This window comes from Enterococcus lemanii, from assembly GCF_016909125.1.
Classification (GTDB): Bacteria; Bacillota; Bacilli; order Lactobacillales; family Enterococcaceae; genus Enterococcus_I; species Enterococcus_I lemanii.
The window spans coordinates 1-44,725 of sequence record NZ_JAFBFD010000025.1; the positions used below are offsets into that span (position 1 = coordinate 1).

The window sequence follows — 44,725 nt, forward strand, 5'->3', positions numbered from 1 at the left end:
TTAATTATAAGGGAAACAGATGCTTTTTTGTTATAGAAAGAAAAAGGGTGTTCTTACCAATTTCTTAGTAACAACACCAAATATTATAGACCCTAAATCCTTAAGCGATTATGTGAGAGGATTTAGTGCCGTTTTATTAGTAATATATAGAAATAAACGATAAAATAGTTTTAAGTCAATCAAAACAAGAAGTAGAATCAAAAAATAAAATACGAATTGAGCGTGCAATTCAGTTCGAGGGTAGCAAATTAGTAAGTTTAATTTAAAAAAGGGAGGGGCGCGATTTGAATGAGTTTTTTTAAAGATTTACACATCGTTTGGCAAATTCTTATCGTTTTCTTTACATTTAATACTATAATTGCCTTATACACGGTTTTTCATCGTCCACGCTCAATTGCGAGTGTCTTTGCGTGGATGTTTGCGTTGATTTTTATTCCAGGGATTGGTTTCTTACTTTATTTATTTGCTGGTCGCGGCATTGATCGAGAAATTATTAAAAAATACGCCAATCAACAAAACGATCAGATTGCTGAAATTAATGCTCGAATTGAAAGCCAAAATCAGCAACTGAAAGGGAATATCGTTCCGAATGGAGAAGGTCTTTTAAAAAACTTTTTGAAAAATCATGAGGAGACTTTATTAACAAAAGGAAATCAAGTTGAAGTAATTACTGATGGAAAAGAAAAGTTTTCACGTATGTTCAGAGATATCGAACAGGCGAAAGAAACAATCCATGTCGAATATTACGCCATATTTAACGATAAAATTGGTAATGCTTTTTTGAATTTATTAGTCAAAAAGGCGCAGGAAGGGGTACAAGTTCGGGTGATTTTTGACCCGTTTGGTGGCAATGTCCGTTTAAAGTTTTTTAAACCTTTAAGTGACAGTGGCGGACAAGTGTTGCCATTTATTACCGCGCATAAATTTATTCGAAAAACACGTTTGAATTATCATTTGCATCGAAAAATTGTGATAATTGACGGCAAAATTAGTTGGACGGGTGGTTTTAATGTTGGCGATCAATACTTAACATTAACTAAAAAATTTGGCTTTTGGCGAGATACTCATTTTCGTATTGTCGGGATGGCGTCTTATGGCTTTCAAGAAATCTTTTTACGTGATTGGAACGTTTCGGCCTTAGATCCAAGTCAACGCTTGTCGTATGATTTGGATTACTTTAAATTCATTGAACCTTCGCAAGAATCCGCGGTAAGTATTCACGTTGTCGGAGATGGTCCAGAAGATGATGCTCAAACTTTAAAAGGCAGTTTCATTAAAATGCTATTGGGCGCAAAAAAACGTGTCTGGTTTCAAACACCGTATTTAATTCCCGATGACTCAATGATTGAAGCGATTTTAATGGCCGTTCAATCAGGAATCGATGTACGTATAATGATTCCTTGTATGCCCGATCATCCGTTTATTTACCGTGCTACACAGTATTATGCGAATTTTTTACATCAACATGGCGTAAAAATTTATATTTACCATGGTGGTTTTCTACATGCAAAAGTCGTGCTAATGGATGATATGTTGTCCTCATTTGGTACGATGAATCAAGATATCCGTAGTTATGCCTTGAACTTTGAAGTAAATGCGTTTGCCTACAGTGAACCATTAAATCGTCAATTAACGCAAATTTTTGAAGCGGATGTGGAACAATCGATTTTATTAACGGATGCGATGATTGAACAACAACCCCGTAGTTTACGTTTTAAACAAAGTTTTGCTCGTTTAATGTCTCCGATTCTTTAATTTTTCTTTTTTAATTGTTTTTGTAAACCTTGTCGTGCTAAATTGTCGGCACCCTTATTTTGGCTTTCAGGAATCCAACGTAAGTACAAATTTGGAAATAAAATAAGCTTTTCTTGAATGTTTAATAAGTATTTTTGGAAATCTAAGTTTTTTGTGTAGTTCTTTTGAACAGTTTCTGCTAGAATTTTACTATCCGTATAAACAATAATTGCTTCATTGTTTTTTTGTTGGGTAATTAAATCGTCAAGTAAAGCGACAAAAGTGGCAAATTCTGCTTGGTGATTGGTTAAATGAGGGAGGACAATCGACTTTTGGACGTACAGATTTTCTCCTACTAAAATAATGCCGCCAGCGCTAGGTCCAGGATTGCCTTTTGTTGAGGCATCGATATAAGCTTTAATCATATTTTTTCTCCTACAATTGTTTTATTTACTTATTATACTTGAGGAAGGAGTAATTCAAAAGAAACTATGAGAGATAAATTTCATTGGCGCTTAGAATTGGCCTATGCAATTATTTATTGGTCATTTACATACAGTTTTTTATTTTTGGGGCTTATTTTAAGTTTGGAAAAAGCTCATCTCAATTGGCGAAGTCTCGTTGCCTTCGTGGTCTTCTTTTCCTTAATAGTAATTGATCGACGCCGTTTTATTCAATTTACGGACAATCAAATGAAGCTTTCTTATGGGAATTACTGGAAAAAAGTGGCGATTACTTATCAAGCTTGTGAGAAAGTTGAAGTGTTTGTAGATGCTTTATTGATTCATCATCAAACAAAAAAAACACTATTATATTTTAGTGAAAAAGAAAAAGAAAAGATGCTTTTGTACTTAGAAAAAATGTATCCTGGGAAAATCATTTATCATGCGAATAAATATGATCAATCTTAAATGAGGTGAGTGATTGTGGGACAGCAAGCAAAAACTTTTTTAATCAGTTTTAATCGGATTGAAAAATGGATGAAAGAAGAGTTAGGGAATCCGCGGAACATGGGCTTTAGCCAGATGGTACGGCATCTATCTAAACGTGAAGATTTGCCTGTAAAAAAATATGAGGATGATTTATTACAAATCTCACAACTGCGAAATGCCATTGTGCATGAGCAAGTGGGGGAAGACTTTATCATCGCTGAACCCAACCAATGGATTGTTTATCGAATCACTCTAATTGAAAGTGAAATGATGCGCCCCGAGCTTGTACTGCCTCGGTTTAAAAAGCATGTGACAGGTTTTGAACAAACGATGCCGTTATCGGAGTTATTACAAATTGTGGCAACCAAACGCTATTCACAATTTCCTTTGTACGATCATGGTCGCTTTATTGGCTTGATAACATTACGAGGAATTGGTTATTGGTTTACTAAAGAAAGTTTGGCTGGGAATGTTTCTTTGCATAACAAAATTGCCAAAGATTTAATTGTTTCAAATGAAAAACCAGCAAACTATCAATTTGTCTCTGTTAATTGTCCGATTTCAAAAGTGGAGTCAATGTTTAATAATAACGGAATGCTAGAAGCTATCTTAATTACTGAAGACGGACAGGCTTCTGGCACACTACAGGGCATCATTCGCCCGAGAGATATACTGAATGATTAGGAAAAGAGTGAAGTGATGTTAGCAATTTATTTTTTAATTAGTGCTGTTTTTGTAGGAATTGACCAATGGGTAAAGTTTCTAGTCGTCAATCAGATTGATTATCAAGAAACGCGTAACTTTATACCTGGTGTTCTTTCTCTAACTCAGATTCATAATACGGGAGCAGCGTGGAGTATTTTTGAAGGACAAATGTGGTTCTTCTTTATCGTTACAATCGTTGCATGTGTCGTAATAACTTATTTATTAATCAAATATCAACGAGAATTTTGGTTATTTCCACTTGGATTAGCCTTGGTACTTGCCGGCGCTTTAGGCAATTTTATCGACCGGATCCGACTGGGTTATGTCGTTGATATGTTCCAAACGGAGTTCATGACCTTTCCTATTTTTAATGTGGCTGATGTGTCATTGTTTATTGGGGTGGCTTGCATTTTTATTTATACGCTTTTTGAAGAGCGATTGAAAGGGACGAAACATGGAAAATCAAATTAAAGTTAAGATTACAACTGAAACAGGGCGGGTTGATAAAGTTTTATCGGAGCGACTACCTGAATATAGTCGTTCACAAATTCAGCAATGGTTAAAAGAAGGTTGTATTTTTGTTGCTGGAAAACCAATCAAAGCCAAACATAAAGTTATCGCTGGAGAAGAAATTGAAATTCAAATTCCTGAACCAGAAGTACTAGATGTTTTAGCTGAAAATATTCCTTTAGAAATTGTTTATGAAGACAATGACGTAGCAGTAATCAATAAACCACAAGGAATGGTCGTTCATCCTTCGGCAGGACACACTAACGGTACACTGGTTAATGCTTTGTTATACCATTTGAAAAATCTTTCAACGATTAATGATGTGATTCGCCCAGGGATTGTGCATCGGATTGATAAAGACACCTCTGGGTTACTGATGGTAGCTAAAAGCGATTTTGCTCATGAATCATTAGCCAAACAGTTGAAAGATAAAACGGCTTTGCGTAAATATGTTGCTTTGGTTCATGGGGTAATCCCTCATGACAAAGGCACGATCAATGCGCCAATTGGCCGTTCAAAAGTAAATCGAAAAAAGCAAGCCGTTTGCGCAGATGGGAAAACAGCAGTCACGCACTTTACTGTATTAGAGCGCTTTGAAGGATTTAGCCTAGTTGAGTTGCAATTAGAAACAGGCCGAACACATCAAATTCGGGTCCATATGCATTATATTGGTTTTCCACTAGCTGGAGATCCTGTCTATGGCCCCAGAAAAACACTACCTGGCAAAGGTCAATTTTTACATGCCAAAATGCTAGGCTTTACTCATCCACGAACCGAAAAAGAGTTCATCTTTGAAGTACCACTACCAGAACTCTTTGAACAAACTTTAGAAAAATTACGCGAAAACAATTGATTTTATCTAAAAAAAACGGTATAGTGTATTTAATCAAGTACATAGATGTCCTTTAAGTTAGTCCCGTGAGGCTAAGAAGGCAGTGGCGATTCAATCCTTGTTTGCGGATAAGGTACTTTGAATCATTAAGAGCGGATGATTGTACCCTTTTATAGGGTGCGCTTTAAACTTTGACCTTAACACTCCTACCTATCACGGGTAGGAGTTTTTTTATGCAAAAAAATGAAGGAGAGAGGCAAGATGACTACAAAAGAAGTAATTGATGGCGTTACGATGAAGCGCGCGATCACCCGAATTACCTATGAAATTATTGAGCGTTACCAAGGGATTGAAAATGTTGTTTTGATTGGGATTAAAACACGAGGGATTTTCATTGCTCAAAGAATCGCAGAACGTTTAAAACAACTAGAAAACATTGACATTCCGGTTGGTGAACTAGACATCACACTTTACCGTGATGATAAAAAAAATCAAGCAGATGAAGCGGAAGTACATGCTTCAAACATTCCTTTTTCATTAGAAGGAAAAGAAGTCATTCTTGTGGATGATGTTTTGTTTACTGGACGAACAATTCGTGCCGCGCTAGACGCGATTATGGATGTTGGCCGACCAAAACGAATCGGACTAGCCGTTTTAGTTGATCGTGGTCACCGAGAGTTACCCATTCGTGCTGATTTCGTAGGTAAGAATATTCCAACAGCATTAGCTGAAGAAATTATTGTTGAAATGGAAGAATCAGATGCAAAAGATCGGATCATGATTCGAAAAGGAGAGGAAGAATAACGTGACAAAAAAATATAGAAACCCAGAGGCCATTTTGGATATTCATGAAAAGCCAAAACCATTGCCTTGGCTAGGGCTTAGTTTACAACACTTATTTACAATGTTTGGTGCAACGGTTTTAGTTCCACGTTTAGTCGGCTTAGATCCAGGTATCGCTCTTGTAAGTTCAGGACTAGGAACACTCGTCTACTTACTAATTACCAAAGGGAAAATCCCGGCTTACTTAGGAAGTAGCTTTGCCTTTATCGCCGCCATGCAAATGCTAATGAAAACGCAAGGTTATCCAGCAATTGCACAAGGAGCGATGACAACCGGATTAGTTTATCTCATTGTTGCAATGATCGTTAAACGTAGCGGATCAGCTTGGCTAGATAAAGTTTTACCTCCGATTGTTGTTGGGCCGGTTGTAATGGTTATTGGGTTAGGATTAGCAGCAAATGCCGCGAACAGCGCGATGTTTAACACCGCTGGGGAGTATGATTTTCGGTACGTCTTTGTTGCTTTAATAACCTTAGCTTTAACAATTTTCTTCAACATGTGGTTTAAAGGGTTTCTTGGTTTAATCCCAATCTTATTAGGAATTGTCAGTGGGTATTTTGTGGCACTTATTACTGGAATTGTTGATACAAATATCATTACCCAAGCGAGTTGGTTTTCTTTACCTAATTTCGAAATCCCTTTCGTACAATATCAACCAACTTTACAAATTGGGGCAATTGTAACCATGGCACCGATTGCTTTTGTGACAATGACTGAACACATTGGTCACTTAATGGTTTTAAACAAGCTAACGAAAAGAAATTTCTTTGAAGATCCTGGTTTAAGTAAAACGTTAGCGGGTGATGGGGTAGCCCAAATAGTAGCTGGTTTCATTGGTGGTCCTCCGACGACGAGTTATGGTGAAAATATCGGGGTCTTAGCGATTACACGTGTTCATAGTGTGTTTGTCATCGCAGGTGCAGCTATACTAGCTGTTGCGCTTGGATTTGTTGGGAAAATTAGCGCGGTTATCTTAAGTATCCCAAACCCTGTTATTTCTGGAATTAGTTTTGTGTTATTTGGTGTCATCGCTGCTAGTGGGTTAAAAATTTTAATCGAAAATAAAGTTGATTTTGATAAGAAAAAGAATTTAATTATTGCTTCAGTTATTTTAGTTGTAGGAATTGGTGGTTTAGTTCTTGAAGTGGGCACCTTTACGTTATCTGCAATGGCGTTAGCAACAGTATTAGGAATCGCATTAAATCTTATTCTGCCAGAAGTCTCTCGCAGCGAAGAGGACTAAGAGGAGGTCAATCATGATAATTGAATCAGGACGAGTGAGTATAAAACATTTATTAACGGTGGAAGCATTATCTGATCAAGAAGTAATGGGTCTGATTACGCGCGGACAAGAATTTAAACAAGGTGCAAAATGGCAACCTGAAAAAGAACAATATTTTGCGACAAATTTGTTCTTTGAAAATAGCACAAGAACGCATAAGAGCTTTGAAGTGGCGGAACGAAAATTAGGGATTGAAACAATTGAATTTGAAGAATCAAAAAGTTCTGTTCAAAAAGGAGAAACACTCTATGATACGGTCCTAACCATGTCCGCGATTGGGGTCGATGTGGCCGTAATTCGCCACGGTGATGAACATTACTATGATAATTTGATTGAAAGTCGCACCATCCAATGTGGCATTATCAATGGCGGTGATGGTAGTGGACAACACCCTACGCAATGCTTGCTTGATTTAATGACAATTTATGAAGAATTCGGTAAGTTTGAAGATTTAAAAGTTGCCATTGTTGGTGACATTACGCATTCACGTGTAGCTAAATCAAACATGCAAATGTTGAAACGACTTGGCGCAAAAGTTTTCTTCTCAGGTCCACGTGAATGGTATGCAGAAGAATTTGAAGTTTATGGCCATTATTTACCGTTAGATGAACTCGTCGAAAAAGTTGATGTCATGATGATGCTTCGTGTCCAACATGAGCGCCATGATGGTGGAGAGAGTTTTTCAAAAGAAGAGTATCATGAAAAATATGGCTTAACAGAAAGCCGTGCGAAAAAAATGCAACCCCATGCAATTATTATGCATCCAGCACCGGTGAATCGGGATGTTGAATTGGCAGATTCTTTAGTTGAAGGGATGCAATCAAGAATTATTACTCAAATGTCAAATGGCGTGTTTGTTCGGATGGCAATTTTAGAAGCTGTTTTAACCGGAAGAGCTTAGGAGGAGAAGAAAACATGAATACACTGATTAAAAACGGGAAAATTATTTCCCACGATAATGAACTAACTACAGTTGATCTTTGGATTAAAGAAGGGAAAATCCATGCAATTGGAGAAGCTTTTGAAGAAACAACTTTTGATAAAGTGATTGATGCCAAAGGAAACTTAGTCACACCAGGCTTAGTGGATGTTCATGTACACTTTAGAGAACCAGGCTTCACTTATAAAGAAACAATCGCGACAGGAAGTTTAGCAGCTGCTAGAGGAGGCTTTACGACGGTTTGTGCGATGCCAAATTTAAACCCAGTCCCAGATACGGTTGAAAAATTTAACCAAGTGCAAGAAATCATTGATAAAGATGCGGTTGTTAAAGTTTTACAATATGCTCCGATTACGGAAGAATTGCGAAGTGATCGTCTTGTCGATTACGCCGGATTAAAAGCAGCTGGTGCGTTTGCTTTTACAAATGATGGCGTTGGTGTACAAACGGCAGGCACGATGTACTTAGCGATGAAAGAAGCCGCAAAAAATAAGATGGCGATTGTAGCACATACCGAAGATGAATCTTTACTTTTTGGTGGTGTGATGCATGCAGGTACGCGTTCAGAAGAATTAGGGTTGCCAGGGATTATTAGTGCTACTGAATCTTCACAAATTGCTCGCGATCTACTATTAGCTGAAGAGACGGGTGTCCATTACCATGTCTGCCATGTTTCAAGTAAAGAAAGTGTTCGAATTATTCGTGAAGCAAAAAAAGCGGGTGTCCATGTGACGTGTGAGGTTTGTCCACATCACTTAGTTTTACATGATCAAGATATTCCAGAAGATCATGGTTACTGGAAAATGAATCCCCCATTAAGAGGCAGTGAAGACCAACAAGCGCTAATTGAAGGCTTACTAGACGGGACAATCGATTGTATTGCAACCGATCACGCGCCTCACAGTCATGAAGAAAAAAATCAAAGTTTCTTACAATCGCCATTCGGAATTGTTGGTTCTGAATATGCTTTTCAAATGGTTTATACCCATTTTGTAAAAACTGGAATCTTCACTTTAGAACAAGTGATTGATTGGTTGACCGTTAAGCCAGCTGAGATTTTCGGATTAGAAGCAGGGCGCTTAACCATTGGTGCCGCGGCAGACTTAGCAATCTTTGATTTAGAAACAGAGTATACCGTCGATGACGAGCAATTTTTATCAAAAAGTGTGAACACGCCATTTGTTGGCTGGAAATTGTTTGGCGATACAACTGCAACACTTGTTGATGGAAAAATTGCATGGGAAAAAGGGGGAATATAAGATGAAACGTTGGCTAATACTAGAAGATGGAACTTATTTTGAAGGAGAAGGATTTGGTGCGCCAGTCAATGTCTTTGGTGAAATTATCTTCACAACAGGAATGACTGGTTACCAAGAAATGATTACAAACCCAAGCTCAAATGGCACAATTGTGACTTTTACTTATCCAACAATTGGTAACGCGGGTGTAAATCGAGACGACTATGAATCATTAATCCCGACTTGCAAAGGAGTAGTCGTAAAAGAACATGCACGCTTAGCCAGCAACTGGCGCAGTCAAATGACGTTAGATGAATTTCTAACTCGTAAAGGAATACCAGGTATTTCGGGGATTGATACGCGCGCATTGACTCGAAAGATTCGTGAAAAGGGCACAATGAAAGCCAGTATTGTTGATGCAGGTGATGAGTTATCACATGCGATTGATCAACTAAAAGCGGCTGTTTTGCCAACCAACCAAGTTGAACAAGTTTCAACAACGAAACCTTACTCAAATCCTGGTATCGGCCACCATGTTGTCATTTTAGATTTTGGTTTAAAACATAGTACGATGCGTGAACTTGTCAAACGCAACTGCCGTTTAACTGTGTTACCTTATACCGCTAGTGCAGAGGAAATTTTAGAATTAAGTCCAGATGGGGTATTATTAACAAACGGACCTGGAAATCCAGAAAGTATTACTCAAGTGATTCCAGTCATTCAAGCAATTCAAGGAAAACTGCCATTATTTGCAATTGCTTTAGGCCATCAACTTTTTGCTTTAGCAAATGGTGCAAAAATTTATAAAATGCCTTTTGGTCATCATGGTAATCATCCGGTCCGCCATTTACCAACAGGCAAAGTTCACTTTACCTCCCAAGGTCATACTTATAATGTTGAAAAAGAAAGTCTTTCATCTGATGTTTTAGAAGTAACCTATACGGAAATTAATGATGGAACGATCGAAGGTTTAAAACACAAGCAATACCCAGCAATCAGTGTCCAGTTCCAACCAGATGCAGCACCGGGCACACATGATGCACTTTACTTATATGACGAATTTATAGCAATGATGGATGCATGGAAGGGGAACAACTAATGCCAAAACGTACAGATATTAAAAAAATTATGGTAATCGGCTCAGGTCCAATCATTATCGGACAAGCAGCAGAATTTGATTACGCAGGTACACAAGCTTGTTTAGCATTAAGAGAAGAAGGCTATGAAGTTGTTCTTGTAAACTCAAATCCAGCAACGATTATGACCGATAAAGAAATTGCCGATAAAATTTACATCGAACCAATTACCTTTGAATTTGTTTCGCGTATTTTACGAAAAGAACAACCAGATGCCTTGTTGCCAACTTTGGGTGGGCAAACCGGTTTAAATATGGCGATGGAATTATCAAAATCTGGGATTCTTGACGAGTTAAATGTTGAATTACTTGGCACAAAATTAGCAGCGATTGATCAAGCCGAAGACCGTGATTTATTTAAGCAGCTGATGGAAGAGTTGGGTCATCCAATTCCAGAATCTGTTATCGTTACGACGGTTGAAGAAGCCGTTGATTTCGCAAACGAAATTGGTTATCCAATTATTGTTCGTCCGGCCTTTACGATGGGTGGTACTGGCGGTGGGATGTGTGATAACGAAGAAGATTTACGCCATATTGCTGAAAACGGCTTGAAACTATCACCGGTTACGCAATGTTTAATCGAACGGAGCATCGCAGGTTTTAAAGAAATTGAATATGAAGTCATGCGGGATTCGTCAGATAATGCCATCGTTGTTTGTAATATGGAAAATGTGGATCCAGTAGGTATTCATACAGGCGACTCTATCGTCGTTGCACCAAGTCAAACATTAACCGATATTGAGCATCAAATGTTACGTGATGCTTCCTTAGATATTATTCGTGCTTTAAAAATTGAAGGTGGCTGTAACGTTCAAATTGCCTTAGATACTGATAGTTTTAAATACTATTTAATCGAAGTAAACCCGCGCGTCTCCCGTTCTTCAGCGCTAGCGAGTAAAGCAACTGGGTTTCCGATTGCTAAATTAGCAGCTAAAATTGCGGTCGGTCTGACTTTAGATGAAATGATTAATCCCGTAACAGGCACTTCATTTGCAGCCTTTGAACCAACGATTGATTATGTTGTATCAAAAGTTCCTCGCTGGCCATTTGATAAATTCGAAAGTGGCGAACGTTTGCTTGGTACACAGATGAAAGCAACTGGTGAAGTAATGTCAATGGGGCGTAACATAGAAGAATCGTTACTAAAAGCGGTGCGTTCTTTAGAAATCGGAGCTTACCATATTGAATTACCAGAGCTCGCTCAAGTTTCGACGGAATTATTAATCGAAAAAACAGTAAAAGCACAAGATGACCGACTATTTTATTTAGCTGAAGCATTGCGTCGTGGTTTTTCGATCGACGAATTATATGAGTTAACGAAAGTTGATCGCCTTTTCTTGGATAAAATCTTACACATCATTGAAATTGAAAAAGAGTTAGCCAATCAGCCAAAAGAGCAAGCAAGCTTGAAATTAGCCAAACAAAATGGTTTTGCTGATCGAAAAATTGCTGATTTGTGGCAAATGACAGAAGAAGAAGTTCGCGCGTTTCGAAAAGAAGCACAAATCCTTCCTGTTTATAAAATGGTTGACACTTGTGCGGCTCAATTTGAATCAAATACGCCATATTTCTACAGTAGCTATGAGTTTGAAAATGAAAGCATTAAAAGTGATAAACCCTCTGTTTTAGTTTTAGGATCAGGTCCTATTCGTATCGGTCAAGGGGTAGAATTTGACTATGCAACCGTTCATTCTGTTAAAGCGATTCAAGCAGCAGGTTATGAAGCAATCATTATGAATAATAACCCTGAAACAGTTTCGACAGATTTCTCAATATCTGATAAACTATACTTTGAACCATTAACGCTTGAAGATGTTTTAAATGTGATTGATATTGAACAACCAATTGGTGTAATTGTCCAGTTTGGCGGTCAAACAGCGATTAACTTAGCTGAACCGTTAGTAAAAGCAGGCGTGAAAATTTTAGGAACATCCATTGAAGATCTTGATCGAGCAGAAAATAGAAATCTATTCGAAAAAGCTTTGCAAGAATTGGACATTCCACAACCGCCAGGAGATACAGCAACAAATACGGTTGAAGCAGTTGCAATCGCTAATCAAATTGGCTATCCAGTGCTTGTCCGCCCAAGTTATGTTTTAGGTGGTCGTGCAATGGAAATCGTCGAAAATCAAAGTGATTTAGAAGATTACATGAGAAATGCTGTCAAAGCTTCACCTGAGCACCCGGTGTTAGTCGATCGCTATTTAGTCGGAAAAGAATGTGAAGTGGATGCCATTTGTGATGGAGAGACCGTTTTAATTCCAGGAATTATGGAGCACATTGAGCGTGCTGGGGTCCATTCAGGCGATTCAATGGCCGTTTATCCTCCACAAAACCTAACGGCCGATACGATTGCGACCATTGAAGAATATACGAAACGTTTAGCAATCGGTCTAAACTGTGTTGGTATGATGAATATTCAGTTTGTCATTCATGAAGGGAAAGTTTTTGTCATTGAGGTGAATCCACGTGCTAGTCGGACCGTACCATTTTTAAGTAAAGTGACAGATATTCCAATGGCTCAAATTGCAACAAAAGCAATTTTAGGCGATAAGTTAACAGACTTAGGTTATCAAACTGGTTTATACCCGACTTCAGAACTGGTTCATATTAAAGCACCGGTCTTCTCATTTACTAAATTGTTAAAAGTTGATACGTACTTAGGGCCTGAAATGAAATCAACCGGAGAAGTGATGGGGACAGATACAAGCCTTGAAAAAGCACTTTATAAAGCTTTTGAAGCGTCTGGATTGCACATTCCTGAATTTGGATTGGCCTTGTTTACCATTGCAGATGAATCAAAAGAAGAAGCACTCGCTTTAGCGAAACGTTTCTCTGATATTGGTTTTAGTTTAAGTGCGACGTATGGTACGGCTGCATTTTTACAAGCACATGGTCTAAAAGTAAAACCTGTCGCTAAAATATCAGAAAGTAGTAGCGAAACGGTTATTGACTTAATTCGTAATGGTGGTACACAATTAGTAATCAATACAATGGATAAAAATCGACAAAATGCGTCACAAGATGGCTTTATTATTCGTCGTGAAGCCGTTGAACATGGGGTTCCTTTATTTACTTCTCTTGATACAGCCGATGCCATTTTAAAAGTAATGGAATCAAGAGGATTTTCAACAATCGCAATTTAAATTTGAAAGGGGATCATCTTGTGAAAATTGAAATGATGGAAATCACCTCACAACGAGAATTAGCACCAAAGATTTATGAAATGACACTAAAAGGTCAATTAGTTAAAAAAATGCAAACGCCGGGCCAATTTTTACACATACGCGTCCCTCGTGCGGATTTATTGCTACGTCGCCCGATTAGTTTAAATGAAATTAATCAAGAAGCAGGTACTTGCCGAATTATTTACCGCGTTGAAGGAGATGGCACACTCGCCTTTTCCAAAATGCAAGCAGGCGATGTTCTCGATGTGATGGGACCATTAGGCAATGGATTTTCCCTTTCTGGACTACAAGAAGGAGACGAAGCTTATTTAGTTGGTGGGGGAATTGGAATCCCCCCACTTTATGAGCTATCAAGACAATTAGTCGCAATCGGAGTGAAACCGATTCATTTCTTAGGTTATGCATCAAATGAAGTCAAGTATTATGAGGATGAATTTAAAGCGTTAGGTGAAACACATATTGCCACCGATGACGGAAGTTATGGTGTTCATGGGCACGTTGGTCATTTACTTGATGCGATGACATCACCACTACCTGCGGCTGTGTTTTCTTGTGGGAGTAAAGGGCTAATGCAAGCTGTTGAAGATCGTTTTGTTGACACGGTCGCAAATGTCCAATTATCACTTGAATCACGGATGGCTTGCGGTATGGGCGCTTGTTATGCTTGTGTCTGCAAAGTAAAAGATGATCCAACTGGGCTAAAGAGCCTCAAAGTTTGTGATGAAGGACCGGTTTTCCCGGCTGGAAAGGTGGTACTATAATGATTGAGAATCCATTAGCAATTAAACTTCCTGGTTTAGATTTAAAAAATCCAATTATTCCTGCCAGCGGTTGTTTTGGTTTTGGGAAAGAGTACAATCAATACTACAATATTAGTCAATTGGGTTCAGTAATGATTAAAGCAACAACACCAGAAATTCGTTTTGGTAACCCAACGCCACGTGTCGCTGAAACACCAAGTGGCATGCTCAATGCGATTGGGTTACAAAACCCAGGCCTTGAAGTCGTAATGACAGAAATCTTGCCAGAACTTCATCAAATGCATCCCGATTTACCAATTATTGCAAACGTAGCCGGCGCAAGCCAAGACGATTACGTAACGGTTTGCGAGGCGATTAGTAAAGCACCCAATGTGAAGGCCATTGAATTAAATATTTCTTGTCCAAACGTAAAATGTGGGGGCATTACTTTCGGAACTGATCCCAAAGTAGCCCGCGAATTAACGGAAGCTGTTAAAAAAGTTTCAGATGTACCCATTTATGTAAAACTATCACCTAACGTAACTGACATCGTACCCATCGCTCAAGCAATTGAAGCAGGTGGGGCGGACGGTTTCACAATGATCAATACACTTCTAGGGATGCGGATCGATTTAAAAACACGCAAGCCAATCTTAGCCAATCAAACAGGCGGCTTATCTGGTCCAGCGATTAAGCCGGTTGCGATTCGTCTAATTCACCAAGTTGCAGGGATCTCTGACTTACCAATTATTGGTATGGGGGGGGTAATGACGGTTGATGATGTGTTAGAAATGTACATGGCGGGGGCGAGTGCAGTTGGGGTTGGAACGGCCAACTTTACCGATCCTTATATTTGTCCAAAACTAATTGAGGCATTACCGATTCGCATGAAAGAATTAGGTATTGAGTCATTAGAGCAATTGATTAAAGAGGTAAGAGAGGCTAGACGAGGATGATTGAAAGACCAATTATTGCTTTAGATTTTCCATCAAAAGCAGCCATCGAAGAATTTTTGTTGAAATTTCCATCAGAAGAAAAACTTTTTGTAAAAGTAGGCATGGAAATTTTTTATCAAGAAGGGCCTGAAGTTGTCCGTTGGTTAAAAGATTTAGGCCATGATATCTTTTTAGATTTAAAGTTACATGATATTCCGAATACGGTTAGTCGAGCAATGGAACGAATTGCAAACTTAGGCGTAGCGATTACTAACGTTCATGCAGCCGGTGGGGTTGAAATGATGCAAGCTGCAAAAGAAGGCCTTGTTCGAGGGACTAAGACGGGCGCTGCTATTCCGCAATTGATTGCGGTGACACAATTAACGTCTACTTCACAAGAACAAATGCAACAAGATCAATTAATTTTAGCTACTTTGGAAGAAAGTGTCTTACACTACGCTCAATGTGCACAAAAAGCTGGCTTAGCGGGAGTCGTTTGTTCTGCTTTAGAAGTCGATAAAATCCATCAAGCAACGAGTTTAGACTTTATGTGTTTAACACCAGGTATTCGCCCAAGCGGTGCCGCTGTTGGTGATCAAAAACGTGTGGTGACACCGCAACTGGCTCGTGAAATTGGCTCCAATACAATTGTAGTCGGTCGTCCAATTACTCAAGCCGAAAATCCTTATGAAGCTTATTTAGCAATTAAAAATGAATGGAACGGAGTCGTTTAAATGACAACTTTAGAAAATCAAATTGCCAAAGACTTATTAGAAATTAAAGCGGTATTTTTAAGTCCGGAAGACCCATTTACTTGGGCAAGTGGGCTTAAGAGTCCAATTTATTGTGATAACCGTATGACAATGAGCTATCCAAAAGTTCGTCGTGAAATTGCCAAAGGGTTAGCTGAAAAAATTAAAGCTCAATTCCCAGAAGTAGAAGTCATCGCTGGAACTGCAACAGCTGGCATCCCTCATGCTGCTTGGATTGCTGAAATTTTAGACTTACCAATGGTTTACATTCGTAGTAAAGCAAAAGAACACGGAAAAGGCAATCAAATTGAAGGTCGTATTACAGAAGGCCAAAAAATGGTTGTGGTTGAAGATTTAATTTCAACTGGTGGCAGTGTGCTAGAAGCTTGTGCTGCAGCGAAACGTGAAGGTGCAGATGTACTAGGTGTTGCGGCCATCTTTACTTATGAATTACCGAAAGGCTTAGAAAACTTTGACGCAGCTGGGATCCCATTATTAACGTTAACGAATTATACAACGTTATTAGAAAGCGCGTTAGAAGAAAACTATATTAAAGCCGAAGATTTAGAATTATTAGCTGACTGGAAAAAAGATCCTGCGAACTGGTTAAAATAAAACGATAAAAAAGTGTGCCAAAAGCCCGTTTAGAGTAAAACGGCTTCTGGTACACTTTTTCTTTTAGCCAAAAAAGGAAAATATGCCTCTAAAGATTGTTATATTTCATGTCATTAAAATCCATCGTTTTTCGTAAGCGTCGAATAACATAGTATCTATCAAATATAAATCCCTCCGTCTATACTTGAACTATCAAGAAGAAACGGAGGGATTTAATTTGAAGAACAAAAATGAGGTTGTCCCTATTCAATTTGTCGAGAAACCGGCAGTACCTTCCAAACCAGCGAGTGTAAAGTTAGCATTACGCTTGAAGCAACCGAATGGAAAAGAAATCTATATCTACAACGGAATAAACCAATACATTCTTCGAGAAGTTTTAAAGGAGCTGAACTAGCATGCTTTTGGATTATTCGAAAGTAGACAAGCTTTTCATCGTCTGTGGCCGTTCCGATCTCCGCAAAGGAATTGATGGATTAGCCCGAATCATCCAACATGACTACGACATGAACGTTTACGAAAATGCCGTTTTTCTATTCTGTGGAACACGGGCAGACCGCTTCAAGTTATTGTACTGGGATGGGGATGGTTTTTTTCTCGGCTACAAACGAATTGAGAATGGGCGTCTGAAATGGCCAAGAAAAAAAGAAGAGGTACGAGAACTCACACTCCAACAAATCCGCTGGTTATTAGATGGGATTTCGATTGATCAAAAACACTCGATTCAGCCCGGAAAAAAAGGCGTCTTTTAACAGAAGAAAATCGCTAGAAATATTGATTTCATGCGCTTTTCTTCTGTTTTTCCGTCTGTAAACATGATATAATAACAATAGATATCAAATGTTGGGGAGGTGTAAATGTTGGATAAAAAAGAACGGAATGAGCAGCTAAATAACAATTCAACAGAATACACTTCTCTCTTACTTCAGTTGCTTCAACAACAAATTGATGCAGGAGTAAAAAAAGATCAAATGATTGAAAATTTGACAAATGAAATGGCTTTACTACGGGAGCAGGTTGCTTTTCTTACGCACAAAATATATGGTCGCTCAAAAGAAACCATTCCAGAACAGACCAATGGTCAAATGTCTCTGGACTTATTTGACGTACCTGAAACGACTTCTTCCGACGAGGAAGATGAAGAAATCACTGTTCCAACTCATAAGCGAAAAAAGAAAGGGACAAAAGCCGGTAAGATGGCTGCTTTCCCTCAAAAAGAAGTACACCATGAATGTAATGAAAAAGAACGACAATGTCCAAATTGTGGGGATCAAATGAACGAGCTCGGCACACAAAAAGTTCGTGACGAAATTGCTTTTCATCAAGCGAAATTGGAAACACTCCAACATATTCAACATAGTTACTGTTGTAAGACTTGTGAGCGTTCTGGAGAAACGGTCATCAAAAAAGCCACGGTACCCAAGCCGTTGATTTCAAACAGTTTAGGATCTGCAAGTGTTGTCACAGAAACGATTCGTCAAAAATTTGAAATGAATGTACCAGCATATCGACAAATCAAGTATTGGCATCAAATTGGGTTAGACATTACCAGAGAGAATATCAGTAACTGGCATAATACAGTTGGACACGAGTATTTGTCTTTACTTGTGGAACGTTTCCGAATGCAATTATCGAAAGGTGATATCGCCTTTTCCGATGAGACACACTACCGCGTCCTGAATAGCGCGCGTGAAAAAACCTATTACTGGGTCTTTAGTAACTTGACTACAAGCACAACACCACTAGTTGTTTATCACCATAGCGAATCTAGAGAAGGTAAGGTAGCGCAAGAATTTTTAAAAGATTTCAGTGGCTATAACCATTGTGATGGCTATTCGGTGTATAACTCATTGGATGGGATCGTACCTGTTCGTTGCTTGGCTCATGCGAGACGGAAGTTCTATGAATCCATTCCCACAAAGAATAAAGAAGAGCACGTAGCGACCAAAGTAATCAAGCAAATGAAAAAAATCTTTCATTTAGAAAGCACTTGGAAAGAGCTTCCGCCGCATGAGCGGTTGGAGAAACGGAATCAAGAGCTACGCCCACTTTTTGATCAATTGTATCAGTTGATTGCGGGAATTTCAGCAGTACCGAAATCAAAATTAGACAGCGCTGTTACTTATGCAAGTAAGTATCGAGGAGATATCGAGCGGATTTTTGAAGATGGTCGACTCGAACTGACGAATAATCAGAGCGAGCGATACGTGAAGCGAGTGGTAATGACGCGGAAAAACTGCTTATTTTCCACTAGCTTAAAAGGAGCACAAGCTTCCGGTCATATACTAAGTGTCATAGAAACAGCGAAGTTAAATGGTTTGGATACCTGCAAATATCTTAACTATCTATTTACTGAACTACCAAATCTCCCGGTTTTGACAGCAGAATCGTTAGATGCTTATTTGCCATGGGCAGATCAAGTTCAAAAAATATGTAAGAAATAATCAGAATCCCTTAACCTAACTGTAGTATATCAGTTTGGTTAAGGGATTTTTAGGTACTATGTTATTCGACGTTTACCGTTTTTCTTAGCTTGTAAAGAATCAAAACTGATGAGCGTGCGATAGGAAAAAGCAACAATTAATTCTTGCGTTCTTTAAATTTTTGAATTCGCTCTTCTTCTGGTGTGACAAAATAGGTTGTTTGGTTCTCATAAATTACGTACCCCGGTTTTGATCCGTTGGGTTTTCGAATGTGTTTCACTTGGACCAAATCGACAGGAACCTGAGCAGAGTGGCGATATTTCGAATAATAGGCCGCGATTTCTGCCGCCTCTAAAATCGTTTCTTCACTAGGATTCGCACTTTTTATGATTACGTGTGAACCCGGGATATCTTTGGTATGGAGCCAGTAATCGGTTTTTCTTGCCGTTTTCAATGTTAATTGATCATTTTGAAGATTATTACGTCCGACTAAAATTTCTGTGTGATCGCTAGCATAAAAAACTTCAGGTTGTGATTTTTTAGTGTTTTTTCGTTGTTTCGTTGTCGGGCGTTTCAGATAGCCCTCGGTCATCAATTCTTCTTTGATTAAATCTAAATCCATTGGGGTTGCAATTTCAACTTGTGCGAGTACACTATGTAAATAATTAATTTCAGCGGTTGTTTCCGCAATCTGTTGATCAAGTAATTTACGTGCATTACGTAATTTTTGATAACGTTGAAAATATTTTTGAGCATTTTGATTTGGCGTGAGGGCTGGGTTTAATGCAATCACAATTGGCTGATTTTCTTCATAGTAGTTCTCAAGTGTTACCGTACTTTCACCACGAGGAACTTGATGTAAATAAGTCGTAAGTAATTCACCCTTTTGCCGCAATATTTCAGCTTGCTTGGCTTCAAGTAAGGTTTTTTGTCGTTTTTCAAGTTTGGCTTCATTTCGTTTTATTTCGTTATAAAGGCGTTTAATGAGTTCATTACCTTGTTGTTTGACACGATCTCGCTCAGCTTTATCTTGATAATACCCATCTAAAAGTGAGCTTAAAGTTGGGTATTCAACGACTTTTGTTTCTTGATTTAAAATAGATTCAAATAAAAAAGGGGTAAAAAATTCTTTGTTTTCAGTAATCATCATTACTGGGTTTGGCTGCTTCATTTTTTCAAAAAACTGTTGCCAAACTTTTAATTTGTTATTTGGTTGTTTTTGTAACTGTTTTTCAAGCTCTTTAGCCGTATCGCTCCCAAAACCTTGAAAGATTTGTTGTAAGTTTTTGGCTTTTAGTTCATTCAGTTGTGAAAGTTGCTGAAAAATCTCTTCTTGTGTTGCGGTAAAGGGATTTAAACGATTTTGTTTTGGTGGTGCGGCATAAGTTGAACCTGGTAGAATTGAGCGATAAGTATTTTGTGAAGGTCCAATGTGTTTAATTGCTTCGAGAATTTTATTATTGGCTTGATTTAACAATAAAATCGTACTATGTCGGCCCATCAATTCAACTACCAATACAAGAGATTCTAAATCGCCCAGCTCATCGCGATGACTAAAAGTAAAGTGAATGATTCGATCATTTTCGACTTGTTCAATTGTTTGTAAAATTGCTCCATCTAGATGTTTACGTAATAACATGACAAAATTAGGTGGTGTATCAGGGTTTTGATAAACCATATTGGTTAACTGAATCCTAGCATAGCTTGAATGCGCACTTAGGAGTAATTTTTGGTTTTTGCCATTGGAACGAATGACTAATACTAATTCATTTGGATAAGGTTGGTGAATTTTACTGATTTTTCCACCGATTAACTGTTCTGAGAGTTCATAAACCATTAAGTGAGTGAAGATTCCATCAAATGACATCTATGCATTCCTCGTTTCTTCTTTGTTTTTGATGAGACTTTCTTGTGCGAGTTGTTCTCTTTGTGTATCTTCAATTTCTTTGTGTAAAAAATAAGAGAGGATGGTTCGGATAATCACAATAAAGCCTAAGATAACTAAATCTTGTAAAGAGGGATTCACAATAGAATCGATAATATCAGCTGCAATTAAGATTTCTAAACTTAATAAAATATAACTACCAAGAAAACTACGAATCGACGTAATTTCTTTAACCGCATTTTTCCGGCTCGGTCGTTTGCGTTCAGAAAGAAAAAAATCTTTTATAGCTACAACAATTCCCCACAGCAAGACAAAGACACAAAGTAAATCTAAAATAATAACTAGTATTTCAAAATAAGGGGCTAATAAATTAATCAGCGTATGCTTCAAAAAGAACACTTCCTTTGTCTATTTTTGTCCTTTCTTTAGTATAGCAAAAATCAAAGACGCTGCCTACTTGTGAAGCGATAACTGAGCGCTTAAACTTGACGGAATTAACAGGAAATTGGTACTATGAAAATAAATCAAGTTCATTAAGGGAGGATAAAAATGGATAAAGTAAATCCCCAAAATAGGCATTTTAGTTTTTGGTTGTCCCAGTTTTGGTTGAATATTGGTACACGGCTAAAGAAAAATCCTAAAAAAAGTGTTTTTTATAGTTTATTTTCCCTTTTTTTGCTTTTGTCTTTTTTTTATTCACTGCTTTACTTTCGTACAACGATTCGGCAATCACAACTGGAAGTATTAATTTTTCAACCAAATGAAAGCAACGTACTTGAACCGATTTCTTATAATCAACTGGATTCTACGGTAAAATCAGCCAAAGCAATTTCTGTGTTATTAGCCAATCCAGCAACTGAAAACTATCAAAAAATGTTAGCTATTTTAAATGATCAAGAAAAAGAAGTGAATCGAAAAATCTATTTTTATCCACTCGTTTATTCTGATTCGACTTTGCTTGAGCAGTATCAACTTTCTTTAGAGGAAGTAACGTTCGTTTTTTTTGAAGGAGGAATTGAAAAAAATCGGTTAGTTTTTGATTCTTTAGAACAAGCAGAAACGACGCTTATCCCCGAACTTAACCGATTACCAATGTGGAACCTTAAAAACGACGCCAAAGAAAATGAAAGTTCTGATTGACATCAAGCATGAACTAAGGTAAGCTAACATCAATTAAACGAAGGAGGAGTAAACATGAACCAATTACGATTTACGGCAGCTATTCAAAAATCATGGCAATCTTGGCGTAGATAAGTTGTATTCGTGGGTACTTTTTCCATAGATACAACTTTTTAGAGTACTTTTCTAAACAGTGTATCTATGTCGGATTTTATTAAAATTTCTCCCGCATAGACAAATCTATGCGGTTTTTTTGTTGTTAGCAACGGCCGTGCGACTAGATACGACTGTTGCTATTTCTTTATAAAAAATCAAAAAAAGGGGCGTAAAAAATGAAAAATATTGGACTTCGTTTTACTGTTATTGGGATTGCATGTATTTTATTATTCGGATTTATTACAGGGAACAAGGAAAGTAAACAGACCTTACTTTCTAAAGAACAAGTCACATACAAAGTGGGGATTTTACAATTTGTCAGCCATCCGGCACTGGATGAAATTAAAGATGGGGTACTTGTTGGATTAGAAAATGAGGGCTTAGTTGAGAATCAAAATTTAGAAGTGTTCTTTCAAAATGGACAAGCCGATCAAAGTAAGTTGGCTACGATGAGTCAGCAGTTAGTCAATCAAAATTCACAAGCTCTAATTGGCATTGCGACCCCCGCTGCTCAAGCACTTGCTAATGAAACAAAAGATATTCCAGTTATCTTAGGAGCGGTAACGGATCCTGTTGGTGCAGGTCTTGTCAAAGATATGGGGGAGCCTGGCGGTAACATTACCGGTGTTTCTGATAAAGCACCTGTTTTTGAACAAATCCAATTAGCGACAGAGTTACTGCCTGAAGCCAAAAGCATGGGTGTTTTATACTCCTCGGCTGAAGACAATTCAAAGTATCAAGTTGCAGAAGCAAAAGAAGCAGCGCAACGCTTAGGTTTAGAAGTTAAGGAGTATGCCGTTCCTTCAACAAATAACATTAGTCAAATTGTCCAGGTAATGGGGCAAGCCGTTGATTTTATTTACATTCCCTTAGACAATACGATTGCCAACGCGATGCCTTCCGTGGTAAATGAAGCAAATAAATTAAATTTACCAATTATTCCTGCCGTTGATACGATGGTTACGGAAGGTGGATTAGCAACGATTAGTATCAATCAATTTGATATTGGGGTAAAAATTGGCGAGATGACCGCAAGAATTGTAAAAGGTGAAACAAAACCCCAAAATACGCCCATTTATACTTTTAAAGAAGGCGACTTTATTATCAATTCAACACAAGCTGAAAAATTAGGAATTCAAATTCCTGAAGCAATCAAAGAAAAAGCGAAAAATGTAGGAGGCGAAGAAAAATGATTTATTCATCGATTGGACAAGGGTTATTGTGGAGTGTACTTGGTTTAGGTTTATTTATGACTTATCGAATTTTAAATTTCCCTGATATGACCGCTGAAGGGTCTTTTCCTTTAGGTGGTGCGGTTTGCGTTTCAGCAATTGTTGCAGGAATCCATCCTGTTCTCGCCACTTTTTTAGCGATTGGTGCCGGAATGCTTGCTGGACTTGTAACTGGATTGCTCTATACAAAAGGGAAAATACCAGTAATTTTAGCAGGGATTTTGGTGATGTCTTCTTTAAATGCGGTGATGCTCTATATTATGAAAACACCTAATTTATCTTTGTTGCATCAATCGAATCTACTCGGCTATTTTAGTCAAAGTTTTGTGCCAAAATATTTTGATACAATCTTACTTGGCTTGTTGGCGACAGGAATTATTATTCTTTTCTTGTATTTCTTTTTCCATACCGATTACGGTCAAGCATATATCGCAACCGGTGACAATGAAAACATGGCGCGGTCATTAGGAATTGCTACTGATAAAATGAAAGTCGTTGGTCTAATCCTTTCAAACGGTGTCATTGCTTTAAGCGGGGCTTTAATTGCACAAAGTGACGGTTATGCCGATGTGAACAAAGGAGTGGGTGTGATTGTCATTGGTTTAGCTTCAATTATTATTGGCGAAGTAATCTATGGTGAATTAACTTTCTTTGAGCGACTTTTAGCAATTGTTGTGGGTAGCGTTATTTACCAATTGTTAATTTTATTAGTTATTCGCTTAGGATTTGATACAACATACTTGAAACTTTTCTCAGCAGTGGTTTTAGCAATTTGTTTATTAATTCCACAATTAAAAGAAAAATTACAATTAAAAACTGGTTTAGAAAAGGGGGTCTAGGGCATGGCTATCTTTGAAATAAAAAAAGCAACGAAATCGATTCAAAATGGACCAAAAGAGCAAAAAATATTGTTAAATCAATTAGACTTAACCATTAATCAGGGCGATTTTATTACTGTTTTAGGTGGAAATGGGGCTGGAAAAAGTACCCTTTTTAATACCATTTCAGGTACTTTACCTTTAACAAGTGGGCAGATGTTTTTAGAAGGAAAAGAGGTGACGCAACTTGCCGAGGAAAAACGCGCTCGTTTTATTGCACGCGTTTTTCAAGATCCTAAGATGGGGACAGCGCCAAGGATGACGGTGGCAGAAAACTTACTCTTAGCGCAACAAAGAGGTGAAAAACGGCAACTTATTTTTCGTCAGTTAAAACAACAAAAAGATTATTTTTATACCCTTTGCCAAAGTATCGGTAATGGTTTAGAAAATCATTTAGATACGCCAACTGGGCATCTTTCAGGCGGCCAACGCCAAGCTCTGAGCCTCTTGATGGCAACGATTAAATCGCCTCAACTACTATTACTTGATGAACACACGGCTGCTTTAGATCCAAAAACAGCCAAACAATTAATGGAAATAACGAATCAACGAATTAACGAACAAAATTTAACTTGCTTAATGATTACCCATCGAATGGAAGATGCTTTAAAATATGGAAATCGTTTAATTTTACTTCAAAAAGGTGAAATTATTAAAGATTTAAGTCAATCAGAAAAAGAAAAACTAACCCTTTCTGACCTCTTGCATTTTTTTGAAGAAACAATATTTTAAAAAATAATGAGAAAACAGTTGACATTCTCTAACCAAAAACATATACTAAATTCAATCTTAAATCAGTTTGGAGCGATTCACATGAGAAAATCACATCAATCACAACTGAATAATTACTACTTTAGCTATTTTAGATAGGCCTGTATTCATGAAACATGGATACAGACGCCCCGTTTGTATCTATGATGGCTAGAGAGATTTGTCGCGTAACTCAGCCGCCGTAGATGAAAAAATCTATAGTGGCTTTTTATATTTTATTATACTTTTTTGTATATAAGATGTTCACTGTAGATTGTTATCTTTACAGCGGACATCTTTTTTGTTTGATTAAAGGAGGAATTTAATGGGGAATAAAATTACTGGTCAAACACAGCTTGCAGGCTTAATTGCTCATCCTGCAAGGCATAGCATTTCGCCAAAAATTCAAAATATGGCGTTTACCCATAACAAAATGGATGCATGTTATTTAGCGTTTGATGTTTTGCCAGAAAATTTAAAAGACAGTATCGAGGGCATTCGGAGTTTAAATTTAATCGGGGTTAACTTATCCATGCCTCATAAACAAGCGGTTATTCCGTTGTTAGATGAACTGTCACCAGAAGCACAGCTAATCGGTGCCGTTAATACGATTGTAAACCAAAAAGGAAAACTAATTGGCTATAATACAGATGGTATTGGCTTTATTCAAAGTTTAACTGAAGAAGGCATCGACATTGTTGGTAAAAAAATGGTTTTATTAGGTACTGGTGGTGCAGCAACGGCGATTATGTGCCAAGCAGCACTTGATGGTATCGCATCGATTGCAATTATTAGCCGACATGGCGAAAATTATGAAAAAGCCAAACAAAAAATAGCAACGTTACTTGAAGCAACGACCTGTCAAATTCAATTAATTTCAGCAGAACACGAGACAGAGATTTCAAAAGCTTGTCAAGATGCCGACTTACTTGTAAATGCGACAAATGTTGGCATGGGCGAACCAAGTGTCGCGTTGCCTTTTATTAAACGTGAGGATTTAAGAACGAATTTAATCGTTATTGATATTATTTATTATCCGAAAGAAACTTATTTATTGCAATGTGCCCGAGAAATTGGTGCGCAAACAGTGAACGGTCTGGGGATGTTAGTCCATCAAGGGGCAAAAGCTTTTGAATTATGGACAGGGAAACAAATGCCGACTGATTTAGTTAAGCAATCACTCGAAGAAAACTCAAATAATTAAAAGAAAGTAGGAATTTAAAATGATCGTTATTATGCAACCAGGAGCAACTGAAAAACAAATTGAAAGAGTTGTAAAAAGAATTAAAGATAGTGGTTTAGATTACCAATTAAATACAGGGAGTGAACAAGTTGTTATTGGTTTATTAGGTGATACTCGTGCCATGCAAGATATTGCTTTTCGTAGTTATGAAGGCGTTGATAAAGCTTTAAGAATCAGTAATACTTATAAATTAACATCACGTGAGTTCCATCCAGACGATACGGTTGTCGATGTCGATGGCGTTAAAATCGGTGACGGAAGCTTTGTCACAATGGCCGGTCCTTGTTCAGTAGAAGGTCTTGAACAAATCCGTGAATCGGCTCGAATGGCTAAAGCTGGGGGCGCAAAAATTTTGCGTGGTGGGGCTTTTAAACCAAGAACATCTCCTTACGCTTTCCAAGGGATGGAAGAAGAAGGTTTGAAAGTAATGCGTCAAGCAGCCGATGAATACGGTTTGAAAGTAATCACAGAAGTAATGGATGAGGCACATATTGATATGGTGGCAGAATACTCAGATATTATTCAAATCGGAGCAAGAAATATGCAGAATTTCCGTTTGTTATCAGCTGTTGGAAAAACAGGCAAACCAATTGGCTTAAAACGTGGAATTTCAGGAACGATTGATGAGTGGTTAAATGCAGCTGAATATATCGCGGTTGAAGAAAAAAGTCCGGTTATTTTTATCGAACGTGGGATTCGAACTTACGAAACAGCCACTCGAAATACTTTTGACTTAAGTGCCGTTCCAATTATTAAAAAATTCAGTCATTTCCCAATTATTGTTGATCCAAGTCACGGAACAGGTGTTTGGGACTTAGTTACCCCTATGGCACGTGCCGGAGTTGCGGCTGGTGCGGATGGTATGATTGTTGAAATTCACCCAGATCCAGCTAACGCTTGGTCAGATGGTCCGCAATCATTAAATGAAAAGAACTACTTATTAATGATGAAGGAAGTCGATATTTTAGTGAAAGCAATGCAAGAAATTCGTCAATTAGAAAAATAATTCGTAAAGGGAGACTTTTGATGCATATTCAATTAACGAATCATTCATACGATATTTTGATCCAAAAAGGCGCGTTGCAAACTGTTGGCCAGTGGGTGAGTCAACAGTGGCGAAAACAAAAAGTGGGGATTATTACGGATACCAACGTAGCCCCTCTTTACGCTGAAAAAGTAAAAAAAAGTTTAGAAGAGCAAGGGTTCAAAGTTTCTATTTATGTTGTAACAGCTGGCGAACAAAGTAAATCTTTACAAGAAGCTGAAAAATTATATCAATCGTTAGCAGAAGATCAATTTAGTCGAAGCGACGGTATCATTGCTCTAGGTGGCGGTGTGATTGGCGATTTAGCCGGGTTTGTTGCCTCAACTTTTATGCGTGGGTTACATTTCTTGCAAATTCCGACAACACTACTGGCACAAGTAGATTCAAGTATTGGTGGAAAAACAGCTGTTAATACGTCAGCAGCCAAAAATCTAGTTGGAACGTTCGCGCAACCTGCAGGTGTTTTAATTGATCCGGAAGTGCTTCAAACACTGGACACGCGAAGAATTCGTGAAGGAATTGCTGAAATCGTTAAATCAGCGGCAATTGCAGATGTTCAATTGTGGGAGATTCTTCAAACTTTAAAAGATGAACACGAATTAATTGAACAAGCTGAAACCATTATTCCACTTGCTTTACAAGTAAAAAAACACGTCGTTGAAGAAGACGAGTTTGATAACGGTAGTCGTTTGACCTTAAATTTTGGTCATACAATTGGACACGGAATTGAAAATACAGCTGGCTATGGCGTCGTGAGCCATGGTGAAGCAGTAGCCATTGGGATGGTTATGATTTCTCAAGAAGCGGAACGTCAACAATTGATGCCTGCAGGAATCACCGATCAAATTCGCCAAATGTTAAAAAAATTCCATTTGCCTACCCAATTAGAAACGATTCAGCCCGTAGCTGTTTATCAAGCAATTACGCACGATAAAAAAACACGCGGTTCCAATATTAAAATTATTTTATTAGAAAAAATCGGGCAAGCTAAAATTGTTACACTACCTGTAGAAGAAATAAAAAAATACATTAATTAAATGTTGAAAAAAAGGGGAGTATTATATGCGTTATATTACAGCAGGAGAATCACATGGTCCAGAATTAACAACAATTATTGAAGGCTTACCGGCAGGAATGCCCTTAAGCGCGGAAGATATTAACTTTGAACTCGCACGTCGTCAAACAGGGTATGGTCGGGGTGGTCGAATGTTAATTGAAACCGACCAAGTTCGAATCACTTCTGGCGTTCGTCATGGCAAAACTTTAGGCTCTCCTGTTACATTAGTTGTCGAAAATAAAGACTGGAAAAACTGGACGACTGTGATGAGTATTGAAGATGTCGAAGAAAAAGATCGCCATTTACGACGTTTAGCTCGTCCGAGACCAGGTCATGCAGATTTGGTTGGTGGCATGAAATACCATCATAGTGATTTACGTAATGTACTAGAACGCTCCTCTGCCCGTGAAACAACCATGCGAGTAGCGATTGGTGGCATTGCTAAAAAATTACTAAAAGAATTACAAATTGATGTTGCGGGGCATGTCACCATGTTAGGTGGCGTAAAAGCAACCATTCCAGAAGGATTAACGGTAAAAGAAATCCATGAAAAAGCCGAAGCTTCTGAAGTCCGCGTCCTTGATCCTTTAGTAGAAGAAGAAATAAAAGCTTTAATCGATCAAACGAAACGTAATGGGGATACGATTGGTGGCGTTGTAGAAGTTTTAGTTGGTGGTGTCCCGGCTGGTTTAGGAAGCTATGTACAGTGGGACAAAAAACTCGATGGCAAGATTGCCCAAGCGATGGTCAGTATCAATGCCTTTAAAGGCGTCGAGTTTGGTATTGGCTTTGAAGCAGGGGTTTTACCTGGCTCAAAAGTAATGGATGAAATTTTATGGGATGAAGAAAAAGGTTACACCAGACGTAGCAATCACTTAGGTGGTTTTGAAGGTGGCATGACTAATGGGGAAGTTGTGGTGGTTCGTGGCGTCATGAAACCTATCCCAACTTTATATAAACCACTTCAAAGTGTCGATATTGATTCAAAAGAACCTTATAAAGCAAGTATTGAACGTTCTGATAGTACGGCTGTTCCAGCTGCATGTGTTGTAGCAGAAAGTGTTGTTTCAACGGTTATTGCTAATGAAATTCTAGAAAAATTTCCAAGTGATTCCTTTGAAGAACTGGTTGCCTCGGTTGCTCAATACCGTGACTATTTAAAAAACTACTAAGCTAGGAGAACAAACATGACGCAAAAAGTGTTGATTGTCGGCTTAGGTCTCATTGGGGCATCATTGGCTATTGGTATTAAAAAGTCTCATCCCAACCTAACACTTGTTGGATGGGACTTTGCTGAAAAGACAAGAGAAATTGCCATTGAACAGCAAATGGTTGATGAAGTCGCGTTAGATTTTAAGCAAGGTGCCCAAACAGCCAATTGGATTGTTTTGGCCGTTCCTGCCCGTGTATGTTTACAATATTTGAACGAACTAGCCACATTGTCGTTACAGTCAAATGTTTTAGTGACCGATGTTTCCAGCACGAAAGAAGAAATCATGAGTGTTGCGGAAAAATTGCCATTTGACTTTATTGGTGGACATCCAATGGCTGGCTCACATAAATCAGGTATACTAGCGGGTGATGGTGATTTATTTGAAAATGCTTATTATATTTTTACGCCACCTCACGATAAAACTGTCGCAAAACGAGTAGATGAACTCAAAGAACTTTTTAAAGGAAGTCGAGCGAAATACGTTGAGTTATCAGCCAATGAACATGATCAAATCACGGGGATGTTAAGCCATTTACCCCATATTATTGCCGCTGGTTTAGTAAATCAAGCAGATCAATTTAATCAAATGCATCCTCGTTCAAAACAATTGGCAGCTGGAGGTTTTCGGGATATCACTCGAATTGCCTCGTCTGATCCGCAAATGTGGACAGATATACTATTAAGCAATCGCCGAACATTAATAAAATTACTGCAAAAATGGCAAGGGAAAATGACAGAAGTTGCGGACTGGCTTTCTCAAGAAAATGCGGAAGCAATTTATCGTTTTTTTGAACAAGCAAAAGATACAAGAGATAAATTACCGATTCATCGCAAAGGAGCAATTCCAGCATTCTATGATTTATTCGTAGATGTTCCTGATACCCCAGGTGTGATTGCTAAAGTAACGACCTTGTTAGGAGAAGAAGAAATTTCACTTACGAATTTAAGAATTTTAGAAACGCGTGAAGATATTATTGGGGTGTTACAAATCACATTTAAAAACCAACAAGATTTGATGGCCGGAAAAGCCTTAATCGAAAGCAAAACCAATTATCAGTGTCGTTTAAAATAGGAGGAGTTTATGAAATTAGTTAAAGCAAAAAAATTAAGAGGTACACTTGAAGTGCCAGCGGACAAATCCATTTCTCACCGTAGTATTATGTTTGGAGCGATTGCTCAAGGGACAACCACCGTTCATAACTTTTTACGAGCCGAAGATTGTATAAGCACCTTAAATGCCTTTAAAGATTTAGGCGTTCAAATCGAAGATGATGGTGAGGTGATTACCATTCATGGTCAGGGGGTTGCCGGATTAAAAGCTGCCTCTCATCCAATCGACATTGGCAATTCAGGAACAAGCATTCGCTTGATGATGGGGCTATTAGCTGGTAGTAATTTTGAAACGACTCTTTTTGGCGATGAGTCATTAAATAAACGGCCAATGAATCGGGTTATGCTTCCTTTACGAGCGATGAAGGCTGATTTAAATGGTGAAAACGATACAGAGTTTCCACCAATTACAATCCGAGGCGTTCAAGCATTAAGCCCTATTCATTATGAAATGCCCGTCGCAAGTGCCCAAGTGAAATCGGCTATTTTATTTGCGGCCCTACAAGCACAAGGAATGTCAACAATTATTGAAAAAGAACTTTCAAGAAACCATACAGAAGAAATGATTCGTCAATTTGGCGGTAAAATTGATGTAACGGACAAAACGATTACTTTAACTGGTCCACAACAACTCCAAGGACAAGAAGTTGTTGTACCAGGAGATATTTCATCAGCCGCCTTTTTCTTAGTAGCAGGTGCTATTGTACCGGATAGCGAAATTCATTTAACTAATGTCGGAATGAATCCAACTAGAACAGGAATTATTGAAGTTTTAAAACAAATGGGTGCTAACCTAACGATTGAGGAAGAAGATCAGCAAAATCAATCAGCCGATGTTACGATTCGAACGTCTAACTTGCAAGGGACCGTTATCGAAGGGGATATCATTCCTAGTTTAATTGATGAAATTCCAGTCATTGCCCTTTTAGCTACCCAAGCCCATGGAACAACGGTTATTAAAGATGCACAAGAACTCAAAGTAAAAGAAACAAACCGGATTGATGCGACCGCAAATGAATTAAGAAAAATGGGAGCCGATATCACAGCGACAGATGATGGGTTAATCATTAATGGACCAACAAAACTACATGGTGCAACGGTATCAAGTTTGGGAGATCATCGAATTGGTATGATGTTACAAGTTGCGGCTTTACTGACACAAGACGATGTCGAGCTTGAACTACCTGAAGCAGTAGCGATCTCTTATCCGGCCTTCTTTGAAGATGTCAAAAGTTTAACTCTAGAAGGAAGTGATTAAAGATGAAACAAATTGTTTTGATTGGTTTTATGGGCGCAGGAAAAACAACAATTGGGCATCTTTTAGCACAAGAAACAGGCTTAACTCAATATGATTTTGATGAACTAGTCGTTAATAAAATCGGTATGAGTATTGCAGATTATTTTGATCGTTTTGGCAGTGACGCTTTTCGTGCAGTTGAGACAAGTATTTTGGAAGAAAGTGCTGATTTAAGTGGGATTATCTCGACGGGGGGCGGCATTGTTTTAAAAGAAAAAAATCGAGCAATCTTAAAAGAAATGCCCTACGTTATTTACTTGAAAGCCGATATGATGGCGCTAATTGAGCGGGTTGTGCTAGATAAACGTAATGTGCGTCCTTTGGCAGAATCAAAATCACCTGAAGAGATTGCCGAAGTTTATTTACCTCGAGTACCGTTGTATGAAGAAAGTGCTAAAATCATTATTGAAACAACGGGTCGAACGCCAGAGGATATTGTAAAAGAAATTTTAAATGAAGTAGGTAAACGATGAAAATTGCTTATTTAGGTCCTAAAAATTCATTTTCTTTCCAGGCTGCAAGCCAGCTTGGAGAAGAAAATGAATTTATTCCATACCCATCCATTCCAATGTGTCTTCAAGCGTTAAAAAGCGATGCGCTTGATTATGCTTTAGTTCCAATTGAAAATTCACTAGAAGGTTCCGTTCATGCGACCGTGGATCAATTTTTTCAGACAACAGGCTTAGTTGTTTTAGGCGAAATTATATTACCTATTCGCCAACAACTACTCGTAAATCCTGGAACGACCCTACCAGGAAAAATTTTATCGCATCCACAAGCTCTAGCACAGTCTCAACAATTTTTGGAAAGCCATTTTCCAGAAGTGCCAATGGAGGCCGTTTCGTCAACCACGTTTGCAGCAGAGTGGGTAGCCAATCATCCCGATAAAAAATACGCTGCGATTGCCTCTGAAGAAGCTGCTAAAGAATATAGTTTGGAAATATTAGGGAAAGACATCCAAGATAATGCTTATAACCAAACGCGTTTTTGGATTGTCGGTAATGAAAAACAACAAACCTTTGATTTTCTTGGACCAACAACAAAAATGACATTATTTGTAACGTTACCAGCAAATCTTCCGGGTGCATTGCACAAAGTCTTATCAACTTTTGCTTGGCGTAATATTGATTTAACGAAGGTCGAATCACGTCCTTTAAAAACGAATTTAGGGGAATATTTCTTTATTATTGAATTGACTGTAGACGAAAATGAAGCGTTAATTGAACAGGCGGTTAAAGAAATGGAATCACTAAAAATCGGGGTACGTTTAATTGGTCATTATCCGATAAAGGTTTGTTCATAATTTTAAATAAAAAAATAATAGGCTAGTCAAAAGAGGGGGGGTTCCTACTTTTGACTAGCCTTTTTTGGCACACTTATTTAATCGCTAGCGTTTTTAAAATTGAACGTAATTCAGAAACAGGAACTTGTCCAGGAGCAGAAGCTTGCTTAGCTGCTCCAAAAGTAGCTGCCGAACCAAATAGTTGACCGGAAATACGACTAACCATGCCTTTGTCGCCCATTGACATGGTAATAATTGGGCGATCGGCATATAAACGAGACATCTCATCGGTTGCATTCAATAACGTTAAAACATCTTGTGCTGAATTAGGCATCACAGCAATTTTGCAAATATCCGCACCTTTTGCTTGCATTAGGCGCAAACGTTGAATGATTTCTTCTTTTTCGGGTGTGGCAAAAAAATCATGATTACACATTACGATTTTTACTTCTTTTTCTTTGGCAGCTAAAAGAAGGGTTGCGACTTCTTTTTCAGGCATGAATAGTTCGACATCTAATAGATCCGCTGCGCCATTCTCAACAATTTCGTGATAAATTGCAAAATATTGGGCATCTGGCAATTCTAATTCGCCACCTTCACGTTTGCTACGAAAAGTAATTAAGAGTGGTTTTGCTAAGATTTTTTTCAAATCATGAGAGAAAATCGCTGTTGCTTTTGAATCAGTAACTTCTTCAAAATAATCGATTCGCCATTCGACAATATCACAATCAATTGCTTGTAAATTTTTTGCTTCTGTTACTAATTCTTCTCTTGTTTTTCCTACTAAAGGAACGATAATTTTTGGGAAACCTTCACCGATAATGGTTTCGCCGATTTTTACGGTTTTCATTGTTAAAAAGCCTCCTATTTTGTAAGATCAATGGTTTGACGATAACGAATAAAAATAATAATAGCTAAGATAAAGCCAATGCCAGCAATAATGGCATCAAACAACATGAATCAAGAAAGGCATTACTAATACCGCCAAATAAGGCAAAGAAGATTGCTAGCAAGAAGTGGCGGCTAGCCAATAATCCAATAAAGAAGATTGCATAAGAAATTAAGGCAATCATGACCGTTTTTTTCCTACCAAAACGATCTGAGAAATAACCTGAAAAATACAAAACAAGAGCTCGCCCCAGTCCAATGGCACTCATCACCAAAGTAATCTGTGTCATTGAAGCTTGCCAATAAACTTTTAAGGAGTCCATATTTTGTGATAAAATAATTGCGGCCATTCCTTGAAAAATATAATTAAAATAAAGACTAGAAATAAGAGGGAGGTAACTTTTTTTTGCCATCGTTAATAATTCCTTTCGAGTCGAAACTTCTGTTAATTGTTATACAATCTTTTAATGTGATTTTATTCACTTTTTCTTTCTCGTATCTTAGCTGATTTTAAATAATAATACTAATGAAATTTATGGATGAAACTGATAAAATGTATTTATCAAAAGGAGTGATTTCATGAATCTACGTCAATTAGAGTTTTTTGTGGCTTTAGCAAAGACTGAACATATGACGCAAGTTGCAAAAGAATTAAATACTTCACAACCCAATATTAGTCACGCCATCAACACTTTGGAACGAGAACTAGGAGTCGCTTTATTTGAAAAGAAGGGACGTAACCTTTCGTTGACAAGGTATGGTCGAGCATTTTATGAACAAGTAGCTCCTTCTTTGCAATCATTGAACATGGCTCAAAACAAAATTACTGAAATGGTTGACCCTAATTTAGGAGAAATAAAAATTGGCTTCATTTATACCCTGGGGGCCCAAAGCATTCCGAGTAAAGTTCGTGATTTTAAACAAATGCCAGATAACGAACGGATTCGCTTTCTTTTTTCGCAAGGGAACTCGCATAAAATTATTGATATGCTTCAGCAAAATCAGATTGATTTAGGCTTTTGTTCAAAAGTGGAAGCCGATTCTGATTTGCAGTTTGATTTATTTACGAAAGAAGAACTCATATTGGTCGTGCCAGAAAACCATCCTTTAGCAATCCATGAAGAAATTGAACTAGACGAAACGACAGCATTTCCTTATATTTATTATCACAAAAATAGTGGATTAAGACCAATTTTAGATGAAGTTATTCAAAAGTTTTCTTTAGATTTGCAAATAAGTTATGAATTAGAAGAAGACCACAGTATTTTAGGATTTGTCAGTGCTGGATTCGGAATTGCTTTAATGCCCGATATTCTTTCGATTGCTTCATATCCAGTCAAAAAAATAAAGATTCGTAATGCTTTACCTGAGCGTAATATTTACTTAGTCTCAAAAAAACAGGAAACACTCTCGCTAGTCGTTAAAAAATTTAAAGACTATTGTTTAAAGAAAAGCGATATTGGGCTAAATCTTTAGAAAATAGGATTTTTACTTCAAATTAAATGATATTTGGTTTGAGTGATAGCCAAATTCGTATTTTCTTCTAAATATATTATTAAAAGAGTTTCAAAAGCATTCCATTATATGCTATATTATTAGAGACGTTTGAATTTTTTTGAAACGAGGATTGAAAATGAAATTAGCAGTCGTTACTGATAGCACCGCTTTTTTGTCAGATAAAATAAAAAATCACCCTGATTTATTTATCATTCCTATTCCAGTCATCTTAGATGGAAAGATTTATAATGAAGGAATCGACATTGAAGCAGATGCTTATTATGAATTATTGAAAAATAGTAAAGAGTTTCCTACCACTTCTCAGCCGGCACTAGGAGAAGCGTTAGAATTGTATCAACACATTGCTAGTCAGGGTTATGATACAATTATTAGTATCCACTTATCAAGTGGAATCTCAGGATTTGTCAGAAATTTGAATACCATTATCGATTTTGATCCAAAGGTAAAAATTATTCCTTATGATTCTAAAATTACTAGTGCGCCGATGGGGTATATGGTCGAGACTGCTTTGTTGATGGCAGAACAAGGGCAATCATTTGACAAAATTACTAAAAAAATCGATGCGATTCGTTCAAGTATTTCTGCTTACATGATTGTTGAAGATTTGAATAACCTTGTTCGAGGTGGACGATTAACAAATGGTGCTGCTTTAGTTGCGGGGTTATTGAAGATTAAACCGATTTTAACTTTTTCAGATGGTGAAATTGTTCTTTTTGAAAAAATTCGCTCCAGTAAAAAAGCATTTGCAAGAGTTGAAGATTTAATCGGCCAACGAATCAGTGAGCTACAACAACCCGTTCAAGTTAGTGTGATTCATGCCAACAACTTACAAGCAGCAATGGAAGAAAAAGAAAAATTAGAAAACCTTTATCCTGAAATTAGCGTAAATATCGCTCATTTTGGTCCAGTGATTGGGACCCACTTAGGAGAAAAAGCTCTAGGATTCACGATTTCAATCGCTTAACATTCAATAATTCAAAATAAACTAACTGTTTTTTGCAGTTAGTTTATTTTGTTTATTCCAAAAAAATAATTATACAAAAATAATTGTATAATTATACAAAAATAATTCCTTAAAAAGAATAAACTTTACAAATAGCAAGCTTATCGTTTATAATTTTACTATTACTATTTTTTAAGTAAAAAAGAAGGAGGCAAATTATGATTGAATTTAAAAATGTGGAGAAATACTATGGGGACTTCCATGCGTTGAAAAATATCAATTTGAATATTTCAAAAGGTGAAGTTGTCGTCGTAATTGGACCTTCTGGCTCAGGTAAAAGCACGATGTTGCGTTGTATTAATGCACTGGAAGAGATCACAACTGGTGAATTACTTATCGAAGGTGTGAATCTAAGAGATAAGAAAACAAATCTAAATAACGTACGAAAAAATTTAGGGATGGTTTTCCAACACTTTAATTTATATCCACATCGCACCGTGCTAGATAACATCACTTTAGCACCAATGAAAGTTACAAAAAAATCAAAAGCGGAAGCAGAAAAAAAAGCGGAAGAATTATTAGCAAAAGTTGGAATGTTAGATAAAAAAGAGCTATATCCTTCACAATTATCAGGTGGGCAGCAACAACGAATCGCGATTGCTCGAAGTTTAGCAATGGAGCCAGATATCATGTTGTTTGATGAACCGACCTCTGCACTTGACCCAGAAATGGTTGGGGAAGTACTTGAAGTTATGAAAAGCCTAGCAAGCGAAGAAGGAATGACGATGGTCGTTGTTACGCATGAGATGGGCTTTGCTCGAGAGATGGCCGATCGCGTGATTTTTATGGCTGATGGTGAAATTCTCGAAGACCAAGAAGCAGAAGCCTTTTTTGAAAACCCACAAGAGGTTCGAGCACAACAATTTTTAAGTAAAATTATTTCACACTAAGATAAAGAATAGGGGGGATTCATTTGAAATTAAAACAATATTTTTATTTAGGAATACTCACATTCAGTCTTTTTCTCTTGGCGAGCTGCCAAACTAAAGGAATTGCAGAACAAAACATTCTAGATCGAGTAGAAGAAACACAAAAAATTGTTTGGGGTGTAAAAAACGATACGCGGTTATTTGGTTTAATGAATATTGCAACAAGAGAAGTAGAAGGTTTTGATATCGATATTGCAAAAGCTTTGACTAAGGAGATTTTAGGTCCAGATGGCAAAGCAGCGTTTGTTGAAGTGACTTCTAAAACCCGTATTCCGTTGCTAAAAAACGGTAATATTGATGCTATTATTGCAACAATGACCATTAGCGAGGAGCGGTTGAAACAAGTCGATTTTTCAAATATCTATTTTGCAGCTGGACAATCACTTTTAGTCAAAAAAGGTAGCTCAATTACTGGTGTTGAAAGCTTGGATGAAACTAAAACCGTCTTGGCAGTTAAAGGGTCAACGTCGGCTCTAAACATTCGAGAACACGCGCCAAAAGCAAAAATTTTAGAGTTAGAAAACTATGCAGAAGCGTTTACAGCTTTGCAATCTGGTCAAGGGGATGCCATGACGACTGATAACGCGATTTTGTTAGGAATGGCTGAAGAAAATCCAGCATACACTTTAGCTGGCGATATTTTTACGGATGAACCATATGGAATTGCAATTAATAAGAATCAACAAGACTTTTTAAATGCAGTAAACACAGCATTGGCAACTATACAGGAAAATGGAACATACCAGGAAATATTTAATTTTTGGTTTCCATCTGTAAATAACTAATTTAAGGAGGTTAGAACTATCATGGTCGATTTATTACTTAATAATCGCGAGTTAATCTTCCTTGGCTTAAAAACAACCTTATTAGCTAGCGTGATTGGCTTAATTGGAAGTTTAATAATAGGTACGATAATGGCGATAGTCCAAGTTTCACCACTCAAAATAGCAAAAAAAATAGCAACAGCTTACGTTGAATTTTTCAGAAATATCCCTTTGTTAGTGATTGTTATGTTTTTCTTTGTTGTCGCTCCAATTTACGGATTCTCATTTGATGGTTTTTGGGCCGGGACACTGGGTTTAATCTTATACACTTCCGCTTTTGTCGCAGATACGATTCGAGCAGGGATTGAAGGAATACCAAAAGGACAGATGGAAGCTGGTCGTTCGACGGGTTTAACCTATGTTGAAACAATGTGGTACATTATTTTACCGCAAGCATACAAGATTGTATTGCCACCACTAGGAAATCAGTTTATTAACTTAGTAAAAAATTCATCTATTTTAGCAATGGTTACAGGGGTCGATTTAATGTACCAAGGTGATTTAATTGCAAGCACGACTTTTCAAACAATTGAAACTTACACATTAATTGGTTTCATCTATTTATGTATTACGTTACCAATCTCTTATCTAATGAAACATTTAGAAGAACATTATACTTTAAAAAACTAAGGAGGGAGTAAGATGAGTTTCTTATCCGCATATTCATGGATCAACATCCGGTTTTTATTAGATGGCTTACTCGTAACCTTGCAAGTAGCGATTGTTTCGATTGTTTTAAGCTTTTTAATTGGAGGTATCTTAGGAACTTTGCGCTTCATGAAAATTCCAATCATTTCAAATATTGTCATGGTGATTGTTGATGTGATTCGTAACTTGCCTTTACTATTAATTATCTTTTTCACCTACTTTGCTTTACCAAAAATTGGAATTCAATTTAGTATTTTTTGGTCAGCCGTGGTTGCGATGACAATTTTTGAGTCAGCAATGTTATCAGAAATCATTCGAGCGGGGCTTGTTGCTGTCCCAAAAGGACAAATGGAAGCTGGGCGGTCGACAGGCTTAAGTTATCTAGCAACCCTATACTACATTATCTTTCCACAAAGCATTAAATTGATGCTACCACCTTTAGTCAGTCAATTTATTTCTTTGATTCGTGATACTTCACTTGCTGTCATTATTTCGTTACCTGAATTAACTCATAATGCAAAAATTATTTATGCGCAAGAGCCAACAGCTGTTTTACCAATGTTTGTTGCTATGGCTGCTATTTATTTTGTTGTTTGTTATTCGCTATCAGTATTTTCAAAAAGATTAGAGAGAAAATGGGCGGTTTAATGAGAAAAATTTACTTTCTTCGCCATTCTATTCGTGATCAAAGCGTCCACGATGAAAAAGCGCCTCTAACAACACGAGGTAAGCAATTGGCAAATGATTTAGTCCCTTATTTTGGTGATAAGAAAATTCAATTTCTTTTTTCTAGTCCATTTCAAAGAACGATGGAAACCATTAAACCAGTTGGTAGACACTTTAATTTACCACTTGTTGAACATGACGGACTCAGGGAACGAAAAAACGGGGAATGGTTAACCCAAGATTTTGATCGATACACTGAAAAGCAATGGGGCGATTTCGATTTTAAACTTAAAAATGGTGATAGTTTAAATGAGGTAAAAGAAAGGATTGTTCCAACGTTTTATGAAATATTAACGCAAACAACCGGAAATGGTGTTGTCTGCGGACATGGAACCGCCTTTTCAGTCTTGTTTAACACTTTAACTAACCAATCATTTGGTTATCAAGAATTTTTAACAATGAAAATGCCGGATGTTTTTTTGGGAACTTTTGACAATCAACAGCAATTTATTTCTTTTGAGAATATAAAACTTGATTTCTAAAAACAAGGGGAGCCTTAGAAAAGCTCACCCTTGTTTATTTTTACACTAGCAGTATACTCAATAAAGGGGATACGGGGGATAATTTCAACTTTATTTTGTCAAACAAATTCACAAGACAAGGAAAATAAGAGAAAAGAGGAGAATTTATGACGGATCAGGAACAAATAATGAAAGGTTTAAAGCAAGAGGAGGGTGCGACCAACCAATTAATCGAATGTATGTTTAGGAACATCGGTACTGTCGATCCAGTTCTACGTGATGAAATTATTTATCAAGGGTGGATTCAACTGTTAGAAGAGCAGCGTTTGTCCTTAGAGCAAAAACGCTGGTTGTTAAAGCAAATCCAGGAACAAGAGTCCTTATTTCTAGCGATAGATACAGTCAATGATGCGGTCTTCACTAGAAGTTTTACTTCACTGTTGCTCGTTTTACTGATTGAAGATCATAAACAAAAAGGTTGGTTAACATTAGAAGAGCAACAACAGATTATAGCAATCAGTTTAACTTATATGGCACAAGAAAAAGATAACCGCGGTTTCGTTGAAGGGAAAGGGTGGGCACATGCTTTTGCTCATGGTGCGGATTTATTAGGTTCTTTAAGCCAACTAATTACTTTAACGACAGAAGATGTTATGGCAATTTTAAACCGTACTAGCCGAGCTTTAATTGAGATTGATGACTTTCTTTATAGCGAAGAAGCTAGATTTTCCATTGCAATCATCGAATTAATAAAAAATAAAAAATTAGCTGAAAAAGAGTTAAAAACTTGGATTGATAAAAATAATAATCAATTACTTGAAGCAGAGAGTTTTAATTTCTGTTGGAGTCAATTCTTATTAACATTAACAAAAATCTTAGACCTTGAAAAAATAGAAATGCCAACTGTTCAAGCTAGTTCAGATGTATTTTTTTCTTGGATGTACAAAAAGTTCGGTATTATTTAGGCTATTGGAAATCCATTATTTTAAAGAGTACTTGAAGTATATTATTTTTTATAACTGGTGGAATAGTTTTTTAGGTCGTGTTGGAAAAATTAGCTTGTCAATGTAAGCGCCTGATAAGTCTGTTATGCAGGTTGCTCGCGGACAAGCTTAAATGTCTGACAAGCAAAAATAAATGTCCGATGATTTTAAACTAATATCGATTGGATTGAATCGCTAACAAGTGTATAATGTCTTTAAAAGCTTTGTGAGGAAAATAAAATGATTGAATTTGATAATTTAAAAGAGTATTTAAAATGCGGTTTAGGTTTTACAGATTTATTTGAAGAAGAAATGTTTTATTATTTATTAAAACGTGATGGAAAACTTTTTTATGATCCAGCAACAAAAATGATGTGTGATGTAAATTTAACGCCAGTTTATTATGTAGAGCAGGTTTATACAGGTAGTAAGTCTTATTTATAATAAAAAAAGCAAAAAAAAAAATAAGCTATTACGCTTCTCTAAGGTTTAGTAACTTTATATAATGTATAAAGTGCAAATGTAAGTTTACAGTAGATTATGTTATAATTGTTTAAAAAAAGTGAGGGGTTATTTTGACAATTATCAACAGTGGCCGTTTATGGTCTGGGATTGCGTTAGAAATTATTTTACTGTTATCAATTTTCGCGATCTTTTATTTTATTTTTACAAGTGGGAAAATTCGCAAAGATTATTTATCTTCAAAGGGACTTAGTAAATCTTCTTTGTGGTTCGCTATCTTGCTTCAAATACTTGCAATGGTTCTTATATACTTTTCAAATATTGACGGTTCTATTATTAGTTTCTAAACGTAAAAAGACTACTCTTGATGAATAGTCTTTTTTTTTGCTTAAAATAGCTTGTTTACGTCTTTTACAATTTTTTCTTTTTGTTTAGCAATTTTTTCTAGATCCAGGAGATTTTTTTTAGCTCTCATAATTTCAATTAATTCTATCATGTCTTTTTCTGTGGCTTCGTTCATAATAAAATCTTTTATTTTCCTCTTATCCCAGATTTTTTTCAATTATTTCACTCCTATTCCAATTTTATTGCTTCGATAAAATCTTTCAATTTATCAATTTGGTTTTCACTCAACGTTTTTAAAAAATCTTGATCTTGTGCAGCTTTTTTCTTTTCATTGTAGGGAGGAATATTCAAAAAATCAACTAGGCTAACTTCTAATGCTTCACATAATTTATAGAGCATATCTAATTTGGGTACACTTTCCCTATTAATCATATTACTAAGTGTTGATTGTCTTATTCCTGTTAAATCTGCAAGTTTATTTATTGTCATGTTTTTTTGTCTTAAAAAATAATAGAGTCTATCAATGATAATTTTATTATGATTCATAAATTTCCTCCATTTTATTTATTTATATCTTCATTTTAAAGGTATTAACCAAAAATTGTTAACCATTTTGTGTTGCAAAGTATTCCTAAATGGTTTATAATCAAATTAACCAATAAGTGTTAACTTTAACCAAAAGGAGTGTTAAAAATGAGTAGAGAATGTTTAAAAAGTAATGTTATTAAAGTAATTGATAATGTTGCTCAAGAAAGTTTATCGAAAAAATATTATGACGCTTTTTTATCAGAATTAGAAGATGTTACTGTTGAAGCAATGCCTCTTTTTATGAATGGTATTTTAATAAAAGATAATAAAAGTAATGAAATTTTAGTTTACACAATTCCGCTTTCAGATGTTGTAGTTGTTGAATCTCGTTATTCAGATGGTTTTGAAATGTCTAATAAATTGGTATTTGAAAACAATGAATGGCTTATCGTTTAAATTAATTCATAAATAAAAAGGAGAAGGAGTGTTAAAAATGAGTAGAGAATCTTTAAAAAGTAATGTTATTAAAGTAATTGATAATGTTGCTCAAGAAAGTTTATCGAAAAAATATTATGACACTTTTTTATCAAATGTTACTGCTGAAGCAATGCCTCTTGTTACGAACGGTATTTTAGTAAAAAATAATAAGGGTAATGAATATTTAATTTACACACTTCCGTTTTCAGATGTTGTAGTGGTTGAGACGTTTTTTTTAGGTAGTTTTAGTTTTTCTAATAAATTTGTATTTAAAGATAATAAATGGCTTATTGTTAGATAAGTTAATTTATAAATAAAAAGGAGAATGTGAAATGAATGTTGAAAAAGAAGTCCTTTTATTAGGAATGTCACCTTATTCATTTAAAAATGATGATGGTGAATTGATTGAAGGACTAACAGTGCATTACGTTGCACCAGATGAATTACTTGAGAATGGAACAGGTTTGAAGCCTATCAAGGCGCGTATGGATATTGCAGATTATAACAAATATCAATTTCAAGAATTGCCTGCGTTATGCACGTTGAAAGGGCAATTTCAGTTAAGTAACATGAAGTTGAATATTTTAAGCTTTAGCAACTTTAAACCATTATTCGTTAATGAAAAGTAACGTGTTATGGAACAAGAAATTTTAAATGAGCTTAAAGTTCTTACTGAAATTTTAAAACAAGATGTACAGCTTCGTAGCGATCAATTGCAATTACAAATTGAAAAAAACGAAAATGAAAAAGAACTTGAAGAAATTGCTAAGGTCGAACAGGAACAAAAGCAATTAGAGATTACTGCAGAAAAAGCAGTAGCAGAAAAACGAGCGGTGCAACTTGAGCAATTTATTGAACAATTAGAAGCTAATGAAGTACCTGAAACTGAATTTAAAGCTCAATTGCTTGAAGCATTACAATTAATTGATAGTAATAACAGCACTGCGTTTCATTCGCTTGGAGAACAACTTGAAACAATTAGTGTGAAACTTGAGAAAACAGAACAATCTAAAAATATTGATGATGCCAGTTACTTTAGTAGTATGACAATTATCGTGTTCTTATGTTTTGCTATACCAGCGGTAGCAACTTATAAGTTTTTATCTCGGTTATTTGATGGCTTTATTGCCTGATTATAAAAATAAAAAGTGAATCAAAAGGAGGGGTAGTTAGTATGTTTACAGCAGAAATGTTTGAACCAGTGGTTACAGCAATTACAGGTGTAGCACCTATTGCAATTGGCGCAGGAGTTTCAGTATTTGCCGTTACATGGGTTGCCAAAAAAGGTTTTGGTTTAGTCAAATCAATGATGAATAAAGGTTAAGCAGCAATTTTAAAGTTACCGATTTAGGGGCTAGGGGATACCCTGGCTCTTTTCTTTTTGAAAGGAGAAATAACATGTTTGATTTAAAGAAATGGGCTAAAAGAGTAGGTATAGTTTTTTTATTCTTAGTTTTGCTAGTGCTGGGCATGATGTTTATGCCGTTGACTCGTCTAGTTATGTTGATGATGGTAGATCTAGCAATGATTATGATTCAAATAGCACTAGCGTTGGTAGTGATGAAATTAGCATTGATAGCGATTCTTTGGGTGATGGGCAAGAAGAAGATTTCTATGCACAAGATGAAGAATATTTACAACAGTTTCAAGGCGAAAGCGTTGTAAGTGATGAAGATTTTCCGTTTCCATTAATAGACGAATCAGAGTTTCAAGGTTCTTCAGTTGTTGAAGATAGTACATTTGATATAGTTCCTTTTGCTTCTCGTGCGGTTGCTTCTCGTGCGGTTGCTTCTCGTGCGGTTGCTTCTCGTGGGGTTAGTTGGTCTTATCCTAACTCAGTTGGTTCAAGTTCTTCATCTTCTCTT

The 44,725-nt window shown here is 36.8% G+C and carries 52 protein-coding genes; 45 read left to right on the top strand and 7 right to left on the bottom strand.

Annotated elements, in window-relative coordinates:
• Positions 1-288 precede the first annotated feature (288 nt).
• A complete protein-coding gene (gene cls / locus JOD14_RS08100) occupies positions 289-1,755 on the top strand; it encodes a cardiolipin synthase (RefSeq protein WP_204654328.1) in 1,467 nt (488 codons plus the stop codon).
• Here cls and JOD14_RS08105 read toward each other — a convergent pair.
• Positions 1,752-2,159, bottom strand: a complete 408-nt coding sequence (locus JOD14_RS08105) for a ribonuclease HI family protein (protein ID WP_204654329.1) — start codon at positions 2,157-2,159, stop codon at positions 1,752-1,754. The two genes, cls and JOD14_RS08105, sit on opposite strands and share 4 nt — an antisense overlap.
• A gap of 66 nt (positions 2,160-2,225) precedes the next feature.
• Between JOD14_RS08105 and JOD14_RS08110 the strand changes: the two genes are divergently transcribed.
• The 16 genes from JOD14_RS08110 (at position 2,226) to tnpC (ending at position 18,822) form a co-directional block, all read left to right on the top strand.
• Entirely contained in the window at positions 2,226-2,645 is a 420-nt protein-coding gene (locus JOD14_RS08110) for an EbsA family protein (protein WP_204654330.1), read from the top strand.
• Between the two features lie 69 nt (positions 2,646-2,714).
• Positions 2,715-3,350, top strand: a complete 636-nt coding sequence (locus tag JOD14_RS08115; RefSeq protein WP_204654377.1) for a CBS domain-containing protein — start codon at positions 2,715-2,717, stop codon at positions 3,348-3,350.
• Positions 3,351-3,365: 15 nt separating this feature from the next.
• Positions 3,366-3,842 carry a signal peptidase II gene (gene lspA, locus JOD14_RS08120; RefSeq protein ID WP_204654331.1) on the top strand — a complete coding sequence of 159 codons (477 nt, stop codon included), beginning with the start codon at positions 3,366-3,368 and terminating at the stop codon, positions 3,840-3,842.
• A complete protein-coding gene (locus JOD14_RS08125) occupies positions 3,826-4,734 on the top strand; it encodes an RluA family pseudouridine synthase (RefSeq protein WP_204654332.1) in 909 nt (302 codons plus the stop codon). Before lspA ends, JOD14_RS08125 begins: the two co-directional genes overlap by 17 nt.
• Positions 4,735-4,974: 240 nt before the next feature.
• Positions 4,975-5,517 (top strand): bifunctional pyr operon transcriptional regulator/uracil phosphoribosyltransferase PyrR, encoded by a 543-nt coding sequence (gene pyrR / locus JOD14_RS08130; protein WP_204654333.1) that lies wholly within the window; start codon positions 4,975-4,977, stop codon positions 5,515-5,517.
• A gap of 1 nt (position 5,518) precedes the next feature.
• Positions 5,519-6,799, top strand: coding sequence for a solute carrier family 23 protein (locus tag JOD14_RS08135; protein ID WP_204654334.1), 1,281 nt, complete (start codon positions 5,519-5,521; stop codon positions 6,797-6,799).
• Positions 6,800-6,812: 13 nt separating this feature from the next.
• Complete coding sequence (locus tag JOD14_RS08140; protein WP_204654335.1) at positions 6,813-7,739, top strand: aspartate carbamoyltransferase catalytic subunit; 927 nt, start codon at positions 6,813-6,815, stop codon at positions 7,737-7,739.
• A gap of 14 nt (positions 7,740-7,753) precedes the next feature.
• A complete protein-coding gene (locus JOD14_RS08145) occupies positions 7,754-9,037 on the top strand; it encodes a dihydroorotase (RefSeq protein ID WP_204654336.1) in 1,284 nt (427 codons plus the stop codon).
• Between the two features lies 1 nt (position 9,038).
• Positions 9,039-10,115 carry a carbamoyl phosphate synthase small subunit gene (locus JOD14_RS08150; RefSeq protein WP_204654337.1) on the top strand — a complete coding sequence of 359 codons (1,077 nt, stop codon included), beginning with the start codon at positions 9,039-9,041 and terminating at the stop codon, positions 10,113-10,115.
• Positions 10,115-13,297: a carbamoyl-phosphate synthase large subunit gene (gene carB, locus JOD14_RS08155; protein WP_204654338.1), complete on the top strand. Its 3,183-nt coding sequence runs from the start codon at positions 10,115-10,117 to the stop codon at positions 13,295-13,297. Before JOD14_RS08150 ends, carB begins: the two co-directional genes overlap by 1 nt.
• A gap of 2 nt (positions 13,298-13,299) precedes the next feature.
• Positions 13,300-14,100 (top strand): dihydroorotate dehydrogenase electron transfer subunit, encoded by an 801-nt coding sequence (locus JOD14_RS08160; protein ID WP_275581290.1) that lies wholly within the window; start codon positions 13,300-13,302, stop codon positions 14,098-14,100.
• Positions 14,100-15,035, top strand: a complete 936-nt coding sequence (locus JOD14_RS08165) for a dihydroorotate dehydrogenase (RefSeq protein ID WP_204654340.1) — start codon at positions 14,100-14,102, stop codon at positions 15,033-15,035. Before JOD14_RS08160 ends, JOD14_RS08165 begins: the two co-directional genes overlap by 1 nt.
• Positions 15,032-15,748, top strand: a complete 717-nt coding sequence (pyrF, locus tag JOD14_RS08170; RefSeq protein ID WP_204654341.1) for an orotidine-5'-phosphate decarboxylase — start codon at positions 15,032-15,034, stop codon at positions 15,746-15,748. The genes JOD14_RS08165 and pyrF overlap by 4 nt, the downstream gene beginning before the upstream one ends.
• Positions 15,749-16,381, top strand: coding sequence for an orotate phosphoribosyltransferase (gene pyrE / locus JOD14_RS08175; protein WP_204654342.1), 633 nt, complete (start codon positions 15,749-15,751; stop codon positions 16,379-16,381).
• Between the two features lie 395 nt (positions 16,382-16,776).
• Positions 16,777-17,130, top strand: coding sequence for an IS66 family insertion sequence element accessory protein TnpB (tnpB, locus tag JOD14_RS08180; protein ID WP_204654343.1), 354 nt, complete (start codon positions 16,777-16,779; stop codon positions 17,128-17,130).
• A 105-nt stretch (positions 17,131-17,235) separates the two neighbouring features.
• Positions 17,236-18,822 carry an IS66 family transposase gene (gene tnpC, locus JOD14_RS08185; RefSeq protein WP_239576145.1) on the top strand — a complete coding sequence of 529 codons (1,587 nt, stop codon included), beginning with the start codon at positions 17,236-17,238 and terminating at the stop codon, positions 18,820-18,822.
• Positions 18,823-18,958: 136 nt separating this feature from the next.
• Here the strand turns inward: tnpC and JOD14_RS08190 are convergent, their stop codons facing one another.
• Both JOD14_RS08190 and JOD14_RS08195 read right to left on the bottom strand, forming a co-directional pair.
• Positions 18,959-20,668 carry an NFACT RNA binding domain-containing protein gene (locus JOD14_RS08190; RefSeq protein ID WP_204654344.1) on the bottom strand — a complete coding sequence of 570 codons (1,710 nt, stop codon included), beginning with the start codon at positions 20,666-20,668 and terminating at the stop codon, positions 18,959-18,961.
• Entirely contained in the window at positions 20,669-21,076 is a 408-nt protein-coding gene (locus tag JOD14_RS08195) for a DUF1622 domain-containing protein (RefSeq protein ID WP_239576146.1), read from the bottom strand.
• Positions 21,077-21,235: 159 nt separating this feature from the next.
• Here JOD14_RS08195 and JOD14_RS08200 point away from each other — a divergent pair, with 159 nt between their 5' ends.
• The 12 genes from JOD14_RS08200 (at position 21,236) to pheA (ending at position 33,089) form a co-directional block, all read left to right on the top strand.
• On the top strand, positions 21,236-21,826 hold the full coding sequence (locus tag JOD14_RS08200) for a hypothetical protein (protein WP_204654345.1): 591 nt from the start codon (positions 21,236-21,238) through the stop codon (positions 21,824-21,826).
• Positions 21,827-22,137: 311 nt separating this feature from the next.
• Positions 22,138-23,154: a tryptophan ABC transporter substrate-binding protein gene (gene trpX, locus JOD14_RS08205; RefSeq protein WP_204654346.1), complete on the top strand. Its 1,017-nt coding sequence runs from the start codon at positions 22,138-22,140 to the stop codon at positions 23,152-23,154.
• A complete protein-coding gene (locus JOD14_RS08210) occupies positions 23,151-24,032 on the top strand; it encodes an ABC transporter permease (RefSeq protein WP_204654347.1) in 882 nt (293 codons plus the stop codon). Before trpX ends, JOD14_RS08210 begins: the two co-directional genes overlap by 4 nt.
• A gap of 3 nt (positions 24,033-24,035) precedes the next feature.
• Positions 24,036-24,803, top strand: a complete 768-nt coding sequence (locus tag JOD14_RS08215) for an ABC transporter ATP-binding protein (RefSeq protein ID WP_204654348.1) — start codon at positions 24,036-24,038, stop codon at positions 24,801-24,803.
• Positions 24,804-25,146: 343 nt separating this feature from the next.
• On the top strand, positions 25,147-26,025 hold the full coding sequence (locus tag JOD14_RS08220; RefSeq protein ID WP_204654349.1) for a shikimate dehydrogenase: 879 nt from the start codon (positions 25,147-25,149) through the stop codon (positions 26,023-26,025).
• 19 nt (positions 26,026-26,044) lie between these two features.
• On the top strand, positions 26,045-27,070 hold the full coding sequence (gene aroF, locus JOD14_RS08225; protein WP_204654350.1) for a 3-deoxy-7-phosphoheptulonate synthase: 1,026 nt from the start codon (positions 26,045-26,047) through the stop codon (positions 27,068-27,070).
• 20 nt (positions 27,071-27,090) lie between these two features.
• Complete coding sequence (gene aroB, locus JOD14_RS08230) at positions 27,091-28,146, top strand: 3-dehydroquinate synthase (RefSeq protein ID WP_204654351.1); 1,056 nt, start codon at positions 27,091-27,093, stop codon at positions 28,144-28,146.
• A gap of 25 nt (positions 28,147-28,171) precedes the next feature.
• Positions 28,172-29,338: a chorismate synthase gene (gene aroC, locus JOD14_RS08235; RefSeq protein WP_204654352.1), complete on the top strand. Its 1,167-nt coding sequence runs from the start codon at positions 28,172-28,174 to the stop codon at positions 29,336-29,338.
• Between the two features lie 15 nt (positions 29,339-29,353).
• Entirely contained in the window at positions 29,354-30,451 is a 1,098-nt protein-coding gene (locus JOD14_RS08240; protein WP_204654353.1) for a prephenate dehydrogenase, read from the top strand.
• 9 nt (positions 30,452-30,460) lie between these two features.
• The gene (gene aroA / locus JOD14_RS08245) at positions 30,461-31,747 is read left to right on the top strand and encodes a 3-phosphoshikimate 1-carboxyvinyltransferase (protein WP_204654354.1); all 1,287 of its coding nucleotides are present in this window, start codon (positions 30,461-30,463) and stop codon (positions 31,745-31,747) included.
• A 2-nt stretch (positions 31,748-31,749) separates the two neighbouring features.
• On the top strand, positions 31,750-32,259 hold the full coding sequence (locus tag JOD14_RS08250; RefSeq protein WP_204654355.1) for a shikimate kinase: 510 nt from the start codon (positions 31,750-31,752) through the stop codon (positions 32,257-32,259).
• On the top strand, positions 32,256-33,089 hold the full coding sequence (pheA, locus tag JOD14_RS08255; RefSeq protein ID WP_204654356.1) for a prephenate dehydratase: 834 nt from the start codon (positions 32,256-32,258) through the stop codon (positions 33,087-33,089). Before JOD14_RS08250 ends, pheA begins: the two co-directional genes overlap by 4 nt.
• Before the next feature lie 73 nt (positions 33,090-33,162).
• Here pheA and aroD read toward each other — a convergent pair whose 3' ends face one another.
• Positions 33,163-33,918 (bottom strand): type I 3-dehydroquinate dehydratase, encoded by a 756-nt coding sequence (gene aroD / locus JOD14_RS08260; protein ID WP_204654357.1) that lies wholly within the window; start codon positions 33,916-33,918, stop codon positions 33,163-33,165.
• A gap of 64 nt (positions 33,919-33,982) precedes the next feature.
• Complete coding sequence (locus tag JOD14_RS08265) at positions 33,983-34,369, bottom strand: MFS transporter (RefSeq protein ID WP_204654358.1); 387 nt, start codon at positions 34,367-34,369, stop codon at positions 33,983-33,985.
• Between the two features lie 166 nt (positions 34,370-34,535).
• Here JOD14_RS08265 and JOD14_RS08270 point away from each other — a divergent pair, with 166 nt between their 5' ends.
• The 9 genes from JOD14_RS08270 to JOD14_RS08310 all read left to right on the top strand — a co-directional run bounded on the left by JOD14_RS08270 (position 34,536) and on the right by JOD14_RS08310 (position 41,492).
• Positions 34,536-35,432, top strand: a complete 897-nt coding sequence (locus JOD14_RS08270; RefSeq protein WP_204654359.1) for a LysR family transcriptional regulator — start codon at positions 34,536-34,538, stop codon at positions 35,430-35,432.
• A 157-nt stretch (positions 35,433-35,589) separates the two neighbouring features.
• Complete coding sequence (locus JOD14_RS08275) at positions 35,590-36,438, top strand: DegV family protein (RefSeq protein ID WP_204654360.1); 849 nt, start codon at positions 35,590-35,592, stop codon at positions 36,436-36,438.
• 197 nt (positions 36,439-36,635) lie between these two features.
• Positions 36,636-37,367, top strand: a complete 732-nt coding sequence (locus JOD14_RS08280; RefSeq protein WP_204654361.1) for an amino acid ABC transporter ATP-binding protein — start codon at positions 36,636-36,638, stop codon at positions 37,365-37,367.
• Between the two features lie 23 nt (positions 37,368-37,390).
• Entirely contained in the window at positions 37,391-38,191 is an 801-nt protein-coding gene (locus JOD14_RS08285) for a transporter substrate-binding domain-containing protein (protein ID WP_204654362.1), read from the top strand.
• 21 nt (positions 38,192-38,212) lie between these two features.
• Positions 38,213-38,860 carry an amino acid ABC transporter permease gene (locus JOD14_RS08290; protein WP_204654363.1) on the top strand — a complete coding sequence of 216 codons (648 nt, stop codon included), beginning with the start codon at positions 38,213-38,215 and terminating at the stop codon, positions 38,858-38,860.
• A 12-nt stretch (positions 38,861-38,872) separates the two neighbouring features.
• Positions 38,873-39,526 carry an amino acid ABC transporter permease gene (locus JOD14_RS08295; protein WP_204654364.1) on the top strand — a complete coding sequence of 218 codons (654 nt, stop codon included), beginning with the start codon at positions 38,873-38,875 and terminating at the stop codon, positions 39,524-39,526.
• Positions 39,526-40,086, top strand: a complete 561-nt coding sequence (locus JOD14_RS08300; RefSeq protein WP_204654365.1) for a histidine phosphatase family protein — start codon at positions 39,526-39,528, stop codon at positions 40,084-40,086. The genes JOD14_RS08295 and JOD14_RS08300 overlap by 1 nt, the downstream gene beginning before the upstream one ends.
• 146 nt (positions 40,087-40,232) lie before the next feature.
• Positions 40,233-41,030 (top strand): DUF2785 domain-containing protein, encoded by a 798-nt coding sequence (locus JOD14_RS08305; protein WP_204654366.1) that lies wholly within the window; start codon positions 40,233-40,235, stop codon positions 41,028-41,030.
• 258 nt (positions 41,031-41,288) lie between these two features.
• Positions 41,289-41,492, top strand: coding sequence for a hypothetical protein (locus tag JOD14_RS08310; protein ID WP_204654367.1), 204 nt, complete (start codon positions 41,289-41,291; stop codon positions 41,490-41,492).
• Positions 41,493-41,898: 406 nt separating this feature from the next.
• Here JOD14_RS08310 and JOD14_RS08315 read toward each other — a convergent pair whose 3' ends face one another.
• A complete protein-coding gene (locus JOD14_RS08315) occupies positions 41,899-42,072 on the bottom strand; it encodes a hypothetical protein (protein WP_204654368.1) in 174 nt (57 codons plus the stop codon).
• An 11-nt stretch (positions 42,073-42,083) separates the two neighbouring features.
• The gene (locus tag JOD14_RS08320; RefSeq protein WP_204654369.1) at positions 42,084-42,401 is read right to left on the bottom strand and encodes a helix-turn-helix domain-containing protein; all 318 of its coding nucleotides are present in this window, start codon (positions 42,399-42,401) and stop codon (positions 42,084-42,086) included.
• Between the two features lie 147 nt (positions 42,402-42,548).
• Between JOD14_RS08320 and JOD14_RS08325 the strand changes: the two genes are divergently transcribed.
• From JOD14_RS08325 to JOD14_RS08355, 7 genes are all read left to right on the top strand, one after another.
• Positions 42,549-42,839, top strand: coding sequence for a hypothetical protein (locus tag JOD14_RS08325; protein WP_204654370.1), 291 nt, complete (start codon positions 42,549-42,551; stop codon positions 42,837-42,839).
• A gap of 37 nt (positions 42,840-42,876) precedes the next feature.
• Positions 42,877-43,161 (top strand): hypothetical protein, encoded by a 285-nt coding sequence (locus JOD14_RS08330; protein ID WP_204654371.1) that lies wholly within the window; start codon positions 42,877-42,879, stop codon positions 43,159-43,161.
• A 31-nt stretch (positions 43,162-43,192) separates the two neighbouring features.
• On the top strand, positions 43,193-43,489 hold the full coding sequence (locus JOD14_RS08335) for a hypothetical protein (RefSeq protein ID WP_204654372.1): 297 nt from the start codon (positions 43,193-43,195) through the stop codon (positions 43,487-43,489).
• Positions 43,490-43,495: 6 nt separating this feature from the next.
• A complete protein-coding gene (locus tag JOD14_RS08340) occupies positions 43,496-43,993 on the top strand; it encodes a hypothetical protein (RefSeq protein ID WP_204654373.1) in 498 nt (165 codons plus the stop codon).
• Positions 43,994-44,034: 41 nt separating this feature from the next.
• Positions 44,035-44,184, top strand: a complete 150-nt coding sequence (locus tag JOD14_RS08345) for a hypothetical protein (RefSeq protein WP_204654374.1) — start codon at positions 44,035-44,037, stop codon at positions 44,182-44,184.
• Positions 44,185-44,258: 74 nt separating this feature from the next.
• Positions 44,259-44,525: a hypothetical protein gene (locus JOD14_RS08350; protein ID WP_204654375.1), complete on the top strand. Its 267-nt coding sequence runs from the start codon at positions 44,259-44,261 to the stop codon at positions 44,523-44,525.
• Positions 44,447-44,725 (top strand): hypothetical protein (locus JOD14_RS08355; protein ID WP_204654376.1); only part of this gene is annotated, 279 nt, incomplete at its 3' end. The genes JOD14_RS08350 and JOD14_RS08355, both read left to right, overlap by 79 nt.

Excerpts from the sequence above, each read along its gene's own strand:
- cls (WP_204654328.1), top strand. The coding sequence starts at position 289 with ATGAGTTTTTTTAAAGATTTACACATCGTTTGGCAAATTCTTATCGTT.
- JOD14_RS08105 (WP_204654329.1), bottom strand. The coding sequence starts at position 2,159 with ATGATTAAAGCTTATATCGATGCCTCAACAAAAGGCAATCCTGGACCT.
- JOD14_RS08110 (WP_204654330.1), top strand. The coding sequence starts at position 2,226 with ATGAGAGATAAATTTCATTGGCGCTTAGAATTGGCCTATGCAATTATT.
- JOD14_RS08115 (WP_204654377.1), top strand. The coding sequence starts at position 2,715 with ATGAAAGAAGAGTTAGGGAATCCGCGGAACATGGGCTTTAGCCAGATG.
- lspA (WP_204654331.1), top strand. The coding sequence starts at position 3,366 with ATGTTAGCAATTTATTTTTTAATTAGTGCTGTTTTTGTAGGAATTGAC.
- JOD14_RS08125 (WP_204654332.1), top strand. The coding sequence starts at position 3,826 with ATGGAAAATCAAATTAAAGTTAAGATTACAACTGAAACAGGGCGGGTT.
- pyrR (WP_204654333.1), top strand. The coding sequence starts at position 4,975 with ATGACTACAAAAGAAGTAATTGATGGCGTTACGATGAAGCGCGCGATC.
- JOD14_RS08140 (WP_204654335.1), top strand. The coding sequence starts at position 6,813 with ATGATAATTGAATCAGGACGAGTGAGTATAAAACATTTATTAACGGTG.
- JOD14_RS08145 (WP_204654336.1), top strand. The coding sequence starts at position 7,754 with ATGAATACACTGATTAAAAACGGGAAAATTATTTCCCACGATAATGAA.
- JOD14_RS08150 (WP_204654337.1), top strand. The coding sequence starts at position 9,039 with ATGAAACGTTGGCTAATACTAGAAGATGGAACTTATTTTGAAGGAGAA.
- carB (WP_204654338.1), top strand. The coding sequence starts at position 10,115 with ATGCCAAAACGTACAGATATTAAAAAAATTATGGTAATCGGCTCAGGT.
- JOD14_RS08165 (WP_204654340.1), top strand. The coding sequence starts at position 14,100 with ATGATTGAGAATCCATTAGCAATTAAACTTCCTGGTTTAGATTTAAAA.
- pyrF (WP_204654341.1), top strand. The coding sequence starts at position 15,032 with ATGATTGAAAGACCAATTATTGCTTTAGATTTTCCATCAAAAGCAGCC.
- pyrE (WP_204654342.1), top strand. The coding sequence starts at position 15,749 with ATGACAACTTTAGAAAATCAAATTGCCAAAGACTTATTAGAAATTAAA.
- tnpB (WP_204654343.1), top strand. The coding sequence starts at position 16,777 with ATGCTTTTGGATTATTCGAAAGTAGACAAGCTTTTCATCGTCTGTGGC.
- tnpC (WP_239576145.1), top strand. The coding sequence starts at position 17,236 with ATGTTGGATAAAAAAGAACGGAATGAGCAGCTAAATAACAATTCAACA.
- JOD14_RS08190 (WP_204654344.1), bottom strand. The coding sequence starts at position 20,668 with ATGTCATTTGATGGAATCTTCACTCACTTAATGGTTTATGAACTCTCA.
- JOD14_RS08200 (WP_204654345.1), top strand. The coding sequence starts at position 21,236 with ATGGATAAAGTAAATCCCCAAAATAGGCATTTTAGTTTTTGGTTGTCC.
- trpX (WP_204654346.1), top strand. The coding sequence starts at position 22,138 with ATGAAAAATATTGGACTTCGTTTTACTGTTATTGGGATTGCATGTATT.
- JOD14_RS08210 (WP_204654347.1), top strand. The coding sequence starts at position 23,151 with ATGATTTATTCATCGATTGGACAAGGGTTATTGTGGAGTGTACTTGGT.
- JOD14_RS08215 (WP_204654348.1), top strand. The coding sequence starts at position 24,036 with ATGGCTATCTTTGAAATAAAAAAAGCAACGAAATCGATTCAAAATGGA.
- JOD14_RS08220 (WP_204654349.1), top strand. The coding sequence starts at position 25,147 with ATGGGGAATAAAATTACTGGTCAAACACAGCTTGCAGGCTTAATTGCT.
- aroF (WP_204654350.1), top strand. The coding sequence starts at position 26,045 with ATGATCGTTATTATGCAACCAGGAGCAACTGAAAAACAAATTGAAAGA.
- aroB (WP_204654351.1), top strand. The coding sequence starts at position 27,091 with ATGCATATTCAATTAACGAATCATTCATACGATATTTTGATCCAAAAA.
- aroC (WP_204654352.1), top strand. The coding sequence starts at position 28,172 with ATGCGTTATATTACAGCAGGAGAATCACATGGTCCAGAATTAACAACA.
- JOD14_RS08240 (WP_204654353.1), top strand. The coding sequence starts at position 29,354 with ATGACGCAAAAAGTGTTGATTGTCGGCTTAGGTCTCATTGGGGCATCA.
- aroA (WP_204654354.1), top strand. The coding sequence starts at position 30,461 with ATGAAATTAGTTAAAGCAAAAAAATTAAGAGGTACACTTGAAGTGCCA.
- JOD14_RS08250 (WP_204654355.1), top strand. The coding sequence starts at position 31,750 with ATGAAACAAATTGTTTTGATTGGTTTTATGGGCGCAGGAAAAACAACA.
- pheA (WP_204654356.1), top strand. The coding sequence starts at position 32,256 with ATGAAAATTGCTTATTTAGGTCCTAAAAATTCATTTTCTTTCCAGGCT.
- aroD (WP_204654357.1), bottom strand. The coding sequence starts at position 33,918 with ATGAAAACCGTAAAAATCGGCGAAACCATTATCGGTGAAGGTTTCCCA.
- JOD14_RS08265 (WP_204654358.1), bottom strand. The coding sequence starts at position 34,369 with ATGGCAAAAAAAAGTTACCTCCCTCTTATTTCTAGTCTTTATTTTAAT.
- JOD14_RS08270 (WP_204654359.1), top strand. The coding sequence starts at position 34,536 with ATGAATCTACGTCAATTAGAGTTTTTTGTGGCTTTAGCAAAGACTGAA.
- JOD14_RS08275 (WP_204654360.1), top strand. The coding sequence starts at position 35,590 with ATGAAATTAGCAGTCGTTACTGATAGCACCGCTTTTTTGTCAGATAAA.
- JOD14_RS08280 (WP_204654361.1), top strand. The coding sequence starts at position 36,636 with ATGATTGAATTTAAAAATGTGGAGAAATACTATGGGGACTTCCATGCG.
- JOD14_RS08290 (WP_204654363.1), top strand. The coding sequence starts at position 38,213 with ATGGTCGATTTATTACTTAATAATCGCGAGTTAATCTTCCTTGGCTTA.
- JOD14_RS08295 (WP_204654364.1), top strand. The coding sequence starts at position 38,873 with ATGAGTTTCTTATCCGCATATTCATGGATCAACATCCGGTTTTTATTA.
- JOD14_RS08300 (WP_204654365.1), top strand. The coding sequence starts at position 39,526 with ATGAGAAAAATTTACTTTCTTCGCCATTCTATTCGTGATCAAAGCGTC.
- JOD14_RS08305 (WP_204654366.1), top strand. The coding sequence starts at position 40,233 with ATGACGGATCAGGAACAAATAATGAAAGGTTTAAAGCAAGAGGAGGGT.
- JOD14_RS08310 (WP_204654367.1), top strand. The coding sequence starts at position 41,289 with ATGATTGAATTTGATAATTTAAAAGAGTATTTAAAATGCGGTTTAGGT.
- JOD14_RS08320 (WP_204654369.1), bottom strand. The coding sequence starts at position 42,401 with ATGAATCATAATAAAATTATCATTGATAGACTCTATTATTTTTTAAGA.
- JOD14_RS08325 (WP_204654370.1), top strand. The coding sequence starts at position 42,549 with ATGAGTAGAGAATGTTTAAAAAGTAATGTTATTAAAGTAATTGATAAT.
- JOD14_RS08330 (WP_204654371.1), top strand. The coding sequence starts at position 42,877 with ATGAGTAGAGAATCTTTAAAAAGTAATGTTATTAAAGTAATTGATAAT.
- JOD14_RS08335 (WP_204654372.1), top strand. The coding sequence starts at position 43,193 with ATGAATGTTGAAAAAGAAGTCCTTTTATTAGGAATGTCACCTTATTCA.
- JOD14_RS08340 (WP_204654373.1), top strand. The coding sequence starts at position 43,496 with ATGGAACAAGAAATTTTAAATGAGCTTAAAGTTCTTACTGAAATTTTA.
- JOD14_RS08345 (WP_204654374.1), top strand. The coding sequence starts at position 44,035 with ATGTTTACAGCAGAAATGTTTGAACCAGTGGTTACAGCAATTACAGGT.
- JOD14_RS08350 (WP_204654375.1), top strand. The coding sequence starts at position 44,259 with ATGTTTGATTTAAAGAAATGGGCTAAAAGAGTAGGTATAGTTTTTTTA.